Source organism: Allokutzneria oryzae, from assembly GCF_042429765.1.
Lineage (GTDB): Bacteria > Actinomycetota > Actinomycetes > Mycobacteriales > Pseudonocardiaceae > Allokutzneria > Allokutzneria oryzae.
The window spans coordinates 220885-277034 of record NZ_JBHLZU010000011.1; the positions used below are offsets into that span (position 1 = coordinate 220885).

The window sequence follows — 56150 nt, forward strand, 5'->3', positions numbered from 1 at the left end:
CCGCGCGGTGTGAAGCAGCTCATCGACCTGGGCATCGACACCACCGAGAAGGCGGGCTGGCTGCACAACCGCGGCCTGCGCGTCGTCGGCGGCGGCCGGACCATCGAGCTGGACTGGCCGGACCTGGCCACCTTCCCGCCCTACGGCGTCGTGCGGCCGCGCCAGGACTTCGACGAGATGCTCGCCCGCACCGCCCAGCACGCGGGCGCGCGGCTGCTGGAGCAGACCACCGTGCAGTCGGCCATCACCGACGAGCGCACCGGCCGGGTCATCGGCGTCAAGGCGGTCACCGGTCCGGACAAGAAGCCGGTCAGCTACCGCGCTCCGCTGATCGTGGCCTGTGACGGGGTCTCCGCCCGGCTCGCGCTGTCCGTGGGCCTGGACAAGCGCGAGGACCGCCCGATGGGCGTCGCGGTCCGCCGCTACTACGAGAGCCCGCGCACCAAGGACGACTACCTGGAGTCGCACCTGGAGCTGTGGGACCGCGGCAACCCCGCCGACCCCAAGCTCCTGCCCGGCTACGGCTGGATCTTCGGCATGGGCGACGGCACCGTGAACGTCGGGCTGGGCATCCTGTCCACCTCCAAGGCGTACGGCAAGACCGACTACCGCGCGCTGCTGAAGTCCTGGCTCGACGGCACCCCGGAGGAGTGGGGCTTCCGCGACGCCAACGCGATCGGCAAGGTCGGCGGCGCCGCGCTGCCGATGGGCTTCAACCGCACTCCGCACTACCGCAACGGCCTGCTGCTCGTCGGCGACGCCGGCGGCATGGTCAACCCGTTCAACGGCGAGGGCATCGCCTACGCCATGGAGTCCGCGCGCATCGCGGCGGAGTGCGTCGTGCACGCACTCGCCCGCGCTGAGGGCCCCAGCCGCGAGCGCGCCCTCGGCCGCTACCCGGTGGCCATCAAGCAGGCGCTCGGCGGTTACTACCGGCTTGGCAACATCTTCAGCAAGCTCATCGGCAACCCGCACATCATGAAGGCGGCCACCAAGTACGGCCTGCCGATGGACGGGCTGATGAAGCTGGTGCTCAAGACGCTGGCCGGGCTATACGACCCCAAGGACGGCGACGCGATGGACAAGCTGGTCGCGACCGCCGTCAGGCTGGCGCCCAGCGCCTGAGAACTCTGGATAAGGGGCGGCGCTCGCCGCCCCTTATCGTCGCCTCGCTTATCTCAAATCTTCCTTAAGCTAGGATGTCGTCGTTTGGGCATACGCTCGCCGACTTTCCATAGTGCAATTATCACGTGTGGATTTCCCCTGGTCATCGCGGCGCTCTTCGCCCGCTAGGGACCATTCGTGTGAATCGGATCTCGAAACGACATGAGGGCTCCGAGCGATTGTCGTGGTAGGTAATTCCTCACGACATAGTCGAGCCTGGAGAAGGTCACTGTGCTGAGTGCCATGACGAGCACTTCCCAGACGTACACGGTGAGGACCTCGCTGCCCGCGATTCCCGCGCCGGTCTACGAGGTCTGCTGGGCGAGACTCGGGCTGGGCGTGATGCCGTTCCCGCTCGTGGTCCTGCGCACCTCGGACGACCCGGACGACCACAGCGCCGTGCAGGCGCGCGCCGCGCACTGGCTGCGCGAGCACGACCTCGGCGACGAGCACCGGATCGGCCCCGAGCTGACCGAGGCGCTGCGCACCATCGCCGACTTCGACATGGAGCTCGCGGTCGTCTACACCGAGCACGAGGTGCAGACCCGCATCGGCAGCTTCGCCAGGGGCGGCAGGGCGCTGCGCGCGGTGCTGCGCGCCGACACCGTCGAGCTGCGGTGGATCGAGACCGAGCTGCTCGCGGCCAGCGCGCTCGCCGTCGTGCCCGAGTACGGCCCCGGCACGGCTTCTCCGGTGCGCGTCGCGGCCGACGACCTGGCCCGCGCCGGGCGGCACTGGGAGCGCTCCGGGGTGATCCGGGAGACCGGTCGCGTGGACGCGGAACGCTTCCTGGGCATCTACGCGACCGCAACCGCTGTCGGTCAGGCGAGCGCTCTGCGCCCGTCGACGCCGCGCAGCTGCAAACTGGTCGCGCAGTCGCCCGTGACCTGGCTGGACACCCCGGAAGGCCGTTACGCGGTCACGCACTCAGACGGCTGGATGTCCCTGGCCGCCGCGAGTTCCGGAACCGTTTCCCGGCACCTCTCCGGCCTGCTCAGCGGGCGTTTCTCGTAGTAACACCCCGCGGATTCCGGCACATACCCAAGTAGCGGCCGCGCGATTCGCCCGATCGGTTCTCGGTGCTTGTGTGGAGAGCCTTGCCAGGGTTGCATTCCCTTCGGTATGTCGTCGCGGGCCATTCCCCGCGTTCCTGGTCGTTGAGCCACTGAAAGTCCGAGCCCGAGGCTGGGGTGTCCACCGTGTCCCTCTCCGCGTTGCGCCGAGCGAACCTGCCGCCGATCCCCGCACCGGTGTACGAGGCGTGCTGGAACCTGCTCGGACTCGGTGTCATGCCCTTCCCCCTGGTGGTGCTCGGTCACTCCGAGCAGGGGCGGGAGCGCACCGGGAGCTGGCTCGGCGAGCACGGGCTCGGCAACGGCACGCGGGTCGGCCCCGAGCTGGCCGGGGCGCTGCGCGTGATCGCCGACTTCGACGTGGAGCTGGCGCTGGTGTTCGCCGACGAGACCGGCCAGACCCGCGTGGGCTGCTTCGTGCGGGGCGCGGAGGGGCTGTGCGCGGTCCTGCGGGGCGATGAGGTGCGGCTGACCTGGATCGACCCCGCGCGGCTCGCGGAAAGCGCCCTGGCCGCCGTTCCGGAGCGCGCGGCGGCCCTCGTGCCGGAGCCCCGCGCCGCCGCCGAGGACGACCGGGCGCCGGGGGAGTTCTTCGACGTGTACTCGACCGCCACCGCCTTCGGCAGGGCCACCTCGCTCTCGCGCTGCGGTGACCGGATCGGGACCCGGGTCTCCGAGGTTCCGGTGACCTGGCTGGACACCCCGGACGGCCGGTACTCGATCACCACGGCCGACGGTCAGCTGACGCTCACCCCCGCCGGTCCGGCCGCGCTGCTCGCCCAGCTCCGCGGGCTGCTCGGGTAGCCCGCCCTCGGTTCGCGGGCCCCGCGCCGGAACCTAGATCAACTTCGCCGCGCAGGTCACGGGCGCGCACGTGTAGTCCGGACGGTCGAACCCCGCTGACCCCGTCCGGCAGGCGTGGTTGCCACGACCTACACTCCTGCGCGAGGTACTTGTGAAGCAGTTCACAAGCCCGCTACAGGTTAGGTGCGCCTAACTACCGAAGCGGTTCAGAGACACCCTTAGAGTGCCCCTGGCAGCGGCCTGACTAGGGCTGTTGACGAGCGCGGATGAGGAAAGGACGGCGGAGAGAGTGCTCCAGCCTTACATCCCCCTCGTACTCATGTTCGTCCTGGCCGCGGGCTTCGCGGTCTTCTCGGTCACGGCGGCGCCGTTCATCGGCCCCCGCCGGTACAACAAGGCCAAGTTGGACGCCTACGAGTGCGGGATCGAGCCCTCGCCCCAGCCGGTCGTCGGCGGCGGCCGGATGCCCGTCGCGTACTACCTGACGGCGATGTTGTTCATTCTGTTCGACATCGAAATGGTGTTCCTCTACCCGTTCGCGGTCTCCGCGGACGCATTGGGCTTGTTCGGCCTGGTGGAGATCGCCCTGTTCATCATGACCGTCGGGTTCGCCTACGCGTACGTGTGGCGCCGCGGCGGCCTGGACTGGAGCTGAGCAATGGGTCTTGAAGAGAAGCTCCCCAACGGTGTCCTGCTGGCCAGCGTCGAGAAGCTGGTCAACTGGACCCGCAAGTCCTCGCTGTGGCCCGCCACCTTCGGTCTGGCGTGCTGCGCGATCGAGATGATGACCACCGGCGCGCCCAGGTACGACCTGGCGCGCTTCGGCATGGAGGTCTTCCGCGCATCACCGCGCCAGGCCGACCTGATGATCGTCGCGGGCCGGGTCAGCAACAAGATGGCCCCGGTGCTGCGGCAGATCTACGACCAGATGCCCGAGCCCCGCTGGGTGCTCGCCATGGGCGTCTGCGCCTCCTCCGGCGGCATGTTCAACAACTACGCCGTCGTGCAGGGCGTGGACCACGTGGTCCCGGTCGACATGTACCTGCCGGGCTGCCCGCCGCGGCCGGAGATGCTGATCGACGCGATCCTCAAGATCCACGCCAAGATCATGGACGAGCCGCTCGGGCCCAAGCGGGCCGCGCTGCTGGCCGAGGCCGGCCACCGCACCGAGCTGATCCCGTCCTCGGTCCGCTACGCGAAGAAGAAGTGAGCGAGATGAGTAGCGCGGACGACAAGCCGGTCGGCGGCTACGACGCCGACCAGGCTGCCGCTCAGCCCGCCGTGTTCGGCGAGCACGCAGACCGCGGCGGGGTCGTCGCCGGTCGCGCCCGCAAGGGCATGTTCAACATCAGCGGCTCCGGTGACACCTCCGGCTTCGGCGGCCTGCGGCTGCCCGCCCACGTGCCCGCCCCCGCCGAGCGCCCGTACGGCGGCTGGTTCGACGAGTTCGTCGACGAGCTGGCCGCGGCGATGGCCGAGCACGGCGTCCCGGCCGAGGCCGTCCAGCAGATCACCGTGGACCGCGGCGAGATCACCTTCTACGTGCGCCGCGAGGACCTGGTCGAACTGTGCACCCTGCTGCGTGACGACGCGGGCCTGCGCTTCGAGCTGTGCAGCTCGGTGTCGGGCGTGGACTACGGCGTCGACGTTCCGCAGCGGCTGCACTCGGTCTACCACCTGACCTCGATGACCTACCGGCGCCGCATCCGCCTCGAGGTGGCCGTTGACATCGATGACGCGCACATCCCCAGCGTCGTCGGTGTCTACCCGACCGCCGACTGGCAGGAGCGGGAGGCGTGGGACATGTACGGCATCGTCTACGACGGCCACCCCGCGCTGACCCGGATCCTCATGCCGGACGACTGGGACGGACACCCCCAGCGCAAGGATTACCCGCTCGGCGGCATCCCGGTCGAGTACAAGGGCGCGGAGATCCCTCCGCCGGACCAGCGGAGGTCCTACTCATGAGCCACGACGCCTACGCGGACTCCCGCGAGACCACCGAGGGCCGCGTCTACACGGTCAGCGGCGGCGACTGGGACGACGTCCTCGCCGACGCCACCCACGACGAGCGCGTCGTCATCAACATGGGTCCGCAGCACCCGTCCACGCACGGCGTGCTCCGCCTCGTGCTGGAGCTGGAGGGCGAGGTCGTCACGCAGGGCCGCGCCGTCATCGGCTACCTGCACACCGGCATCGAGAAGAACACCGAGTACCGCACCTGGACCCAGGGCGTCACCTTCGTGACGCGGATGGACTACCTGGCGCCGCTGCACAACGAGGCGGCCTACTGCATGGCGGTCGAGAAGCTGCTGGGCATCGAGGCCCCGCGCCGCGCCCAGGTGATCCGCGTGCTGCTGATGGAGCTCAACCGCATCAGCTCGCACCTGGTCTGCCTGGCCACCGGCGGTATGGAGCTCGGCGCGCTGACCGGTATGACCGCCGGTTTCCGCGAGCGCGAGGAGGTCCTGCACCTCCTGGAGTTCCTGACCGGCCTGCGGATGAACCACGCGTTCATCCGGCCCGGCGGTATCGCGCAGGACCTGCCGGAGGGCTACGAGCAGAAGATCCGCGACTTCATCAAGGTCATGGACTCCCGCCTTCCCCAGTACGACAAGCTGCTCACCGGTCAGCCGATCTGGAAGAACCGGCTGTCGGGCGTCGGCTACGTGCCGCTCGACGGCTGCCTGCAGCTCGGCCTCACCGGTCCGATCCTGCGCTCCGCCGGCCTGCCGTGGGACCTGCGCAAGGTCGAGCCGTACTGCGGTTACGAGGAGTACGACTTCGAGGTCCCGACCGAGAACGACGGCGACTGCTACGCGCGGTACAAGATCCGTCTCGCCGAGATCCACGAGTCGCTCAAGATCGTCAGGCAGTGCCTCGACAAGCTGGAGCCCGGCCCGGTGATGGTGGAGGACGCCAAGATCGCCTGGCCCGCGCAGCTGACCATCGGCTCCGACGGCATGGGCAACTCGCTGGAGCACGTCCGCAAGATCATGGGTCAGTCGATGGAGTCGCTGATCCACCACTTCAAGCTGGTGACCGAGGGCTTCGACGTGCCGCCGGGCCAGGTCTACGTGCCGATCGAGTCCCCGCGCGGCGAGCTGGGCTACCACCTCGTCTCCGACGGCGGCACCAGGCCACTGCGCGTCCACGTGCGCGAACCAAGCTTCGTGAACCTCCAGTCGATGCCGGTGATGAGCGAGGGCGGCATGGTCGCCGACGTCATCGCGGCGGTTGCCTCGATCGACCCGGTGATGGGTGGTGTGGACCGGTGACAACTACTCGGCCTGAGCAGTCCACTGTGGACATCAGCATGTTCGGCGAGGACATCGTCGGGAAGGCGCAGCAGATCATCGCGCGCTACCCGGTGGCGCGTTCGGCGCTGCTGCCGATGCTGCACCTGGTGCAATCGGTTGAGGGGCACGTCAGCCAGGCGGGCATCGCCTTCTGCGCCGCCCAGCTCGACCTGACCACCGCCGAGGTCAGCGCGGTCGCGACGTTCTACACCATGTACAAGCGCCGTCCCTGCGGCGAGCACCTGGTGAGCGTCTGCACCAACACGCTGTGCGCCGCGCTCGGCGGTGACGCCATCTACGCCAAGCTGCGCGAGCAGCTGGGCACCGACGGCAAGCCGCTCGGCCACGAGGAGACCGCCGGCGAGCCCGGCACTCCCGGCTCGATCACGCTGGAGCACGCCGAGTGCCTCGCGGCCTGCGACCTCGGCCCGGTGCTCCAGGTGAACTACGAGTTCTTCGACAACCAGACCCCGGAGTCCGCTTCGGAGCTGGTCGAGAAGCTGCGCAAGGGGGAGAAGCCCGCCCCCACCCGCGGTGCGCCGCTGACGGACTTCAAGCAGGCCGAGCTCCAGCTGGCCGGCTTCTTCGAGGGGCGCGACGGCGACAACGACGGTCCGTCCGCGTCGATCGAGACCGTGCGGGGCGCCAAGCTCGCCCAGGAGCGCGGCTGGACCGCGCCGTCCATGCCCGACGACGCGCCGCTGCCCGCGCTGCCGGAAAAGAAGTGAGGGCGTGATGACGGAGAACAACCACGTGCTGACACCGGTGCTGACCAAGCGCTGGCTGTCGCCGAACTCGTGGACCCGGCACACCTACGAGCAGCTGGAGGGCTACACCGCCCTGCCGAAGGCGCTCAAGGCCCACCCGGACCAGCTGATCGAGCTGGTCAAGGCGTCCGGCCTGCGCGGCCGCGGCGGTGCCGGCTTCCCGACCGGCCTCAAGTGGAGCTTCATCCCGCAGGGCGACGGCAAGCCGCACTACCTCGTCATCAACGCCGACGAGGGCGAGCCGGGCACCTGCAAGGACATCCCGCTGATGATGGCGGACCCGCACTCGCTGATCGAGGGCTGCATCATCACCTCGTTCGCGATCCGCGCGAACTTCTGCGCGATCTACGTGCGCGGTGAGGTCCTGCACTGCATCCGCCGCCTCAACGCCGCGGTCCAGGAGGCCTACGCCGCCGGGTACCTCGGCAAGAACATCCTCGGCTCGGGCTTCGACCTCGACCTCGTCGTGCACGCCGGCGCCGGCGCGTACATCTGCGGCGAGGAGACCGCGCTGCTGGACTCCCTCGAAGGGCGTCGTGGCCAGCCGCGGCTCAAGCCTCCGTTCCCCGCGACGGCGGGCCTCTACGCGTCGCCCACTGTGGTGAACAACGTGGAGACCATCGCTTCTGTTCCCTACATCGTCAACGGCGGTTCCGACTGGTTCCGGGCGATGGGGCGGGAGAAGTCGCCGGGGCCGAAGATCTTCTCGCTCTCCGGCCACGTGGAGAAGCCCGGCCAGTACGAGGCCCCGATGGGCATCACGCTGCGCGAGCTGCTGGACATGGCGGGCGGCATGAAGGACGGCATCCCGCTGAAGTTCTGGACGCCGGGCGGCTCCTCCACCCCGATGTTCACCGCGGAGCACCTGGACGTGCCGCTGGACTTCGAGGGCTGCGCGCAGGCGGGCTCGATGCTGGGCACCACCGCGCTGCAGATCTTCAACGAGACCGTGTCCGTGCCGTGGGCGGTCATGAAGTGGACCGAGTTCTACAAGCACGAGTCCTGCGGCAAGTGCACCCCCTGCCGCGAGGGCACGTTCTGGTTGACGCAGATCCTGCAGCGCATGGTGCGCGGTGAGGGCTCTCCCTCGGACATCGAGACGTTGCTCGACATCTGCGACAACATCCTCGGCCGGTCCTTCTGCGCGCTGGGCGACGGTGCGACGAGCCCGATCACCAGTGCCATCAAGTACTTCAAGCACGAGTTCCTTGAGCTGTGCCAGCAGCAGAACGCCGCTGCGCAGCCCGAGCTGGCGGGAGCAAGCTCATGACCACGGCTCCTGAGAAGAACCAGGACCTGCCGCCGGTACCCGAAGGCCACGTGCGCCTGACCATCGACGGTGTCGATGTGGTGGCGCCCAAGGGCGAACTGCTGATCCGCACGGCCGAGCGACTCGGCACCGTGATCCCGCGGTTCTGCGACCACCCCCTCCTCGAACCGGCCGGCGCCTGTCGCCAGTGCCTGGTCGAGGTGGAGATGGGCGGCAGGCCCATGCCGAAGCCGCAGGCGTCCTGCACGATGACCGTCGCCGACGGCATGGTGGTCAAGACGCAGCTCACCTCGCCCGTCGCCGACAAGGCGCAGCAGGGCGTGATGGAGCTGCTGCTGATCAACCACCCGCTGGACTGCCCGATCTGCGACAAGGGCGGCGAGTGCCCCCTGCAGAACCAGGCGCTCAAGCACGGCCGCGCGGACTCCCGCTTCGAGGAGAAGAAGCGGACCTTCGTCAAGCCGATCGCGATCTCCACCCAGGTCCTGCTGGACCGCGAGCGCTGCGTGCTCTGCCAGCGCTGCACCCGTTTCTCCGAGCAGATCGCCGGTGACCCGTTCATCGACCTGCTCGAGCGCGGCGCGATGCAGCAGATCGGTGTCGCCGACGACAAGCCGTTCCAGAGCTACTTCTCCGGCAACACCATCCAGATCTGCCCGGTCGGCGCGCTCACCAGCGCCGCGTACCGGTTCCGCTCCCGCCCGTTCGACCTGGTCTCCAAGCCGGGCGTGTGCGAGCACTGCGCGGGCGGCTGCGCGACCCGCGTCGACACCCGCCGCGGCAAGGTGCAGCGCCGCCTCGCCGGTGAGGACCCGGAGGTGAACGAGGAGTGGCTGTGCGACAAGGGCCGCTTCGCCTTCACCTACGCCACGCAGGCCGACCGCCTGTCCCGCCCGCTCGTGCGCGACGCGGAGACCGGTGAGCTGCGTGAGAGCTCCTGGACCGAGGCGCTGCGCGTCGCGGCCGAGGGGCTGGCCAAGGCCCGCGACAACGGCGGCGTCGGTGTGCTGCCCGGTGGTCGGCTGACCGTCGAGGACGCCTACGCGTACTCGAAGTTCGCCCGGGTCGCCCTGCGCACCAACGACATCGACTTCCGGTCCCGGCCGCACTCCGCGGAGGAGCTGGACTTCCTCGCCGCGCGCGTCGTGGGCACCACGCCCGAGAACGGCGTGACCTACCAGGGCATCGAGTCCGCGCCCGCCGTGCTGTGCGTGGCGCTGGAGCCCGAGGAAGAGGCCGGGATCCTGTTCCTGCGGCTGCGCAAGGCGGCCCGCAAGAACAAGACCAAGATCTTCCACCTCGGCCAGTACACGACCTCCAGCGTGCGCAAGTCCTTCGGCCAGCTGCTGGCCTGCACGCCGGGTGCCGAGGCCGCGGCGGTCGACGCGCTGGGCTCGCACGCCGACGGCGCCGACGTCCGCGAGGCGCTCGGCTCGGACAACGCGGTGATCCTGGTCGGCGTCCGCGCCGCCGAGATCCCCGGCCTGTTCTCCGCTGTCACCCGGCTCGCCGAGACCACCGGCGCCAAGCTCGCCTGGGTCCCGCGTCGCGCAGGTGAGCGGGGCGCGGTCGAGGTCGGCGCGGTGCCGACGCTGCTGCCGGGTGGTCGCCCGGTCGCCGACGAGGCCGCGCGCGCCGAGATCGAGCTGGCCTGGGGCCTGGACTCCGGCGCGCTGCCCGCGCAGCCCGGTCGCGACCTCGACGGCATCCTCGCCGCTGCAGCGTCCGGTGACCTCGCGGCGCTGGTCGTCGGCGGTGTCGACCCCGACGACCTGCCGGACCCCGAGCTCGCCGAGAAGGCTCTCGACGCGGTCGGGTTCCTGGTCTCACTGGAGCTGCGCGAGTCCGCGGTCACCGCCCGTGCCGACGTGGTGCTGCCGGTGGCGGCGGCCGTCGAGCGCGGCGGCAGCTACCTGAACTGGGAGGGCCGCAGCCGCTCCTTCGAGCCGGGGCTGTCCGTGCCGAACGTGGTGCCGGACTGCCGGGTGCTCGACACCCTCGCGGTGGAGATGGACGCCGACCTGTTCACCCAGACCCCGGCCGCCGCGGCCGGTGACCTGGCCCGCATCGGCGAGTACCGGGGCACCCGCCCCGCCGCGCCTGCCGTGGCGGGCACCGGCGCCGCCAAGGCCGCCGCCGGTCAGGCGGTGCTGGCGAGCTGGACCCGGATGCTGGACAACGGCCGGGGCCAGGACGGCGAGCCGAACCTGGCTGGCACCGCCCGCCCCGCGGTCGCCCGGCTCTCGGCGGAGACCGCGGCCAAGCTCGGCGCCGCCGATGGCGCCGAGGTCACCGTGCGGACCGAGCGCGGCGCGATCACGCTGCCGCTCGCGGTCGCCGACCTGCCCGACGGCGTGGTGTGGCTGCCAGGGAACTCCGGGCCGTCCACCGTGCGCCGCACCCTCGGCGCGGGCCACGGCTCGGTCGTGACCGTGACGGTTGCTGACGGAGGGAACGCGTGAGTACTCCCGAACTGCTCGCGGACGACCCGATCTGGATCACGATCATCAAGGTCGTCGGCATCTTCGCCCTGCTGGTCCTGCTGACCCTGTTCATGATCAACTGGGAGCGCAAGGTCGTCGGGCGGATGCAGCAGCGCCCCGGCCCGAACCGGGTCGGCCCCGGCGGCTGGCTGCAGTCCCTCGCGGACGGCCTCAAGCTGGCGTTCAAGGAAGACATCCGGCCCGTGCTGGCCGACAAGTGGGTGTTCTTCCTGGCACCGGTGATCTCCTGTGTGCCCGCCTTCCTGGCGTTCTCGGTCATCCCGCTCGGCGGCGAGGTCAACCTCTTCGGCCACCAGACCGCGCTCCAGCTGGTCGACCTGCCGGTCGGCGTGCTGGTGGTGCTGGCCTGCTCCTCGCTCGGTGTCTACGGCATCGTGCTCGCGGGCTGGTCCTCCGGCTCGCCGTACCCGCTGCTCGGCTCGCTGCGCTCGGCAGCGCAGGTGATCTCCTACGAGATCGCGATGGGTCTGTCCATCGTCGCCGTGATCATGTACTCCGGCACGATGTCCACCGCGGGCATCGTCGACGCGCAGAACCAGAACGGCTGGTTCGCGCTGCTGCTGCCGGTCAGCTTCGTGATCTACGTGATCTCCATGGTCGGTGAGACCAACCGCGCTCCCTTCGACCTCCCCGAGGCCGAGTCGGAGCTGGTCGGTGGCTTCCACACCGAGTACTCGTCGCTGAAGTTCGCGCTGTTCTTCCTCGCCGAGTACATCAACATGGTCACCGTCTCCGCGCTGGCGACCACGCTGTTCCTCGGCGGCTGGCACGCGCCCTTCGGGCTGGCGACCGCGGTCCCGTGGATCGACGACGGCTGGCTGGGCCTGGTCTGGTTCCTGCTGAAGACCCTGGCCTTCCTGTTCGGCTTCATCTGGCTGCGCGGCACGCTGCCCCGCTACCGCTACGACCAGTTCATGAAGCTGGGCTGGAAGTTCCTGGTGCCGTTCAGCCTGGTCTGGATCGTCGCGGTGGCGACCATCAAGACCATCCGCAACCAGGGCGTCACCCCGGAGCAGGTGCTCTACATCGGGGGCGGGCTGTTGGTCGTGCTGCTGGTGGTGGCCTTCCTCATCCCCGACCGCAAGGTCGACGAGGGGCCGCAGATCCCCATGGCGCACAGCGGATTCCCGGTGCCGCCGCTGGACCTGAGCGTGCCCAAGCCGCCCAAGCGCAAGGCGGCGGCCCCGGTCGAGGCCAAGGTCGGTGCGGGTTCCAGCGGGGAGCTCACCGGCAAGCAGCACTCCCCGAACGTTCCCGACACGACCCCCGCGGGCAGTGACTCAGAGGCGTCGTCCAAGGGTGAGAAGGAGGCCAGCGATGGGGATGTTTGATCCCGTCAAGGGCTTCGGCGTGACCTTCGGAACCATGTTCAAGAAGGTCGTCACCGAGGAGTACCCCGAGGTCAAGAAGGTCACCGCGCCGCGATACCACGGTCGGCACCAGCTCAACCGGCACCCGGACGGGCTGGAGAAGTGCGTCGGCTGCGAGCTGTGCGCGTGGGCCTGCCCGGCGGACGCGATCTTCGTCGAGGGCGGCAACAACACCGAGGAGGAGCGCTACTCGCCCGGTGAGCGCTTCGGCCTCGACTACCAGATCAACTACCTCCGGTGCATCGGCTGCGGCCTGTGCATCGAGGCCTGCCCGACCCGCTCGCTCACCATGACCAACGAGTACGAGCTGGCCGACGACAGCAGGCAGAACCTGATCTACACCAAGGAGCAGCTGCTCGCGCCGCTGCTGCCAGGCATGGAGCAGCCGCCGCACCCGATGCGCCTTGGTGAGAACGAGACCGACTACTACGTCAACGGTCCGGAGCTGGCTCGCCAGCAGCCCGCCACCGAAGGCGGCGAGGGGGCCAAGGCGTGAACACCGCGCTCTTTCTCGCGCAGGCGGGCGCCGCGACCGCGGGCGAGGTGACCACCGGCGAGGCCGTCGCCTTCTGGATCCTCGGACCGCTCGCACTCGCGGGCGCGCTCGGCATGCTCTTCTCCCGCAACGCGGTGCACTCCGCGCTGTGGCTGGTGCTGACCATGCTCGGCCTCGGTGTGCTCTACATGGTCCAGCAGGCCCCGTTCCTCGGGTTCGTGCAGATCATCGTCTACACCGGCGCGATCATGATGCTGTTCCTGTTCGTGCTGATGATGGTCGGCAGGGACGCCTCCGACTCGGTGGTCGAGGTCCTGCGCGGCCAGCGGTTCGCCGCCGCGCTCTTCGGCATCGGCTTCGGTGTCCTGATGGTCTCCGCGCTGGCCCGGTCGCTGACCGACGTGCCGGCGCGCGGCCTTGCCGGGCCCAACACCACCAACGGTGGCAACGTCGGCAACATCGGGCGCGCGGTCTTCACCGACTACGTCTTCCCGTTCGAGCTGACCTCGGCGCTGCTGATCACCGCGGCGCTCGGCGCGATGGTGCTGGCCTTCGTCGACCGCAAGCACACCGAGCGCAAGACGCAGCGGGAGCTGGCCGACATGCGCTTCCGCGGCGAGCACGACCGCGTCTCGCCGCTGCCCGGCCCCGGCGTCTTCGCCACCGCCAACTCGGTGGCCACCCCCGCGCTGCTGCCGGACGGTTCGGTCGCCCCGGAGTCGGTCTCCGAGCTCATCGAGGCCACCTCGCGCAAGGCGCTGGACTCCGACGTCGCCGAGGTCACGGGCAGCGTGCCCGGACCCGACGCGCACGCACTCACCGGTAAGGAGGGCGACAAGTGACCCCCACCTACTACCTGCTGCTGTCGGCGCTGCTGTTCACCATCGGCGCGGTCGGCGTGCTGGTCCGGCGCAACGCCATCGTGGTCTTCATGTGCGTGGAGCTGATGCTCAACGCGGTGAACCTGACGCTGGTCACCTTCGCCAGGATCAACGGCGGCCTCGACGGCCAGGTGATGGCGTTCTTCGTGATGGTCGTCGCGGCCGCGGAGGTCGTCGTCGGACTGGCGATCATCATGTCCATCTTCCGGACGCGCCGGTCGGCCTCGGTCGACGACGCGAACCTGCTGAAGTACTGAGGGGCCAGAGGTGACGAGTACGTATCTGGCTGCCGAGCCCGCCCGGGTGCTGGCCGCCGAGGGCATCGCGCAGTACGCGTGGCTCCTGGTGGCCCTGCCCTTGCTCGGCGCGGCGATCCTGCTGATCGGCGGGCGCCGCACGGACCGCTGGGGCCACCTGCTCGGCAGCGCGATGGTGATCGCGGCGTTCGGCTACGGCCTCGCGCTGTTCTTCTCCGTCGTCGGCCTCGACCCCGAGCAGCGGGTCCGCGAGGTGAGCCTGTTCTCGTGGATCCCGGTCGAGGCGCTCAAGGTCGACTTCGGTCTCCGGCTCGACCCGCTGTCGGTCACGTTCGTGCTGCTGATCACCGGTGTGGGTTCGCTGATCCACATCTACTCGATCGGCTACATGAGCCACGACGACAACCGGCGCAAGTTCTTCGCCTACCTGAACCTGTTCGTCGGCGCGATGCTGGTCCTGGTCCTCGGCAACAGCTTCGTGACGCTGTACCTGGGCTGGGAGGGCGTCGGTCTCGCGTCCTACCTGCTGATCTCCTTCTGGCAGTACAAGCCCGCCGCGGCGGAGGCGGCCAAGAAGGCGTTCCTGATGAACCGGGTCGGCGACATCGGCCTGGCGGTGGCGATCTTCCTGATGTTCGCCAACCTCGGCACCACCCAGTACACCGAGGTCTTCGAGCGGGCCGGGGAGCTCTCCGGCGGCGTGGTGCTTGCCATCGCGCTGATGCTGCTGCTGGGCGCCTGCGGTAAGTCCGGCCAGTTCCCGCTCCAGGCGTGGCTCCCGGACGCGATGGAGGGCCCGACCCCGGTCTCGGCCCTCATCCACGCCGCGACCATGGTCACCGCCGGTGTCTACCTGATCGCGCGGGCCAACCCGATCTACGACCTCACCCCGGACGGCCGCCTGGTCGTGACGATCATCGGCGCGCTGACGCTGCTGATCGGGTGTGTGATCGGCTGCGCCTACGACGACTTCAAGAAGGTCCTGGCGTACTCGACGGTCAGCCAGATCGGCTACATGATCCTCGCGGTCGGCCTCGGCCCGTTCGGCTACGCGCTGGGCATCATGCACCTGCTCACCCACGGCTTCTTCAAGGCCGGGCTGTTCCTCGGCGCCGGTTCGGTGATGCACGGCATGAACGACGAGGGCAACATCCGCCGGATGGGCGGCCTCGCCAAGAAGATGCCGATCACCTTCGTCACCTGGGGTCTCGGCTACCTGGCGCTGATCGGCTTCCCGTTCCTGTCCGGCTTCTACTCCAAGGACGCCATCATCGAGGCGGCCTTCGGCCAGGAGGGCTGGCGCGGCTGGGTCTTCGGCGGTGCCGCGGTGTTCGGCGCGGCGCTGACGGCCTTCTACATGACGCGCCTGATGCTGCTGGTCTTCTTCGGCGAGAAGCGCTGGGAGAAGCTGAAGTCGGCCGACGGCAGGGACTACCACCCGCACGAGTCACCGAAGTCGATGACCATCCCGATGATCATCCTCGCCTTCGGCTCGGTGTTCGCGGGCTTCCTGCTCAGCAACGGCGACCTGCTCGCGGGCTGGCTGGCCCCGTCGCTGGGTGAGCTGCAGGAGGCCGAGCACGGCGTCCTGCCGCACTCGGTGGTGCCGATCCTGACGGTGGCGCTGTCGGCGCTCGGCGCGCTGGTCGCCTGGGTGATCTTCGGCCGCAAGTCGGTCCGGGTCCCGGTCGAGCGCCCCGCCGCCGCGTGGCCGGTGCGGGCCGCCCGCGCCGACCTGTACACCAACGCGCTGAACGACTGGCTCGTCGTCAAGCCGAGCCTGCTGCTCACCAGGGCCTTCCTGGTGCTGGACAACAAGGGCGTCGACGGCGTCGTGACCGGCACCGCCACGGTGCTCGGCGGCGGCTCCAGCGTGCTGCGCCGGACCCAGACCGGGTTCGTTCGCTCCTACGCCCTGAGCATGCTTGGAGGTTCGGTCCTCGTGATCGCGGCCATGCTGGTGGTGAGGTTCGCGTGAACAGCGGATTCTTGTTGCTGGCACTCCTCTTCCTGCCGCTGGTCGGCGGTGTCGTCGTCGCGCTGCTGCGCAACAACGACAAGCTGGCCAAGCTGACGGCGCTCGGCTTCTCCCTCGCCGAGCTGGTCCTCGCGGTGTTCGCCTGGATCGCCTTCGACGCGAACGGCGCCCGGCTGCAGCTGACCACCTCGGTGGAGTGGATCCCGCAGTTCGGGGTCAACTTCGCGCTCGGCATCGACGGCATCGCGCTGGTGATGATCGCGCTGATCGCCTTCCTGGTGCCGATCGTGATCGGCGCGTCCTGGGAGGACAAGCTGCCAGAGGGCCGGACCCTCGGCGGCTTCCTGTCGCTGATCCTGGTCATGGAGACCTTCATGGTCGGCGTCTTCGCCGCCACGGACGTCTTCCTGTTCTACGTCTTCTTCGAGGCGATGCTCATCCCGGCGTACTTCCTGATCGGCCGCTTCGGCGGACCGCGCAGGACCTACGCCGCGATGAAGTTCTTCCTGTACTCGCTGCTCGGCGGCCTCATCATGCTGGCGTCGGTGATCGGCGTGTACGTGGCGAGCGCCAACGTGCTCGGCAAGGGCACCTTCGAGTGGGCGAAGCTGGCGGAGATCTCCAAGGACCTCTCGCCGACCGCGCAGTTCTGGCTGTTCCTCGGCTTCTTCGTGGCCTTCGCCATCAAGGCGCCGCTGGTCCCGCTGCACACCTGGCTGCCGGACTCGGCGGCAGAGGCCCCGGTCGGCGTCGGTGTGCTGCTCGTCGGCGTGCTGGACAAGGTCGGCACCTTCGGCTTCCTGCGCTACGGCCTCTCGCTGTTCCCGGAGGCCAGCAAGCAGCTCGCCCCGCTGGTCCTGGTGCTCGCCGTGATCGGCATCCTCTACGGCGCGTTCCTGGCCTTCGGCCAGAGCGACATGAAGCGGTTCGTGGCGTTCACCTCGATCGCCCACTTCGGCTTCATCGCGCTGGGCATCTTCGCCTTCAGCAGCCAGTCGATCTCCGGCTCGGTGCTGTACATGGTCAACCACGGCATCTCGACCGGCATGCTCTTCCTGGTCGTCGGCATGGTCATGGCGCGCGGCGGCTCCAGGGAGTTCGCCGACTACGGCGGCATGGCGAAGCTGACCCCGGTGCTGGGCGGGCTGTTCCTGGTCGCCGGTCTGTCCTCGCTCGCGCTGCCGGGAACCAACTCCTTCGTGAGCGAGTTCCTGGTGCTGGTCGGCTCCTTCCCGAACGAGCCGGTGTTCACCATCCTGGCCTCGGTCGGCATGGTGCTCGCCGCGCTGTACGTGCTGCGGGCCTACCAGCAGGTCATGCAGGGCCCGGTGCGCGGCAACGCGCTGGTCGGCCTGGCAGGCGGTCCCGGAACGGCGACCGACCCGGAGTCGGAGACCCTCAAGTCCAAGGTCGCCGACCTCTCCCGCCGCGAGCTGATCGTGCTGGCCCCCCTGGTGGCACTGATCATCGGCCTCGGCGTCTACCCGAAGCCGGTCCTGGACGTGATCACCCCGTCCGTCACGGCGACGATGACCGAGGCCGGCGTGACCGACCCGGTTGTCGCGCAGGAAGGCAACAAGTGACGTGAACGTCCCGATGCTTCTCGCTCAGGTCGAGCAGGTCCAGGTGCCCGACCTGGACCTCGCAGCGGCCGCGCCGATCCTGATCGTGCTCGCCGCCGCCTGCGTCTCCGTGCTGTTCGAGGCGTTCCTGCCGCGATCGGCCCGCTGGGGCGCGCAGGTGGCGCTGAGCGTGCTCGCGCTCGTCGGCGCGGGCGCCGCGCTGCTGCTCTACGCGGGCAAGGCGCCCGCAGCCGGGGTCACCACGCTCTCCGGTGCACTGGCCGTGGACAAGCCCGCGCTGTTCCTCTGGGGCACGCTGCTGATCCTCGGCCTGGGCTCGGTGCTGCTGATGGCCGACCGCACAGTCGAGCCCGGTGGCGCCTTCGCCGCCGACGCGGCGGTGCGGCCCGGCACCGTCCAGGACCGCGCGCAGGCCACCGCGGTCATGCAGACCGAGGTCTTCCCGCTGGCGCTGTTCTCGCTCGGCGGCATGATGGTCTTCACCTCGTCCAACGACCTGTTGACCATGTTCATCGCCCTTGAGGTGCTGAGCCTGCCGCTGTACCTGATGTGCGGCCTCGCCCGCCGTCGCCGCCTCATCTCGCAGGAGGCGGCGGTCAAGTACTTCCTGCTCGGCGCCTTCGCCTCGGCGTTCTTCCTCTACGGCCTCGCGCTGCTCTACGGCTACGCGGGCTCGATCAAGCTCTCCGCGATCGCCCAGGCGGCGGGCGGCTCCGACCGCTCCGACACGCTGCTGTTCGCCGGTATGGGCCTGCTCGTGGTCGGCCTGCTGTTCAAGGCGGCCGTCGGCCCGTTCCACACCTGGTCCCCGGACGTCTACCAGGGCGCCCCGACCCCGGTCACCGCCTTCATGGCCGCGTGCACCAAGGTCGCGGCCTTCGGCGGCATCCTGCGGGTGTTCTCGGTGGCCTTCGAGGCGACCAGCTGGGAGTGGCGCTCCGTCCTCTGGGGCGTGGCCATCGTCTCGATGCTCATCGGCGCGGTCCTGGGCCTGACCCAGACCGACATCAAGCGGATGATCGCCTACTCCTCGGTGGCGCACGCGGGCTTCCTGCTCATCGGCTCCATCGCGCTCACCGACGAGGGCCGCGCGGCCACGCTGTTCTACCTGCTCACCTACGGCTTCACCACGCTGGCGGTGTTCGCGGTGATCAGCCTGGTGCGCGACGCGAACGGCGAGGCCACCCAGATCAGCTCCTGGGCCGGTCTGGCCAAGCGGTCGCCGATGGTGGCCGGCATCTTCACCGTGCTGCTGCTCGCGCTCGCCGGTATCCCGCTGACCAGCGGCTTCGTCGGAAAGTTCGTGGTGTTCTCGGCCGCGCTCGCCGACGGCATGGCCCCGCTGGTGGTGATCGCGCTGCTGGCCAGTGCCGTCGCCGCGTTCTTCTACCTGCGGATCATCGTGCTGATGTACATGCGCGAGCCGGAGGAGGACGGGCCCACCGTCAGCCTGCCGGGCGTGTTCACCACGGTGACCATCGCGCTGGGCGTCGCGGTGACCGTGCTGCTGGGTGTCTTCCCGGCGGCGGCACTCGACTGGTCGGTCGTGGGGGCCTTCGTCTCCTAGGACCAGGACAGCATCACTCGAAACGGCCCATCCGCCCGTCGGCGGATGGGCCGTTCGACGTGATTGCCCTGCTTGGTTCGCTCGTGTTGGGGAAGTCATACCCCGTTATGCGCAGGTCGGTGCCACGGTCTCGGCAGCCCTACGTAGGCTTCGGATGTGACCACCAGTGAGCACGCCCGCCTTGGCCGGGACCGGGACGCGAGTTCGGTGCTGACCGACCCCGAGCTTGCCGAGTCCGTACAGGTCGGTCTGGAGCGGGTGGAGCGCCTGCTGCACACGGTTCTGCAGAGCGACTTCGAGTTCGTCACCGAGGCGTCGCTTCACCTGGTCGAAGCGGGCGGCAAGCGCATCCGCCCACTGTTCACCCTGCTCGCCGCGCACTTCGGTGACGCGGAGCACGAGGACGTCGTGACCGCGGCCGTCGTGGTCGAGCTGATCCACCTGGCCACGCTCTACCACGACGACGTGATGGACGAGGCGACCATGCGGCGCGGGGCGGTCAGCGCCAACGCCCGCTGGGACAACGCCATCGCGATCCTCACCGGCGACTTCCTGTTCGCGCACGCCTCGAAGCTGGTGGCCGGGCTGGGCACGGAGGCCGCGGAGATCATCGCGGTCACCTTCGGTGAGCTGGTCACCGGCCAGATGCGCGAGACGGTCGGCCCGAAGCCGGGCCAGGACCCGGTCGAGCACTACCTGAAGGTCATCGCGGAGAAGACCGGCTCGCTGATCGCCACGGCAGGCCGCTACGGCGCGATGTTCTCCGGGGCCGACGAGAAGTCGATCGTCGCGTTGCAGCGCTACGGCGAGGTCATCGGCACCGCGTTCCAGATCTCCGACGACATCATCGACATCGCCTCGCCCGCGGTGGAGTCCGGCAAGACGCCGGGGACCGACCTGCGCGAGGGCGTGAAGACGCTGCCGATGCTCTACGCGCTGGAGGAGGAGGGCCCTCGCGGCGACCGCCTCCGTGAGCTGCTGGCCGCCCCGATCACCGAGGACGACCTGGTGACCGAGGCCCTGCGGCTGCTGCGCGAGTCGGAGGGCATGGAGCGCGCCAGGCAGACGGTCTACAGCTACGCCGACCAGGCGCGCGACGAGCTGGCCTACCTGCCGTCCTGCCCCGCGCGGTCGGCGCTGGAGGGCCTCGCCGACTACGTGGTGGACCGCACCAAGTAGCCCGACCGGTCAGCGTGCGCCCATCAACAGCGGAGTCAGCTGCATCAGGGCGGCGCTGACCACGAGCGTGACCACGCCGCGCACCAGCACCTGTTTGGTTGTCCCGGCCTTCACCGTCCAGGTCGCGTGCACGACGAAACCGCCGACCACGCCCAGGATGCCGGGGAAGACCAGCATGAAGGCGGACGCGAAGCACGAGCCTGCGCCGGGATACGCGAAGCACAGCAACGAGTAGGAGCCGAAGAGCAGCGTCGGCCACACCAAGAACAACGTCACGACGGCCTGCGCGATCCACACGACTCGTCTGGCGGCTTCCACGGTCATGCGCAGAACCTATGTTCTGGGCTGCTCGGCAGCCTGAGCCGAACTACTCACTGCCTCGTCCTCGTCCCGAACCGGCTCGTCGACGACCACCTCGGACGCGGCGGGCGCCCGGTAGACCAGCCGGCGGCGGGCCTGGTGCGCGGTCAGCGCGCCGTCCACGGTGAAGACCACCAGGGCCAGCCAGACCAGCGCGAAGCCCAGCCAGCGCTCCGGCGGCATCGGCTCGTGCAGCACCAGAACGCCCCACGCGAACTGCAGGATCGGTGCGAGGTACTGCAGCGCGCCGAGGGTCACCATCGGCAGCCGCCGCGCCGCCGTGCCGAACATCAGCAGGGGGAGCGCGGTCACCGGCCCGGCCGACACCAGCAGCAGCGCGTGCCAGAGCCCGTGCTGCGCGAAGGTCCCGGTGCCGACGGCCGCGAGGAACACCAGGTAGCCGATGGCCAGCGGACCGAGCACCAGGCTCTCCGCCGTCAGGCTGGTCGCCGAGTCCATCGGCACGGTCTTCTTGATCAGCCCGTACACGCCGAAGGACAGCGCCAGTACCAGGGCGAGGACGGGCACCGAGCCGAACTTCATGGTCAGCACGATCACGGCGAGCGCGGCGATCACCACCGCGACCCACTGCATCGGGCGCAGCCGCTCGTTCAGCACCGCGACCCCGAGCACCATGCTCACCAGGGGGTTGATGAAGTAACCGAGCGCCGTTTCGACCACCTGGCCGGAGGTAACCCCGTAGATGTAGGTCCCCCAGTTGATCGCGATCAGCACCGCGGCGGCCGACACGAGCAGCCAGGACCGCGCGGACAGCTCGCGCAATCGTGACCAACGCCCGAACAGCAGGAGCCCGCCGATCATGAAGACCATGGTCCACCCGATCCGATGGGCCAGGATCTCCACCGAACCCGCAGGTCCGAGCAGTGGCCAGAAGGCGGGGAACAGACCCCAGATCGTGTAGGCGCCCGCGCCGAGCAGCAGTCCGGATGCGGCCGGATGCGGCCTCGGGGAGTGTGGGGAAGCCGTCGAGTCCACTGAGTTGCTCATCGACGGCACTCGAAGGAGTTTACGCTGGACAGGATGAGCGGGACAGACCGTTCGTCACATGATGAGGCTCTCAACTGCTGTTTGGCTGCCCACGGGCAACAAGGAGGTCCTGGCGGTGTCGTCGCTGTTCGGGGAGGTGTGGGTCTACAGCCTGCTCGCGTTTCTGGTCGGGGTCGGGGCGACCTGGCTGTGGTACGTCCGGCCTGCCCGCCGCCGCCTGGTCGAGCTGGAGGACGAGCTCGCCCGCGCCAAGCCCACCAAGGCTCACGCCGTGCCCGTGCAGCCGACCGCGATCCAGCCCGCTCCGGTTCTCCTCGACCCGGCCCGGCCCGAACCCCCGCTGCCGGAGCCGCCGGTGCAGGAGCTGGTCGACCCGGTCTTCGCCGAGCCGGTCCCGACCCAGAGGACCGAGCTGGTCGAGCCGCCCGAGCCGGTCCGGCCGGAGCCGGTCCGCGACGAGACCGCGCGCATCGACCTGCCGACGGCGAAGATCGACGTCCGCAAGCCATCCACGCTCTCCGACATCCCGATCCCGCCCGCGCCGACCGAGTACCTGGAGCAGCTCCAGCGCGAGCGCGAGGCGGAACACGCCAGGGCTGCGAGCGCCGCCGACGACCACGAACCGCTGTTCTTCGAGGCCACCACGCCGCCGATGGGCATCAGCCAGGCCGCGATCGAGCAGGAGCTTCGCGCGGCGGGAGCGGCGGAGGACCACACCGCGCGGCCCCAGCCCAGCCCGGCCCCCCGCTCCACCCAGCCGACCGCGCCGCCCGAGGTCGATCCGATGGAGATGGAGCTGGCCGACCACACGCCGACCGCGTTGATCCCCAGGGTGGAGTGGCGCGGCGGCTACCCCGACGCGGGCAAGCCCACCGCCGAGACGGCCACCGACGACGACGTCGACGACCCGAACGCGGGCGCGGCCCCCGGCCAGGGCGCCGACTGCGAGCCCGAGCGCGAGCTTCCCCAGCGCGAGCTGGCCGAGCCCGAGATCCCGCAGCGCCAGGTCGCGTTCAGCCGTGGCTCGGCCACCGGTCAGATCCCGGTTGTGCCCGCCCAGTCCGCCGAACCCGAGGTGGAGCGGAGCGAGGACGCCGAAGAGCGGGCCGACGCGGAGCGCCAGGCTGAGGCCGAGCGCGTGGCTGCGGAGCAGCGTGCGGAGGCGGAGCGGCAGGCGGAGGCTCAGCGTCAGGCGGAGGCCGCCGAGGCCGAGCGCTTGGAGGCCGAGCGCGTGGCTGCGGAGCAGCGTGCGGAGGCGGAGCGTCAGGCCGAAGCTCAGCGTCAGGCCGAGGCACGGCAGCGCGCCGAGCAGGAGCGCGCCGAAGCCGCCCAGCGCGAGGCCGAGCTGCGCAAACTGCAGGAGAAGCCCGCACCCGCCCAGCAGCGCACCCGGTCGCTGTTCGAGCCGGTGGTCGACCCCGACAGCGTGGCGGGCTCGCCGAACGGCAGGGCGCACAGCTGAGACGAACCGTGGCCCTGCTCGCGATCGGCGAGCAGGGCCACGGTGGTCTTCGAGCCGGAGCGGTCAGTCCCCGACGACCGTCCAGGTGTCCTTGCCCCGCAGCAGCGCGCCGAGGTCGGCGGGCTTCGCGGACTTGGCGTCGGCGACCTGCTCGCGGGCGAGGTCGTCGTAGGTCGGCCGCTGCACCTGCCGGAACACGCCGGTCACGGTGTGGTCGAGGTCCTGGCCGCCCAGACGGGACAGCGCGAACGCGTAGGACGGGTCCTCCAGCGTCGCGTCGTGCACCACGAGCGCGTCCTCGCCGACCTCGGCGACCTTGCGCACGGAGAACGTGCCGGTCTTGGCGTCCCTGACCACGCCGTACTCGCCCTCGGCGCCGAAGCGGATCGGCTCGCCGTGGGTCAGCGGGATGATCCGCCGCTCCCGCTCGCCCGGCTCCTTGAGCACGTCGAACGCGCCGTCGTTGAAGATCGGGCAGTTCTGGTAGATCTCCACGAGCGCGGTGCCCCGGTGCTGGGCGGCCGCGCGCAGCACCTCGGTGACGCCCTTGCGGTCGGAGTCCATCGCCCGCGCCACGAAGGTGGCCTCGGCGCCGATGGCCAGCGAGATCGGGTTGAACGGGTGGTCCAGCGAGCCCATCGGGGTGGACTTGGTGACCTTGCCGACCTCCGAGGTCGGCGAGTACTGGCCCTTGGTGAGCCCGTAGATCCGGTTGTTGAACAGCAGGATCTTCAGGTTCACGTTGCGGCGCAGCATGTGGATCAGGTGGTTGCCGCCGATGGACAGCGCGTCGCCGTCACCGGTGACGACCCACACCGACAGGTCCGGCCGGGACACCGACAGGCCGGTGGCGATGGCCGGGGCGCGCCCGTGGATGGAGTGCACGCCGTAGGTGTTCATGTAGTACGGGAACCGCGAGGAGCAGCCGATCCCGGAGACGAAGACGACGTTCTCCCGCTTCAGCCCCAGCTCGGGCATGAAGCTCTGCACCGCGTTGAGGATGATGTAGTCCCCGCAACCCGGGCACCAGCGGACCTCCTGGTCGGACTTGTAGTCCTTGGCGGTCTGCTTCTCGTCGGTGGTGGGAACACCCTCCAGGCCACCGATCGTGGGAAGACCCAGCTCGATGGTCATGCCTGAACCCCCTGCACGATCTCGATGAACACGTCCTGCAGCTCCTCGGCCTTGTACGGCAGCCCGGAGACCTTGGTGTGGCTGATGACGTCGACCAGGTACTTCGCCCGCAGCAGCAGCGCGAGCTGGCCGAGGTTCATCTCCGGGACGACCACCCGGCGGTAGCCGCGGAGCACCTCGCCGAGGTTGCCGGGGAACGGGTTGAGGTGACGCAGGTGCGCGTGCGCGATCTTCATGCCCTGCCTGCGGACCCGGCGGCACGCGGCGCCGATCGGGCCGTAGGTGGAGCCCCAGCCCAGCACGAGCACGTCGGCGGAGCCGCTGGGGTCCTCGACCTCGATGTCCGGCACGGCGACGCCGTCGACCTTGGCCTGGCGCAGCCGGACCATCTTGTCGTGGTTGTCGGGGTCGTAGGAGATGTTGCCCTTGCCGTCGGCCTTCTCCAGGCCGCCGATGCGGTGCTCCAGCCCCTTGGTGCCGGGAACCGCCCACGGGCGGGCCAGCGTCTCGGGGTCGCGCACGTAGGGCCAGAACTCGCCGGAGCCGTCGAGCGCGTTCGGCTCGCTGGCGAACTCCACCCGCAGGTCGGGCAGGTCCTCGACGGCCGGGATCAGCCACGGCTCGGAACCGTTGGCGATGTAGCCGTCGGAGAGCAGCATCACCGGCGTGCGGTAGGTCAGCGCGATCTTCGCGGCCTCCAGCGTCGCCGCGAAGCAGTCCGCGGGCGTGGACGGCGCGATCACCGGCAGCGGGGCCTCACCGTTGCGGCCGAACATCGCCTGCAGCAGGTCGGCCTGCTCGGTCTTGGTCGGCAGACCGGTGGACGGACCGCCGCGCTGCACGGCCACCACGAGCAGCGGCAGCTCGGTCATCACCGCGAGGCCGATGGTCTCCGACTTCAGCGCGACGCCGGGGCCGGAGGTGGTGGTCACGCCGAGCGCGCCGCCGTAGGAAGCCCCGAGGGCCGCGCCGATCGCGGCGATCTCGTCCTCGGCCTGGAACGTCGTCACGCCGAAGTTCTTGTGCTTGGACAGCTCGTGCAGGATGTCCGAGGCCGGGGTGATCGGGTAGGTGCCGAGGAAGACCGGAAGTTCCGAGCGCTGCCCGGCGGCCACGATGCCGTAGGCCAGCGCGGTGTTGCCGGTGATCTGGCGGTAGGTGCCGGTGGCCAGCTTGGCGGGGGAGACCTCGTAGGTGACCGCGAACGCCTCGGTGGTCTCGCCGTAGTTCCAGCCGGTGCGGAAGGCCAGGACGTTGGCCTCGGCGATCTCCGGCTTCTTGGCGAACTTCTCCCGCAGGAACCGCTCGGTGCCCTCGGTCGGCCGGTGGTACATCCAGGACAGCAGGCCGAGCGCGAACATGTTCTTCGCCCGCTCGGCGTCCTTCTTCGACAGCCCGGTCGGCTCCAGCGCTCCGCGGGTCAGGGTCGCCATCGCGACCTTGTGCACCTGGAACTCCTCCAGCGAGCCGTCCTCCAGCGGGTCGGAGCCGTAGCCGACCTTGGTCAGGGCGCGCTTGGAGAACTCGTCGGTGTTGACGATGAGGATGCCGCCGGGCGGCAGGTCGGCGATGTTCGCCTTGAGCGCGGCGGGGTTCATCGCGACGAGCACGTCGGGGCGGTCGCCAGGGGTGAGGATGTCGTAGTCGGCGAAGTGCAGCTGGAAGCTGGAGACGCCGGGCAGGGTGCCCGCTGGCGCGCGGATCTCGGCCGGGAAGTTGGGCAGCGTCGCGAGGTCGTTGCCGAACGCGGCAGCCTCCGAGGTGAACCGGTCACCGGTCAGCTGCATGCCGTCGCCTGAGTCGCCTGCGAAACGGATGACGACGCGGTCCAGTTTGCGGATCTCGGTTTCGCGTCCCGAGGTGCTGACGCTCATAGGGTGGCGATCCCTCTCTCACAGGGTTCGCGGGGCTACCTTGCCCGCGATGGGGTCCAGGGACACCGTCCGGGCCGGTGGGCACGCACAACGGACCCTGCTGCCTCCGAGGGTAGTCCTGCCTTACCGAGGTCCTGTAAGCCCGGTTACCGCCCGATGACACTGGGCTCAACGGTAAGTATCGACCGATATCTGAATCGATGGAGGAAACCCAGATCACAATGGCCGTTCCCGAGTGCTAGGAACGCGGGCTCAGCGCCGGTGGATCCGGCTCTTGAGCGCGGCCAGCCGCTCCGCGAACGCGGGGCTGTCCATCGAGGCGACCTGCGGCACGAGCTCGGTCTCGACCGCATCGCCGTGCGCGCCGAGGCCCGCGGTGACCCGCATCGAGGACTTCGTGGTGACGGACAGCTCGCGTGGTGCGGACGCGGCCTTCCCGGCCAGCTCGACGGCCGCGGCGACAGCTTCCTCCGCCGTGCTCCAGACCAGGCCGTTCCGCAGCGCCGCGTCCGCGTCCAGGATCTCGCCGAAGAGCACCATGGCCTTGGCCGTCTGCGGTCCGACCAGCCGCTGGAGCATCCAGGTCATGCCGCCGCCGGGATGGATGCCGAGGTCGAGGAACCGCGCGTCGAAGCGCGCCTTCGGCCCGGCGACCCGGAGGTCGCAGGCGAGCGCGAGGTTGAGCCCGGCGCCGACGGCGGCCCCGTTCACCGCGGCGACCGTGGGTAGCGAGCAGTTCGCCACCGCGAGGAAGCCCTGGTAGATCCGCCGCAGCCCCTCCTCGCGGGACGCGCCGAGCTGGGTCAGGTCGGCCCCGGCGCAGAACGCGGGTGCGGCCCCGGTCACCACGACCGCGCCGATCCCGGCGTCCGCCTCGCACGCGGCGATCGTGTCGGCGAGCGCCTGGGACAGGTCGAGCGTGAGCGCGTTGCGCCGTTCCGGGTCGCTGACGGTCACGACCGCGACGGCACCCCGCCGCTCGAAGACCACCTCGGCAGTGCTCATGACCCGCGATCCTGCCAGCCCGGGTCAGGGCCTGGGGGCGGGTGGCCGCTCCAGCAGCGTGGACAGCACGACGGTGGAGACGGTCCGGTCGACGAAGTCCACCGCCCGCAGCCGCTCCAGCGCGGTCTCCATGTGGTGGATGCTCGCCGCGCGCAGGTGCACGATCGCGTCGGCCGAGCCGGAGACGGTGTAGGCGGCCTTGACCTCCGCGAGCGGTTCGAGCCCCGCGCGGATCTTGCCGGGGGCCACGTTGCCGTGGCAGTGGACCTCGACGAACGCCTCCGTTCCCCAGCCGAGCGCCTCCGGGTCGACGACGGCGGTGAAGCCGCGCAGCACCCCGGCGTCCAGCAGTTTGTCCACCCGGCGCTTGACCGCGGGCGCGGACAGCCCGACGGTCGAGCCGATCTCCGCGTAGCTCGATCGGGCGTCGGCTACCAGGCACGAAATGATTCGATGGTCGATCGCGTCCATACGCAACATTCTGCCGATATTTCAGCATGAAGCGGCGTTGTTCGCGGGTAAGTTCGCCATTTAGATTTCGAATCATGTCGTCCGCTGTTGAGGTCCGCCCCGCCGCCGGGGCCAGCGCGCTCGCCGCCGCTCGCACGCCAACCACCAGGCGCTACCTCATGTGTGCCCCCAAGTTCTTCACCGTCGAGTACGCGATCAACCCGTGGATGGACCCCAGTGAACCGGTGAGCACCGAGCGTGCCCTGGAGCAGTGGGGTGAGCTGAAGCGGACCTACGAGAGCCTCGGCCACGTCGTCGAGGAGATCGAGCCGCAGCCCGGTCTGCCGGACATGGTCTTCGCCGCGAACTCCGGCACCGTGGTGCACGGCCGCGTCCTCGGTGCCCGCTTCCGCGCGGCCGAGCGGGCGGGCGAGGCGGAGTTCTACCGCCGCTGGTTCCTGGAGCACGGCTACCGCGACGTGGTGATGCCGAGCAACATCAACGAGGCCGAGGGCGACTTCGCCTGGAGCGGCCGCGTGCTGCTGGCGGGCACCGGTTTCCGCACCGACCCGGGCGCCCACGCCGAGGCGCAGGAGATCCTCGGAGTGCCCGTGGTCTCCCTGAAGCTCGTCGACCCGCGCTACTACCACCTGGACACGGCGTTGACCGTGCTCGACGACAGCCGCGACAACCCGCTGGTCACCTACTACCCGGACGCGTTCTCGCCGGGGTCGCAGCGCGTGCTGGAGCTGCTGTTCCCGGACGCGGTCCTGGCCACCGAGGCCGACGCCGCGTGCCTGGGCCTCAACGGTGTTTCCGACGGCTACAACGTCGTCCTGCCCACCGAGGCGACCGCCCTGGGCACGGCACTGGAGGCCCGCGGTTTCCGGGCGCACTACGTGGACATCTCGGAGCTGCGCAAGTCCGGCGGCGGCCCGAAGTGCTGCACGATGGAACTCCGCGCCTGATGGGGAACGTTTCGTAGCGTGATCGCCCTGGTTGGTAGCGGTGCTCGAAGTCGCTCCGGCCAGGGCGATCGGCATTTTCCCCCGGCCTGTCGGGTTGCGCACAAGGCTCCCCGGGCCTTTGTGGAATTAGCCGAGAGCCAGCGAGGTGGATTTGCTGAATTGATCCGCGCTCGCCAGATTTCGCTCGTGGAATCCAGGAGCGCTGGAGCATTCCGGTGAGCGTCAGCTGCCGTCGAGCCCCGGCGCGAGCGCGGACGTTCGGTGTGCTTGACGTGGCGAAACGCGTCCGACGCCGCCGGTGACGCGCGTCGTCTCGTATCCGTGGCACGGACATCGTCATCCGGAGGGCTGACAAGATCAACCAACTGGTTGAGCACCGTCGTCGCGCGTGTCCTCGACCGGAATCTCCGCGCTGAACGACACGAGGGGGTCCCCCTCGCGCCGGGGACCCCCTAAGACCTCATTTTCCCAGGTGGTTCGGGATCGAAGCCAGTTCTCGCCGGGCCGATCCATGATCAGGGTGGATTCCTTCTCACCTCACGTCCGCGACGCGGTGACCGGAGCTTCCTTCTCGAACGCCGCCCACAGCAGGTTCAACGGGTGGTCGGCGCCGTGCCTCGCTCGCTCGCCCTTGCGCGCGAAGACCCCGGTGAACTGCTGCAACCTCGGCCTGGTCTCGTCGTCCAGTTCGAGCACCCGCAACGGGACGGACTCGCCGAACTGCCCGTCCAGCGCCGCCTGCCCCACGCCCTGGGCGACGACCATGCAGCCCCGCGCCAACCGCGAGCGCAGCAGCGTCGTGCCGTAGTGGATCTCCTCGATCTCCGCGGCCACCGTGAGCTGACCGCGGTACTCCGGGCCGTACCAGCGCCGCAGGAAGTCGTTCACCATGCCCGCCGACGGCAGGATCATCGGCAGCCGCCGCAGCCGCTCCGCGTCGACCACCCGTCCCGGCAGCTCCGCCTCGGAGAGGTTGGTCAGCACCACCGGCCTGCTCTGCCGCCACCACGGCAGCACCTCGAACCGGTCCAGCTCACCGCTGTCCGCCGGGTCGACGATCGTGGTGCCGCACACCAGGTCCAGCTCGCCGGTGTCGAGCTTGCCCCACAGGTCCTTCGACCGGACGTGCACGATCCGCAGCTCCACCTCCCGGCTGCGGAACTCCTCGGCGACGTGCCGCCACGCCTGCCCCAGGTACTCCAGCGTGAACCTGGTCGTGCCCACGGTCAGCGTCCTGCCGAGCTGGTGCCGCCAGAGCTGGATCGCGTCAAGACCGCCTTCGAGCGCGGTCCTCGTCAGCTCCACCGCGCTGCGGCCGACCTGGGTGAACAGGAAGTCCTGGCCGCGCCCGCGCTTCTCCACCAGCGCCGTCCCGCACAGCGACTGGAAGTTCCGGTTGAGGGTGTCGAGCTGCTTCTGCACGCTCGACTGGTCCCGCCCCAGCGCGCGAGCCGCGCGCAACGCCGAGCCCTTCTCGTGCACCACCAGCAGGGTGCGCAGCTGGTCGAAGGTGACGTCCAGCAGCGCCGGCGGGCAGTCCAGCAGCCGGTCCAGGGCCCGCTCTGGCAGGGGGTCCGAGGCAGGGACGGCGGTCAAGTCGCTTCCTTTCCTGTCGTGTCCAACTGGTTCCGAGTCCAGTTGAACTGAACCTGATTCCATTTCAATCCGAACTGATCGCTAAGTCTCTTCTATCCGACTAGACAATAGCGGCCCCGACTGGTTTGAATACTGCCCGTCACGCGGCGGGCGGTGAATCGCTTTCCTTCGTACACGTCCGACCCGCGAAAAACCATTGTCAACGAGGAGATTTCTGTGTCCTTCCACGGTGCGGCCGACGCGGGACCGTCGGCGCCGTCCGCGATGAGGGCGGCGTTCGCACTGGTCGCGGCGTCGGTGGTCTGCACGGTCCTCGGACTGGTGCTGACCTTCGCCTACCGGGACGAGATCCTGCGCGCCGCCGTGGAACCCGTGGCCGATATCGCGAGCGGAATCCTGAGCCAGGACACCGTGCTCCGGGTCGCGGGCCCCGAGTTCGACGACCACTTGTTGTCGGCCGCGATCTTCCAGGGGATCTGCTGCGCACTGGTGATGGTGCTCGGTCTGCTCGCCGCGAAGGGCGGCTCCGCGGCGCGGGTGTTGTTGACGATCATGATGGTGCTCACGGTCCTGGCCGGGTTCCTCGGCGCCGACGCGCGCTACCCGTCGATCATCGTCACCGTCGTGATGATCGGCCAGATCCTCCAGGTGGCAGCGCTGACCCTGCTCTGGGTCCCGGCGAGCACCGGGTTCTTCCAGGCGGTCAAGGCAGTGCGCCCGGCTCCGCCCATCGAGGTGTACGCCCTCCGCCTCCGCTGAGGCCTGTTCTTGGGGGGATCGGCGCAGGGGGGAACCAACGCGCCGATCGGGGGTGGGGAGAACGGCCCCGAATCGCGGGGCCGTTCTTTCCCCTTTGAGCCACATCACCGCGCGCGCTGTCCTGGCAGGTCACACACCGTCGCACGCGACACCGAGGCCGGACTCAAGGGGAAATGCGCGCCAAGCCCGAATACGCGTTGCGTACGAGTTTGAAGATCAAAAGCGCCCGTTCGGCGCGTCCGAAACGTCGAACGGGGGTCCCCCAGCCACCAGGGACCCCCAAGACCTCGTCATCCCAAGCCGGCTCGCCCCGACGCGAGCCGTGACCGCCCCTGTTCATGCTCGGAGCGGGTGGTGCCTCACTTGTGCCGTGATCTCCCGCCGGCCGCCCGCCGGCGCGCACCCGGTGCGAAGGGGATCAGGGCTGTGCTGGGAACTCGTACTCCAGGACGTAGCTGCCCGCGTCCATCGTCATCTCCGTCAGCTCGACCGGCTCGCCGTTGTTGGTGAACGCGGTCCTTGCCACCACCATCAGCGGAGTGCCCGGCTCCAGCTGCAGCGCGGTGACCTCGTCTCCCTGCGGCATCCGCGCCCGGATCTCCTCGCGGAAGACCATCGCGGGCTTGCCGAGCTCCCGCAGCCGCGCGTACACGCCACCGGGGCCAGGATTGATCTTGGTGAGCGGGGTGCCCGTCGCCAGCCGGGACGGGAAGAACGACACGCACAGCATCACCGGGCGGCCGTCGACCAGGTTGCGCCTGCGCCTGGCCCACACCCGGCTCTGCGACGGCATGCCGAGCACCCTGGCGACGTGCTCCGGCGTCTCCTGCTCGACCACGTCCACGCTGTCGATGGTCAGGCTCAGCGAGCTCGGATCGGTCTTCCACCTCGGCGCGCACGCGTCCTGCTTGTCCCCGCGCACCCGCTGCGGCGGCAACCGCCGGATCAGCCGGTCGTCGCGGACGTAGACCCCCGATCCCCGCCGTGACCACGCAAGGCCCTCGTTCTTGAGCACGTCCAGCGCGGCGCGCACGGTCATCCGTGCCGCGCCGTAGCGCTCCATCAGATCGTTCTCCCCAGGCAGACGAGAACCCGGCGGGTATTTGCCAGCCAGGATCGCTGTGCGCAGTTCGTCTGCGATGCCACGAAACTTCACCCGGTACGCAGAGCCCGGATCAGCCACTGGGACTGCCTTCCTGTCGATTGCCCGCTCAAGGTCGCGAAACCCCTCTGCCCCACCGACCGAGGGTACTCTCAATCCGTAGTCAATTGACTACTGTCCGAGGTTCCGGCAGGCCCGCCCTGAGCAGGTGCCTAAAAGGTCTTCTCCTACCCTCGGCAGTCGTGAGAACCCCCCTGCGCCTCGACTGGGGCGTCAGCTACGAGCTGACCGTGCTGGACCTCGGACTCGCCTGCTGCGGCGTCGAGGTGATGGCCGCGCTGCACGGTCTGGACGGCGACGCGCTGGACCGGCTCGGCGTCACTCCCGTGGTCAGCGACGAGCGGGCGCACGTGCTCGTCGTCTCCGGCACGGTCACCGACGTGATGCTGCCCGCGGTGCTGGACACCTACCGCGCCATGCCCGAGCCGAAGTACGTGCTCTCCGTCGGCGCGTGCTCCAACACCGGCGGCCCGTACTGGGACTCCTACGCGGTGACCAAGGGCATCGACCAGCTGCTCCCGGTGCACGTCGCTGTGCCCGGCTGCCCACCCCGGCCGGAGGCGCTGCTCGAAGGGCTGGCCGCGCTGCACCGGCTGATCACCGGGACGGTGCCGGCATGAGCATCGCCGAGGCCCTCGCGTCCGAAGTGGACGGTGTGAGCACCCGCGTCGAGTTCGGCCGCGAGCGGGCGCTCGTCCCGCTGGAGTCCTGGCGCCGGGCGGCGGCAACGGCCAAGGACGTGCTGGGCTGCGCGATGTTCGACTGGCTGGGCGTCGAGGACGCGGGCAGGCCGGGCGCGGTGGGGGAGCGGCACGCGGTCACGCTGCACGTCGTGCACCCGGGAGAGCGAGCAGGGCTGCTCATGCGGACCGAACTGCTTCAGGACCAAGCGCTGCCGAGCGTCGCCCAGGTCTGGGCGGGCGCGGCCTGGCACGAGCGCGAGGCCGCCGAGATGTTCGGCATCGCACTGGACGGCCACCCCGACCCGCGCAGGCTGCTGCTGCCGGAGTCCTTCACCGGCCATCCGCTGCGCAAGGACTTCGTGCTGGCCGCCAGAGTGGTGCGGCCGTGGCCGGGCGGCCTCGAACCGGGGGAGGCCGACACCAGCGCGCCGAGCAGGCGCCGCCTCGCCCCGCCCGGAGTGCCCGGCCCCGAGTGGGGACCCCGCCGAGAGGAGCCGCAGCAGTGACCGACCAGCACCTGCCACCGCGCACCCGGGGCGTGATCGCGCTGCTGGAGCAGAACTGCACGGTGTGCATGATCTGCGCGCGCGAGTGCCCCGACTGGTGCCTGCACATCACCTCGCACACCGAGACCGTGCAGGAGCCCGGCTCCAAGCGGCCCCGGCAGCGCAACGTGCTCGACCGCTTCGCCATCGACTACGGGCAGTGCCTCTACTGCGGCATCTGCGTCGAGGTCTGCCCCTTCGACGCCCTGCACTGGGCGCCCGACTTCGACTACCCGGGCACCGGCACCCTGGACGGCTCCGGGGCGGTCGCCGAGCTGGTCCACGAGCGCCCGGCGCTCGGCGAGTGGGTGGCCGCCGTGCCGCCGCCGCCACCGCTGGACCCGGCGGCGGAACCGGCTCCGGAAGCAGCTCAGCGGGGTGCTCGCCCGGGTCGCTGACGGAACTTCCGCCCCGCCGCGAGCGTTGTCCCAGTGGAGGCCATCGACCGAGCAGACCCTCGGAACCTTGCGCATTCATCCGGAGGCTGAGCGACGTGCACAGGCATTACAACGGGTTGAGGACGGCCCTGCTGCTGGGCGGACTCAGCGCGCTGATCATCCTGGTCGGCTCCCTCTTCGGGGGAACCTGGCTGGTGGTCGCGCTGGTGGTGGCGCTCGGCATGAACGCCTACGCCTACTTCAACTCCGACAAGCTCGCGCTGCGGGCGATGCACGCCAGGCCGGTGTCCCAGGCCGAACAGCCCGCGATGTACCGGATCGTCCGCGAGCTGGCGACCTCCGCCCGGCAGCCCATGCCCCGCCTCTACATCAGCCCGACGCAGGCGCCCAACGCCTTCGCCACCGGGCGCAGCCCGAGGCACGCGGCGGTGTGCTGCACCACCGGCATCCTGGAGCTGCTCGACGAGCGCGAGCTGCGCGCGGTGCTCGGGCACGAGCTCGCCCACGTCTACAACCGCGACATCCTGATCTCGTCGGTGGCCGGGGCGCTGGCCAGCGTTGTGACGTTCCTCGCCAACCTGGCCATGTTCGCAGGGCTCTTCGGCGGGGGTGACGACGAGGACCGGCCCAACCCGTTGGCGCTGCTGCTGATCGCGATACTCGGGCCGGTGGCGGCGAGCATCGTCCAGCTCGCGGTCAGCAGGTCGCGGGAGTACCAGGCCGACGAGTCCGGCGCCCGTCTCACCGGCGACCCGCTCGCCCTGGCCTCGGCGCTGCGCAAGCTGGAGCTGGGCACGCAGCGGGCCCCGCTCGCGCCGGAGCCGCAGCTGGTCTCCCAGTCGCACCTGATGATCGCCAACCCGTTCCGGCCGGGCGACGGCATGTCCAGGATGTTCTCCACCCACCCGCCGATCGCCGACCGGATCCGCAGGCTGGAGGAGATGGCGGGCAGGCAGCAGCCGCCCGGCTGGTGACCGCGCGTCCGCCGGTCAGCCCGTCGCGCCCGCCGAGCGCGCGACCTCCATCACGTACTCGCCGTAGCCGGACTTGGCCAGCTTCGCGCCGAGCGCGAAGCACGCCTCGGCGTCGATGAAGCCCATCCGCAGCGCGATCTCCTCGAGGCAGGCGATCCGCACGCCCTGCCGGGTCTCCAGTACCTGGACGAACTGCCCGGCCTGCAGCAGCGAGTCGTGCGTGCCGGTGTCCAGCCAGGCGAACCCGCGGCTGAGGTCGACGAGGCGGGCGTTGCCCTGCCGCACGTAGGTCTGGTTGACGTCGGTGATCTCCAGCTCGCCGCGCTTGGACGGCTTGAGCCCCTTGGCGATCTCCACGACCTGGTTGTCGTAGAAGTACAGGCCGGTGATGGCCCGGTTGGACTTCGGGCGCTCCGGCTTCTCCTCGATGGACAGCAGCCTGCCGTCGGCGTCGACCTCGCCGACGCCGTAGCGCTGCGGGTCCTTGACCCGGTAGCCGAAGAGCACGCAGCCGTCCAGGTCGGCGACCAGCTGCTGCAGCTGGGCGGAGAAACCCTGCCCGTAGAAGATGTTGTCGCCCAGCACCAGGGCGACCGGGTCGTCCCCGACGAAGTCCGCCCCGATCACGAACGCCTCGGCGAGCCCGTTGGGCGCGGGCTGCTCGGCGTAGCGCAGGTCCAGTCCGAACTGCGAGCCGTCACCGAGCAGCCTGCGGAACATCGGGAGGTCGGTGGGGGTGGAGATGATCAGGATCTCCCGGATGCCCGCCAGCATGAGCGTGGACAACGGGTAGTAGATCATCGGCTTGTCGTAGACCGGGAGCAGCTGCTTCGACACGGCCTGCGTGATCGGGTGCAGGCGGGTGCCGCTGCCCCCGGCGAGGATGATCCCCTTCACCGGCTTCCCCCTCGGTTCGCTACCTGTAGTTGGTGAACTGCAGCGCGATGCCGAAGTCCTTGTTCTTCAGCAGCGCGATGACCTCCTGCAGGTGGTCCTTCTTCTTGCCGGTCACCCGCAGCTGCTCGCCCTGGATCTGCGCCTGGACGCCCTTGGGGCCCTCGTCGCGGATGGTCTTGGCGATCTTCTTCGCCTTGTCGGACTCGATCCCCTGGATGATCTTGCCGGTGACCTTGAAGATCTTCCCGGAGATCGCGGGCTCACCGACCTCGAACGCCTTCAGCGAGATGCCGCGCTTGATCAGCTTCTCCTTGAAGACGTCGATCGCGGCCAGGCACCGCTCCTCGGTCTCGGACTGGATCGTGATCGCCTCCTCGCCTGCCCAGGCGATCTCCGAGCCGGTGCCGCGGAAGTCGAAGCGGGTGGACAGCTCCTTGGCCGCCTGGTTCAGCGCGTTGTCCACCTCCTGGTGCTCGACCTTGCTCACCACGTCGAACGAGGGATCCGCCACGTCGCCGTCCTTCCTGATCGGGTGCTCACCACGCCCGCTGCCACGGGCACTTCCGGCCCAAGACGCTACCGGGTGGGGGGTGTGAGAACTCGCTCGCGGGCGCTATGTAAGCTCTCTCCTGCAAGCGGGGCGGGTTGCCCGAGCGGCCAATGGGAGCGGACTGTAAATCCGTCGCGAAAGCTACAGAGGTTCGAATCCTCTACCCGCCACTTGCACACAGAAACCCCCGTGACCAGCAAAACCGGTCACGGGGGTTTCTGTCGTGCCGGCGCTTCGACCCCCGTTCGGCCGACCGACGTGAGGTGCTGGGGCCGTGGGCACGGTCCTGTCGTTCACCCGCGTGTCCCGGAGGAACGGGATCGGGCGTTCGCGGACCCGGAGCGGGCGAAGGAGTGCGCCCACGACGGTTCTACGGCCTCGACAGGGCCTTGGCCGGCATCCAGTTCCTGCTGGACGAGGCCGAGGTGCGGGTCCTTCTGCACGAGGACGGCGACTTCGTCGGCGAGGAGTCCAACCACTTCGGCTTTGGCGACGAGTGATGCGAGTGGCGTCAGAACCGGAAGACCGGGCCTGTCTCGGCGTTGACCACGCATGGGTTGCCGAAGTGCTTGGTGAACTCCACAGGGGTGCCGCGCCACGTGCCCCTGGCCGTGCCGTCCACCGGGTTGTACTCCATGGTGCAGGCCTTGTCCGCGGCTCCGGGCAGCTTGGCGAAGTTGCCGTGGGCCTGTTCGAGGTCCTTGCACGCCGCCTCGGCGAGCGGGTGGTTGCCGCCGTGCGGCTGGCAGGTCAGCGTTGCCCTGCGCACCGTGTCGCCGTGGACGAGCATCAGCTCCAGGGTCGAGTCCTCGGGGGCCGCGGTGGCGGGGACGGTGAGAGCGGTGGACGCCGCGACGGCCGCCAGCGCCGTGGCGAGCAGAGCGTGCCGGGTTCTCATGGCTCCTCCTGGGACGGGCGGGGCCGGGATGTCCGGCCGAACCCGGTGTACCTCCGCCGCCCCGGGCCGGCCGGACGGACCGACCGGTAACACCCGCGGCGGTGAACTCCGCTGCCTCGGCGGTGGGCGGGAAACGATTCCAGCGCGGGATCGCCGAGGCCGCCGCGTGCTGTGGGCGAGATCATCCCGTGATCACTCTGTGTCGGGGGAGAAGGCAACTCGACCGGGTAACCGTTACCCATCCGAGGGTATAGTCGCAGGTAAAAGGGGCCCTGATGCTCGGCCGGGGTCCCTTTCCGCTTGTGCGGCCACTCGGCCGCTTTCGCCTGTTGGGGTGAAGTTGACCGCCGGACGCTCTAGTCAAGACGCCCCGTGGTCGGTCACGATCGGCAGGCACCGTGGGCTGCCCGGTAGTGGCAGCGCGATGAGGAGGGTGGATGTCCGACCGTCGCCGCCCGCTTGACCCGGAGTCCTCCCCCGACGCACCGCGCCCACTGGGCGAGCCGGCGCTGGGGTTCACCGGCGACCCGGCGGCGCGTGGGCGGACGTTCGCCAGGTTCTCCTGGGTCGTCCTGCTCGTCGGCGTGCTGTCCGCTGTGGGGGTCGGGACCTGGCTGCGCGGGGAGTTCGGTCCCGAGCTGCTGTGGATCGGCCCGCTGCTGGTACTCGGCTTCCTGCTCGCCGAACAGCTCACCATCGACGTCGATGTCCGCACCGTGGGCTGGACCATCTCCTTCACCGAGATCCCGCTGGTCCTCGGCCTGCTGACCGCGCCGTTCGAGGTCGTGCTCGGGGCGCACCTGCTCGCCGGGCTCGGCGCCCAGCTCAGCAGGAGGGGCGGCGACCACGTCGTCTACAACGCGGGCGTGATGTGCCTGGAGATCGCGGTGCCCTTCAGCATCGCGCACCTGGTCAGCACGGCCGTGACCTCCGGTCCGGACTGGCTCGGCGCGGTCGCGGGCACCGTGGCGTCACCGATGGTCAGCGTGGCCTTCGCGCTCGCCGCTGTCCGGGTGCTCGGCGGCGAGCTGCGCGTCGGAGGTGCGGCGCGGCTGGGTCTGCGCACCCTTGTCGTCGGCCTGCTGAACACCTCGGTCGGGCTCGTCGGCTACGAGATCGGCACCCGAGGTCCGTGGGGCTGGGTGCTGCTGGTCCTCGTCTCCGCCGCGCTCGTCCTCCTCTACCGGGCCTACTCGGGGCTCCTGCGTGAACAGCGCGACCTCGAAGCCCTCAGCGACGTCAGTCTCACCGTCGCGCGTTCCGGGCAGCAGGCCGCGAGCAGGCCGACCGGTGAGCCGGACGACATCCACGCCGAGAGCGCGAGCGAGGAGTGGCGGCAGATCGCCGAGCGCATCCGTGAGCAGCTGAACGCGGCGCGGGTGGTCCTGCACCTCCGGCCGGACGCGCCCGCGGGCGTGCGGTCGCTGGTCGCGGGGGAGCCGCTGCCGGACGACGCCCCGCAGAACGACTCGCTCGGCCTGCGCGACGACCCGATGCTCCAGCTCCCCGGCGCGCACGTCCGCTACTTCCGGACGGTCGACGCGCCCGACGACATCCGCGAGGCGCTCGGCCGCCGTGGCGCGCACGAGGCGTTGGTGGTGCCGCTGCGCGGTGCGAACCAGCTCCTCGGTGCCGTCGAGGCGCATGACCGGCTCAGCCGCTGGCGCGGGTTCGGCCGCGCGGACGTGCGACTGCTCAGGACGCTGGCGAGCCACCTCGCCACCGCGATGGACAACCGCAGGCTGCTCGCCCGTCTGCGGCATGACGCTTATCACGATCCGCTGACCGGACTGCTCAACCGGCCCGGCTTCCGCGAGGCCGCAGCCGAGCCGCTGCGGGCGCATCCGAACTCCGTTGTGCTGCGCATCGACCTGGACGTGCTCTCGACCGTCAGCGACGCCCTCGGACACGCCTGGGGCGACCGCATGGTGGTCGCGGCGGGCAGGCGCATGCGCGAGGCGTTCGGCTCCGACGTCCCGCTGGCCAGGCTCGAAGGCGGCGCGTTCGCGGCCCTGCTCATCGACTGCGACGCCGAGGAGGCGCACCGGCTCTCCGCGCGACTGCGCGCCCAGGTCGCGGCCCCGTACCCGGTCGACCGCCTCACCGTCGAGGCAAGCGCCGTCGTCGGGTACGTGCTCAGCACCGAGGAGGACGGCGAACCCGAGCTCGACGTCGACACCCTCATCCAGCGCGCGGACGTCGCGGTGCGCCAGGCGAAGGCGGGCGACGACGCGGTGCGCGCGTACGTGCCCGCGATGGGCCAGATGTTCAAGCGCCGCTTCGAGCTGGTCACGCAGTTCCGGCACGCGTTGGACAGCGGCCAGGTCACCGTGCACTACCAGCCCAAGGTGGCGCTGCCCAGCCGCGAGGTGGTCGGCGTCGAAGCGCTGGTCCGCTGGCGGCACCCGGAGTACGGCCCGCTGGACCCGGACGAGTTCGTGCCGGCGGTCGAGGCCACCGGCCTGGTCGACGCGCTCACCGGCTTCGTCATGGAGTGCGCGCTGGTCCGCGTGCGCCAGTGGCTGGACAGGGGACTCCGGCTGTCCGCCGCGGTGAACCTCTCCGTGCGCAACCTTGCCGACGAGACCTTCCCCGACCGCGTCGCCGACGCCCTGCGCCGCCACGACGTGCCGCCGAGGCTGCTCACCTTCGAGCTCACCGAGTCCGGCGTGATGGCCGACCCGGAGCGGTCGCTGCCGGTGCTGCGCAGGCTGCACGCGCTCGGCGTCGTGCTCGCCGTTGACGACTTCGGCACCGGCTACTCCTCGCTGGCCTACCTCCGGCAGCTCCCGGTGGACGAGGTGAAGATCGACAAGAGCTTCGTCCTCGGCATGGGCACCGACCTCGGCGACATGGCCGTGGTGCGCTCCATCGTCGAGCTGGGGCACTCGCTCGGCCTCACCGTGGTCGCGGAGGGCGTCGAGGACGACGCGGCGCGGGAGCAGCTCGTGGGCATGGGCTGCGACATCGCCCAGGGCTACCTGATCTCCCGGCCGCTGGCCGAGGACCGCTTCGAGGCCTGGTTGCGGGCCCGCACCATCCGCGCGCGGGGCCGCCACGACGAGATGGTCCTCACGTTGGTCCGCTGAAGGGACCCCCCGATTTTGTTGCCGCGCCAGGGGTGTGTAAGGTTCCTCTTGCTTCGCCAGACAGGCCCCAATAGCTCAGTCGGCAGAGCGTCTCCATGGTAAGGAGAAGGTCAACGGTTCGATTCCGTTTTGGGGCTCGATGAGGACAGCCGCGATGCTCAGTTCAGCTGGCAGCGCGGCTTACTCACGTAATAGGTGCGGTGTGAACCGTACGAAGCGGTGTAGCTCAGGTGGTAGAGCAAGCGGCTCATAATCGCTGTGTCGCCGGTTCAAGTCCGGCCACCGCTACTCGAGTGGGCGAGCGCTGTCCGCGGAAAGCGCGGACCTGGCTCGATTCGCCATCATTCTGGGGGCCTGGCCCCCAGACCCCAGCCAGGGGGCTTGCCCCCTGGACCCCCACTGGTGGTGGGGGTGGGCGCCCTGCTCCTGGATACCCCACTTATCCTTGTGGGGACCAAGAACCCTGCTGTTGCGGGGATGTTCTGACGGAAAGAGAGGCACCCCGTGGCCGCGAGTGACGTTCGCCCGAAGATCACGTTGGCGTGCGAGGAGTGCAAGCACCGCAACTACATCACCCGCAAGAACCGTCGGAACGACCCCGACCGTCTTGAGGTCAAGAAGTTCTGCCCGAACTGCGGCTCGCACCGGGCTCACAAGGAGACCCGCTGACCTGAGCCGGCCGCGCGTGCGGTCTTGTTCACAGCCTCGACGAGCTGCCCCGCCACTGTGCGGGGCAGCTTTCGTTTACCAGGTAATCTGCCCTTCCGTGGCGCTAAACAAGTCTTTCGTCGGTCGTTCGTACCGGCTGCCGTGGACCTATGAGGTCGGCAGGCAGAACATCATCGAGTTCGCGTACGCGGTCAGCGACGTCAACCCCGTGTACCGGGACCCCGAGGCGGCCAAGGCGCTCGGGCACCCCGACTCCGTTGCCTCGCCGACGTTCCTGAGCGTTCTCGCTACCCGGTCGCACCACATCGTCACCGACGACCCGGAGCTCGGGCTGGACTACAGCCGGATGGTGCACGGGGCCCAGCGCTTCACCCTGCACCGCCCCGTGCGCCCCGGTGACCGCATCCTCAGCACCGCGCACGTCGACGACATCACCAGCAGGGCGGGCAACGACTACCTCATCCTGCGGTCGGAGTTCGAGACCGAGGAGGGCGAGAAGGTCGGCACCGTGATCGCCACCCTGATCGTCCGTGGTGACGGCATCGGCCTCGGTGAAGGGAAGGACGCATGAGCACCACCGTTACCGGGCTGCGCCGCGCCGCCGAGATCAGCAAGGGCGACCAGCTGCCCCCGCTGACGCTGAAGGTCACCCGCAGGGACCTGATCAGGTACTCGGGCATCTCCAGCGACTGCAACTTCATCCACTACAGCGACAAGCGCGCCAAGGAGGCCGGGCTGCCCGGCGTCATCGCGCACGGCTTGCTGACCATGGGCATGGTGGCCAGGATCGTCACCGACTGGGTCGGCGACCCGGCCGCGGTCATCGACTACCAGGCCCGCTTCGGCCGTCCCGTCGTCGTCCCGGACGACGAGGCGGGCACCACCATCGACGTCACCGCGAAGGTCGGCCTCGTCAACGACGACAACACCGCACGCATCGACATCTACGCCAAGTGCGAGGGGCAGCTGATCTTCGGTCGCTGCTACGCCATCGTGCGACTGGCCTGATTCGGCTCCAGACAAGCGAAAGGCCGTTCCGCCCCTTGTCGGGGCCGGAACGGCCTTTCGTCGTTCAGCGCCGCTTTCGCGTCCCTGCCTGGCCGCTACTCGGCCTCGCGGAGCAGCTCGGCCATGCGGGTCACACCGGTGACGAGGTCGTCGTCACCGAGGGCGTAGGACAGCCGGAAGTAGCCGGGGGTGCCGAACGCCTCACCGGGGACCACGGCGACCTCGGCGTGCTCAAGCACGAGCGCGGCCAGCTCGACGCTGGTGTTCGCGCGCACACCGCGGATCTCCTTGCCCAGCAAGCCCTTCACCGACGGGTAGACGTAGAAGGCGCCCTGCGGAGTGGGGCAGTTCACACCCGGGATCTCCGACAGCAGCTTCACGATCGTCTGCCTGCGCCGGTCGAACGCCGCGCGCATGTCCGCGACCGCGTCCAGCGGGCCGGAGACGGCGGCGAGCGCCGCCCGCTGTGCCACGTTGCAGACGTTGGAGGTCAGGTGCGACTGGTAGTTCGCTGCCGCCTTGATCACGTCCTCAGGGCCGATCAGCCAGCCGACCCGCCAGCCGGTCATCGCGTAGGTCTTGGCGACGCCGTTGACCACGATGCAGGTGTCGGCGACCTCGGGCACCACGACCGGCATGGACACGGCCTCGACGCCGTCGTAGGTCAGGTGCTCGTAGATCTCGTCGGTGATCACCCAGATGCCGTGCTCGACCGCCCAGCGGCCGATCGCCTCGACCTGCTCGCGTGAGTAGACCGCGCCGGTCGGGTTGGACGGCGAGCAGAACAGCAGCGCCTTGGTCCTGGGCGTGCGCGCCGCCTCAAGCTGCTCGACGGTCACCAGGTAGCCGGTGGTCTCGTCGGACGGCACCTCGACCGCGACGCCGCCCGCGAGGCCGATCGCCTCCGGGTAGGTGGTCCAGTACGGCGCGGGCAGCAGCACCTCGTCGCCCGGGTCGACGATCGTGGCGAACGCCTGGTAGACGGCCTGCTTGCCACCGTTGGTGATCAGGACCTGACTGGCCTTGACCTGGTAGCCGGTGTCCCGGGCGGTCTTCGCGGCGACGGCCTCGCGCAGCTCGGGAAGCCCCGCCGCGGGGGTGTAGCGGTGGTTGCGCGCCTCGGCGCAGGCCGCGGCAGCGGCCTCGACGATCGGGGCGGGGGTCGGGAAGTCGGGCTCGCCCGCGCCGAACCCGATCACCGGGCGGCCTGCGGCCTTGAGCGCCTTGGCCTTGGCGTCCACGGCGAGGGTGGCCGACTCGCTGATCCCGCCCACTCGGGCGGACACGCGGCGTCGGGGGGCTGGGTCAACGGAGTCGCTGGTGACGGTAGGTGCGTCGGAGGCAGCCATGGGGGAATCGTGGCACGTCGGGGTGAGCGCTTTTCACGCCGCCCACCCCGCGCGGGCAACCGGTTGGAGTCCGGGGGGCTCCGTGCCCTAGACTCCTCACGCTGAAGCGTTCTCGACACCTGCTCGCGGACCACGCGAGACGGTGGAGTACGCTTTGACAGCGTGGTCGAGATCTACCGGGCGACCACAAAGGGGCGTAGCTCAATTGGCAGAGCAGCGGTCTCCAAAACCGCAGGTTGCAGGTTCAAGTCCTGTCGCCCCTGCGTCGACGCAGTCGGTCAGCAAAGCGAGGAGTTCGCGTGAGTGAGCGCAGCGAGCAGGAACGGTCGGAAGGGTCTGACGACGCTTCCCGTCCGGTTACCGCTGCGGCGCGGCGTGAGCGCCGCGGTTCCGCGCGTCCGGCCTCGCGTCGAGCGGCCAAGCGTGCCGAGGCCGACTCCAAGAGCGCTCCTGACGCCAAGGGGCGGCCGACGCCGTCCCGCGACCGTCAGGAGGCGAAGGGCAACCCCTTCAAGCGTCTTGGCCGGTTCCTCCGCGAGGTCGTCGCAGAACTCCGCAAGGTCATCTGGCCGACGCGCAAGCAGCTGGTGACCTACACCGCCGTGGTGCTGGTCTTCGTCGCCTTCATGGTGGCGCTGGTCGCGGGCCTGGATGTCGTCTTCGGCAAGGGCGTGCTCTGGCTCTTCGGCTAGGGCTGGTTCCTCGAGGCGGTTCCGGCCGCTGGCCACGGCGTGCTCCGGTGGCGCGGCGCGGAGACTGCGGGGAACCTGCACAGGGAACCCGGTGCGGGGAACCGAGTACGAAGACCATGTCGTCGCCCAGGCCCGAGACGACGGGCCGGTCGGCCGGGCAAGAGACACCAATGCGCCCGGTCGGGTCCGCGACGTACGAGAGGAAGCGAGACCGACTGTGACCTCCACCGACGGCGGCCAGGAGCTGGCCGGCCTGTCCGACGAGCAGGTGCGCGCCGCGATCAGCGACGGTGACTCCGAGCACGTCGAACCGGTCGGCGACGACTCCGTCGGCGACTCCGTCGAGGACGCTGTCGCCGAGGACGCCGCTGGTTCGGCCGAGGACGCCGACGTCAGCGAGCCCGTCGAGGACCCCGTCGCCGAGCTGCGCGAGGCCCTGCGGCACGCGCCGGGTGACTGGTACGTCGTGCACTCCTACGCCGGCTACGAGAACAAGGTCAAGGCGAACCTCGAGACCCGGATCGGGACCCTCGACATGGAGGACTTCATCTTCCAGGTCGAGGTGCCGACCGAGGAGGTCACCGAGATCAAGAACGGCCAGCGCAAGCAGGTGCAGCGCAAGGTGCTGCCCGGCTACATCCTGGTCCGGATGGAGCTCAACGACGCCTCGTGGAGCGCCGTGCGCAACACCCCCGGCGTCACCGGCTTCGTCGGCGCCACCTCCAAGCCCTCCCCGCTGACCCTGGACGAGGTCTTCAAGTTCCTCGCCCCGCAGGTGGAGAAGGACAAGACCGCGGCGGAGCCCGGCAAGAAGGTCACCGCCAACGTGGTCAAGTCCACCATCGAGGTGGACTTCGAGGTCGGCGAGTCCGTCACCGTCATGGACGGCCCGTTCGCCACGCTGCCCGCCACCATCAGCGAGGTCAGCCCGGACGCCCAGAAGCTCAAGGTCCTGGTGTCGATCTTCGGCAGGGAGACCCCGGTCGAGCTGTCGTTCACCCAGGTCTCCAAGATCTGACCCGGTTCGCCGGGCGGCAACACCGCAAGCGTGGGAGAGCCGGCGCGGCTCGTACCACTACTGATCCGAAACCAGAGGAACAGAACATGAAGCGCAGCAAGGCCTACCGCGAGGCAGCGGCCAAGATCGACCGCGAGCGGCTGTACTCGCCGCTGCAGGCCGTCGCCCTGGCCAAGGAGACCGCCTCCACCAAGCAGGACGCCACCGTCGAGGTCGCGATGCGCCTCGGTGTCGACCCGCGCAAGGCCGACCAGATGGTCCGCGGCACCGTGAACCTGCCGCACGGCACCGGCAAGACCGCCCGCGTCATCGTCTTCGCGGTCGGCGACAAGGCCGCCGAGGCCGAGGCCGCCGGCGCCGACGCCGTGGGCTCGGACGAGCTGATCGCCCGCATCCAGGGGGGCTGGCTGGACTTCGACGCCGCCATCGCCACCCCGGACCAGATGGCCAAGGTCGGCCGCATCGCCCGCGTGCTCGGCCCGCGTGGCCTGATGCCGAACCCGAAGACCGGCACCGTCACCCCGGACGTGACCAAGGCGGTCAACGAGATCAAGGGCGGAAAGATCAACTTCCGCGTCGACAAGCAGGCCAACCTGCACCTGGTGATCGGCAAGTCCTCCTTCGACACCGAGAAGCTGGTGGAGAACTACGCCGCCGCCCTCGACGAGATCCTGCGGGCCAAGCCGTCCGCCGCCAAGGGTCGCTACGTCAAGAAGGTCACCTTCAGCACCACCATGGGCCCCGGCATCCCGGTGGACCCGAACCGCACCCGCGCGCTGCTCTCGGACGAGGTGTCCGCCTGACAGCCCGCACCGAACGCGAAAAGGCGGTCATCCCCTCGGGGGTGACCGCCTTTTCGCGTTCGGTGCGGATGGGGTTCAGCCGGTGACGCAGTCGGCGGGCTCCGCCTCGTGGCCGGTGATCTGCCACCCCCCGTCGGGTTGCCGGGTCAACAGGAAGGCGCCCAGCCGCCTGCCGTCGTTCTCTCGCATCTGGCACGAGCTTGCTTCGGACTTGCCGCCGCTTGTGAAGGCTGGCACTGGGGGCACCTTTGCCTTAGCCAAGGGCTCGGTCTTCGCCTTGGCAGCAATGTCGTCGATCGCCTGAAGGCAGTTCACAGCACCCATGTTCTTGGCGAACTCCTCCGCGCCAGCAGTGCTGAAGAACGAGCAGGCTGCTCCGCCGTCTCCTGCCTCGGCGTATGTGTAGACCATCCGCAGCGTGTGCTCAGGGCTCAGGCCACGCGTTGGCGAGTTGCTTGCCTTCCCATCGCTGCCGTTCCCACCGCTGCCACCGAAGAAGTACCACCAGGCGAGGGCCAGCACGAGCAGGAAAGCGGCCCACTTGAGCAGCTTGATCCCGACGTACTTGCCCGCCTTGATCGCGGTCTTCTTGACCTTCTCGTTGACCTGGAAGGTCTTCTGGGGCGGTTGCGACACGGTCACCTCCTGTTGCCGTCCATCGTGCCCGCTACCCGCCTCCGCCGGTAGCCGACGGGGGTGGAGACCCCGATTTGGGTGCGTGCGGGGGCTTGACGTAGGCTTGCCGCAGTTCCACCGAAGACCGCTGGTTTTCTCCGTGCCCCAGGGCAAGGAGGACTAAGGCCCGGGAGGGCGCCCGCGCAGGAGGACGAGGCGATTCACCGACACGCTCGCGCGCGTCGGATCTGCTAGCCCCGTGCCCCTGCGCCGGGGCTTTTTTCGTTTCTCCCAGCCTGCACCGGCGTGGACCCCCCGGTCCGCGCTCTTCGCTGTGGATTGAGACGAAGAAGCAGAGAGGAGGCGACCATGGCGAAGCCTGGAAAGGTTGAGGCCGTCGCCGAGATCACGGACAAGTTCCGTGGCAGCTCGGCTGCGGTCGTCACCGAGTACCGCGGGCTTTCCATGTCGCAGCTCACCGAGCTGCGTCGCGCCCTCGGTGACGGCGTGACGTACACCGTCGCGAAGAACACCCTCGTCAAGCGCGCCGCCTCGGAGGCGGGCTTCGACGGGCTCGAGGACCTTCTGGTCGGCCCCACCGCGATCGCCTTCGTCAAGGGCGAGCCGGTGGACGCCGCGAAGGCGCTTCGTACCTTCGCGAAGGACAACAAGGCCCTTGTCATCAAGGGCGGCTACATGGATGGCCGTCCCTTGTCCGTCGACGAGGTCAACCAGATCGCGGACCTCGACTCCCGTGAGGTCCTGCTCGCCAAGCTGGCGGGCGCGATGAAGGGCAACCTCACCAAGGCCGCCGGGCTGTTCGCCGCGCCGGCCTCGCAGGTTGCTCGCCTGGCAGCTGCTCTGCAGGACAAGCGCGCCGCCGCAGGCGACGCCGCTCCTGCGGACGAGAGCTGACCGACCCCCACATTCCGCGCCCGCGCGTAGCAACACCAACGGCGCACGTAAGGAAAGGAAACCGCCACCATGGCGAAGCTCAGCACCGACGAGCTGCTCGACGTTTTCGGTGAGATGACCCTGCTCGAGCTCTCCGCGTTCGTGAAGGCGTTCGAGGACAAGTTCGAGGTCACCGCCGCCGCGCCGGTCGCCGTCGCCGCCGCCCCGGGTGCCGCCGCTGCCGGTGGCGCGGACGCCGCCGAGGAGCAGACCGAGTTCAACGTCGTCCTCGACTCCGCGGGTGACAAGAAGATCCAGGTCATCAAGGTCGTCCGCGAGGTCGTCACCGGCCTGGGCCTCAAGGAGGCCAAGGAGCTGGTCGAGGGCGCGCCGAAGCCCATCCTCGAGGGTGTCAACAAGGAGGCCGCCGAGGCCGCCAAGGAGAAGCTGGTCGCCGCCGGCGCCGCCGTCTCCATCAAGTGATCATCGCGGCCTGAGCCGCGTGTGAGAACTGCCGCAGTGGGGCAGGTCCTCTTCGGAGGGCCTGCCCCACTGTCGTACGCCGGCCCCGTCACCCAGCTGTGACTGATCAACGAACTCGGCAGTAACTTCTGCGGGACACGCTCGTTGCACGGGTGTGACGCCGATCGCCACGGCGTCTGCTTTCATGCTCCCCTCACCGGTGAGCAGTCCGAGCAGGAGGTGCGATGGGCGTCGAGGTGGTCGTCGAGGGCCTGTCCAAGTCCTTCGGGAAACAGACCATCTGGCAGGACGTCACCCTGAACCTCCCGCCAGGGGAGATCAGTGTTCTGCTGGGGCCGTCGGGCACCGGGAAGTCGGTGTTCCTGAAGTCCTTGGTCGGCTTGCTCCGTCCCGAGCGCGGCAAGGTCGTCATCAACGGCGTGGACATCTGCCGTTGCTCCGAGCACAAGCTCTACGAGACCCGCAAGCTCTTCGGCGTGCTGTTCCAGGACGGCGCGCTGTTCGGGTCGATGGACCTCTTCGACAACATCGCCTTCCCGCTGCGCGAGCACACCCGCAAGACCGAGGCCGAGGTCCGGCGGATCGTGCTGGAGAAGATGGAGATGGTCGGCCTCATCGGGGCCGAGAAGAAGCTGCCAGGCGAGATCTCCGGCGGAATGCGCAAGCGCGCGGGTCTGGCCCGCGCCCTGGTGCTGGACCCGGAGATCATCCTGTTCGACGAGCCGGACTCCGGTCTCGACCCGGTCCGCGTCGCGTACCTCAACCAGCTGATCGTCGACCTGAACGCGCAGATCGACGCCACCTTCCTGATCGTCACCCACGACATCGGCACCGCGCGCACGGTGCCGGACAACATCGGCATGCTGTTCCGCCGCGAGCTGGTCATGTTCGGTCCGCGCGAGGTGTTGCTGACCTCGACCGAGCCGGTTGTCGAGCAGTTCCTCAACGGCCGCAGGCAGGGGCCGATCGGCATGAGCGAGGAGAAGGACGCCGCGCAGGCCGCGGCCGAGCTCGCCGAGCTGCGCGCCAACGGGGGCACCGACGTGCTCGGTGGCCCGAAGGGCGGTGGGGGAACCGGCATCGTGCCGCAGATCCAGCCCTCGCCAGGGCTGCCGGTGCGCCAGGCCGCCGACCGCAGGAAGCAGCGGGTGATGGGGATCCTGCACACGCTGCCGCCGGTCGCGCGGGAGGCGATCATCGCCAGCCTGACCGACGAGGAGCGCGCCCGGTTCGGGGTCTACGCCGCCAGCGCCCGTCCCCCGCGGGGGACGGGCGCGCGGACCCAGCCGATGGCCATGCCCACCTCCTACGACTCGCGGCCGACGCCGTACCCGCGCAACCCGGCGCAGGACGTCCAAGGTCCGGTTGCGGGTCCTGGCGTCGATGTCGCACGGTTGCCCGAGTCGGACTGGCAGCGGGAGCGGGGGGACCGGACATGACCACACCGAGCCCGTCGTTCCCCGGCGTCGGTGCGCTGCGGGAGACCGGCCGGATGTTCGCACTCGGTCTGGACACCAGCCGCGCGGTGTTCAAGCGGCCGTTCCAGCTGCGTGAGTTCATCCAGCAGTGCTGGTTCATCGCCAGCGTCACGATCCTGCCGACGGCGCTGGTCGCCATCCCCTTCGGCGCGGTGATCGCGCTCCAGCTCGGGTCGCTGACCAGGCAGCTCGGCGCGCAGTCCTTCACCGGCGCTGCCAGCGTGCTCGCCGTGATCCAGCAGGCGAGCCCGATCGTGACCGCCCTGCTGATCGCGGGCGCCGGCGGCTCGGCGATCTGCGCGGACCTGGGCTCGCGCAAGATCCGCGACGAGATCGACGCCATGGAGGTCCTCGGCGTCTCGCCGATCCAGCGCCTCGTCGTGCCGAGGGTGCTCGCCGCGATGCTGATCGCCCTGCTGCTCAACGGCATGGTCAGCGTGGTCGGCGTTCTCGGCGGCTACTTCTTCAACGTCGTGCTCCAAGGGGGCACACCAGGGGCCTACCTGGCCAGCTTCTCCGCGCTCGCGCAGCTGCCGGACCTGTGGATCAGCGAGATCAAGGCGGTGATCTTCGGGTTCATCGCCGGGATCGTCGCCGCCTACCGCGGCCTCAACCCCAGGGGCGGGCCGAAGGGGGTCGGCGACGCGGTGAACCAGGCCGTGGTGATCACGTTCCTGCTGCTGTTCTTCGTGAACTTCGTGCTGACCACGCTGTACCTGCAGCTTGTTCCGGCGAAGGGGATGTGACGGTGGCCTTTCAGGACCGCGCTCGCCGCGCCGCGAACCGCCCGCTGGCCATGCTGGACCAGCTCGGCGACCAGATGTGGTTCTACCTGCGGGCGCTGGCGTGGGTGCCGAGGGCGCTGCGCCGCTACACCCGCGAGACGCTGCGGCTGCTCGCCGAGGTGAGCTTCGGCAGCGGGGCGCTCGCGGTCATCGGCGGCACCATCGGCGTGATGATCGGCCTGACCCTGTTCACCGGGACCGTGGTCGGGCTCCAGGGCTACGCGGCGCTCAACCAGATCGGCACGTCGGCCTTCGCCGGGTTCATCTCCGCCTACTTCAACACCCGCGAGATCGCTCCGCTGGTCGCAGGGCTCGCGCTCTCCGCAACGGTCGGATCGGGTTTCACCGCGCAGCTCGGCGCGATGCGGATCTCCGAGGAGATCGACGCGCTGGAGGTCATGGGCGTGCCGAGCCTGCCGTACCTGGTGACCACCCGGATCATCTCCGGGTTCGTCGCCGTGATCCCGCTCTACGTGATCGGCCTGCTCACCTCGTACGTGGCCGCCCGCACGGTCACGGTGAACTTCTACGGGCAGTCGGCCGGCACCTACGACCACTACTTCAACCTCTTCCTGCCACCGGAAGACGTGCTGTGGTCGTTCGTGAAGGTCCTGGTCTTCAGCGTCGTGATCATCATGACCCACTGCTACTACGGCTACCGCGCCAGCGGCGGCCCCGCGGGCGTCGGCATCGCCGTCGGCAGGGCGGTGCGGACGGCGATCGTGACCACGGCGCTGCTGGACTTCTTCCTCAGCCTGGCGATCTGGGGCACGACCACGACCGTGAGGATCGTCGGATGAGCGCCAGGACCACGATGACCAAGGTGCGCCAGCGGCTGCTCGGCGTGGCGCTGCTCGCGATCATCGCGTTGTTCCTGACGTTGACGGTCGCGATCTACCGCAACGCCTTCAGCTCCGACGTGCTCGTGTCGCTGCGCACGGACCGGGTCGGCAACCAGCTGCTCACCGAGTCCGACGTGAAGGTGCACGGCGTCCTGGTCGGCGAGGTCCGCAGCATCTCCAGCAAGGGTGACGGCGCTGAGCTGCAGCTGGCCCTGCACCGAGACAAGATCGACCTGATCCCGCGCGGGGTCACCGCGCGCCTGCTGCCCAAGACGTTGTTCGGCGAGCGCTACGTCGCCTTGGTGCCGCCGCAGCGCGGTGGCGGTGACCATCTCGCGGCCGGTGACGTGATCGCGCAGGACACGTCGAGCTCCGCGGTCGAGCTGGAGCGCGTGCTGTCCAACCTGATGCCGGTGTTGCAGGCGGTCCAGCCGCAGAAGCTCGCGAGCACGCTCGGGTCCCTGTCCACGGCCTTGCAGGGCAGGGGAAAGCCGCTCGGCGAGACCCTGGTCGAGCTCAACGGGTACCTGCGTGAGCTGAACCCGGCGCTGCCGGACCTCAAGGCCGACATCAGCAAGCTCGCCGACGTCAGCGCGGTCTACGACAAGGCGGCACCCGACCTGTTGCATGCGCTCGCCGACCTGACCGTGACCAGCCGGACCTTGGTGGAGCAGCGGGACAACCTGCAGACGCTCTACGGCACGGTGAACGCGGCGTCGGCGGATCTCGGCGGGTTCCTGGCGGCCAACCGCAACAACATCATCGGCGTCACGAAGTCGAGCAGGCCACTGCTGGAGGTGCTCGGCAAGTACGCGCCGGAGTACCCGTGCCTGCTCAAGAGCCTCGCCGAACTGGAGCCCCGGTTGAGCAAGGCGTTCGGCAAGGGCACCAACGAGCCCGGACTGCACATCACCCTGGAGATCACCGCGAACCGGGGCAAGTACGTGCCGAACCAGGACGAGCCGGAGTACGGCGACAAGCGCGGGCCGCGGTGTTACGACATCCAGCCGCGGCCCGAGCCGTTCCCGCAGTACCCGCCGGAGGGGCCGGTGAAGGACGGTTCGAAGCCGCCGCCGCCCGCGCGCAACGCCAGTGACGGGCTGACGCTGCCCACCGGCGAGATCGACGAGAACGGCAACGTCATCCCGGCATCGGCCCCGTCGACCGCCGCCGGTCAGGAGCTCGGCATCGCCAACTCCCCGGCGGAGCAGCGGTACCTGGCCGCGCTGCTCGCACCCGGCATGGGGCGTTCGCCGCAGCAGGTTCCTGGCTGGAGCGGCATCCTGCTCGGGCCGATGCTGAGAGGGACGGAGGTGACCCTGAGGTGAGGGGACTCGCCGGACCGCTGACGAAGCTCGTCATCTTCGCCACGGTCACCGTGCTGGCGACCGCGTTGCTGGCCATCACGATCGCCAACGTGGACCTGCGCGGAGCCACCGAGTACAGCGCGCGGTTCACCGACGCCACCTCGGTCAACGAGGGCGACGACGTGCGCATCGCGGGTGTGCGTGTCGGCGAGGTGCGCAGCGTCAGCGTCGCCGACCGCCGGCTCGCGGAGGTGCGCTTCACCGTCACCACCGGCCGCAAGCTGCCCGAGTCCGTCACCGCGACGATCAAGTACCGCAACCTCGTCGGCCAGCGCTACATCGCGCTCGACCGCGGCGCGGGCGGCACGGGCGAGCTGCAGGAGGGCGCGACGATCCCGGTGGAGCGCACGCGGCCCGCGCTGGACCTGACCTCGTTGTTCAACGGCTTCAAGCCGCTGTTCCAGGCGCTCAACCCCGCTGACGTGAACAAGCTGTCCTACGAGATCATCCAGGTGCTGCAGGGCGAGGGCGGCACGGTGCAGAGCCTGCTGTCGCACACGGCGTCGCTGACGTCGACGATCGCGAGCAAGGACAAGGTGATCGGTGAGGTCATCGGCAACCTCAACGACGTGCTGGGCACCGTGAACCAGCGCGACGCGCAGCTGTCCGGACTGGTGATCTCCTTGCAGCAACTGGTTTCCGGGCTCGCCAAGGACCGGGAGCCCATCGGCAAGGCGGTCACCGCCCTCGCCGACCTCACCGACACGACCGCCGGGCTGCTGACCGAGGTGCGAGCGCCGCTGCGCAACGACATCGCGGAGCTGGGCAAGCTGTCCAAGACCCTCGGTGACAGCAACGACATCGTCGAGGGGGTGCTCCAGCGGATGCCGAACAAGCTGGAGACGATCACCCGCACCGCGACCTACGGCTCGTGGTTCAACTTCTTCCTGTGCGGGGCCTCCGGTGAGGTCGCGCTCCCGGTGGTCGGCAAGGTCGCCGTCCCGGTCCTGCCGCCGACGCAGCCGAGGTGTCGCCCGTGAAGCCCTTCCGCGAGCGCAACCCCGTCACCATCGGCGCGGCCGGACTGGTGGTGATCGTGCTCGGCCTGCTCACCGCGTTCTTCGCCGAGGACCTGCCGATCATCGGCGGGGGCACCACGTACAGGGCGCACTTCGCCGAGGCGGGCGGCCTGCGCGACGGCGACGAGGTGCGCGTCGCCGGGGTGAAGGTCGGCAAGGTCACCGACATCGCGCTGGAGGGCGACCACGTGCTGGTGTCCTTCCGGGTGGACGACGCCTGGATCGGGGACCGCACCTCGGCCGCCATCAAGATCAAGACCTTGCTCGGCCAGAAGTTCCTCGCACTGGACCCGCAGGGCGGTGCGGCCCAGCGGCCGAGCGAGGCGATCCCGCGAGAGCGCACCATCGCTCCCTACGACGTCACCGAGGCGTTCACCGGGCTGGCCACCACGCTCACCGAGATCGACACCAACCAGCTCGCCGCGAGCTTCCGGGTCATCACCGACACCTTCCGCGACACCCCGGACGAGGTGCGGGGCGCGCTGGACGGGCTCTCCGCGCTGTCGAAGACGATCTCCACGCGGGACCAGCAGCTGGCGACGCTGCTGCGCAACACCAACCAGATCAGCAAGACCGTCTCCGACCGCAACGCCGAGTTCGAGAAGCTGCTCGGCGACGGCAACAAGCTGCTCGACGAGATCCGCAAGCGCCGCGACGCCATCAGGAACCTGCTGACCGGCACCCGGAACCTGTCCAAGGAGCTCCAGGGCTTGGTTGCGGACAACAAGGCCCAGCTGCGGCCCGCGCTGGAGCAGCTGGAGCGGGTCACCTCGATGCTCGACCGCAACCAGGACAGCCTCGGCAGGAGCATCCAGCTGATGGCGCCGTTCGTGCGGGTCTTCGCCAACACCCTCGGCAACGGCCGCTGGTTCGACACCTACATCTGCGGCCTGCTACCGCCGTCGATCGGCCCGATCAACCCGGAGGGGTGTCGCCCATGAGCCCTTCTGCGAGCAAGCTGAGCAACGACCTGGCGCGCCTCGTCGCCTTCCTGTGCGTCGTCGCGCTCGTCATCACTGCGGGCATCTGGTTCGTTTTCCTTCGCACACAAGGCAAACGCGTCACCGCGTACTTCTCCGCCGGAGTGGGTGTTTACGTGGGCGGTGATGTCCGGGTGCTCGGCGTCCGCGTCGGTCAGGTCGAGAAGATCGAGCCGCAGGGCCGTGTGGTGAAGGTCGACTTCCGGGTGGACGACGGTGTCGACGTCCCGGCCAACGCGCAGGCGGTCGTCGTCAACCCCGCCGTGGTGAGCGACCGCTACGTCCAGCTCGCTCCTGCCTACACCGGCGGCGACAGGCTGGCAGACGGAGCGGTGATCCCGCGCGAGCGCACTGCGACGCCCGTCGAGCTCGACGAGGTCTACGCCAGCCTGGACAAGCTCACCACCGCGTTGGGCCCCAAGGGCGCGAACGCCGACGGTGCCTTGTCGCAGCTGTTGGACACCGCGGCCAAGAACCTCGACGGCAACGGCAAGAAGCTCGGCGACACCATCAGAAACCTCGGTGCCGCAACGGAAACCCTCTCCGACTCGCGTCAGGACCTGTTCGGGACCGTTGACGGGCTGCAGAAGTTCACCACGATGCTGGCGGGCAACGACGCCCAGGTCCGGCGGTTCACCGACCAGCTCGCCGACGTCAGCAAGTTCCTCGCCGACGAGCGCAAGAACCTCGGTGCGTCGCTGACCGAGCTGGCCACCGCGCTCGGCACGGTCCAGGGGTTCATCAAGGACAACCGGGACAAGCTCAAGTCCAATGTGGACAAGCTGAGCGGGATCACGAAGGTCCTCGTCGACCAGCGCGCCGCCCTCGCCGAGGTGCTCGACGTCGGCCCGCTCGCGCTGGGCAACCTGCAGAACTCCTACAACGCGGCGTCAGGGACCCTGGACACCAGGGCGCACCTCAACGAGCTGACCGAGCCACCGATCGTGATGGTCTGCAAGCTGGTCAGGCAGACCACGCCGAAGCAGCTCCCGCAGCTGCTCGCCGACACCTGCGACAAGCTCGCCCCGGTCGTCGACGGGGTGGTGAAGCTGCCCAGCGTCTCCGAGGTGATCCAGTCGCTCCAGCAGGGCCGCCTGCCCTCGCTGCCGATCCCGCTGTTGTCGCCGTCGGTGCGCGGCTCCGGGCAACCCGGCCAGGGCACTCCCGCCGTTCCGTCCGCCCCGCCCTCGGGAGGTGGACGATGAAGCGCCGAACGGGTGTCGTCGCCGCCTTGGCCGTGGTCGCGTTCAGCGTGAGCGGTTGCGGGCTCGGTGAGTTCGGCGGTCTCTACACCATGCCGCTGCCGGGCGGCGCCGACCTGGGTGACCGGCCGTACCAGGTGAAGGTGCAGTTCCGGGACGTGCTCGACCTGGTCCCTCAGGCGTCGGTGAAGGTCAACGACGTGCCGGTCGGCCGAGTGGAGGGCGTCGAGCTGGCCCCGGACGGCTGGACCGCGATGGTCACGTTGTCGGTCAACGGCGACGTGGTGCTGCCCGCCAACTCCGACGCCAGGTTGCGCCAGTCCAGCCTGCTCGGCGAGAAGTTCGTCGAGCTCGCCGCGCCGCCCAAGGGCCGCGAGACCGGCAGGCTGGCCAACGGCGCCCAGATCCCGATCGAGCGCACCAACCGCAACCCCGAGGTCGAAGAGGTCTTCGGCGCGCTGTCGATGCTGCTCAACGGCGGTGGGGTCGCCAAGCTCCAGGACATCACCAAGGAGCTCAACGCCGCGATGTCCGGCAACGAGCCGCAGCTGCGGTCGCTGCTGTCCAACGTGAACACGCTGGCGAAGGACCTCGACGGCCACCGCAACGAGATCACCAGGGCGCTCGACGGTGTGAACCGGCTGTCGGCGACGTTGTCCGGCCAGCGCGGCAACATCGAGACGACGCTGAAGGACCTCTCCCCGGGCATCAAGGTCCTCGCCGACCAGCGCGAGCAGCTGGTCGGCATGCTGACCGGCCTGGACAAGCTCTCCGGGGTCGCCACCGACGTGATCAACCGCAGCAAGCAGGACCTGGTCGCCGACCTCAAGGCGCTGACCCCGACGCTGAAGAAGCTGGCGGAGGCGGGCACTAACCTGCCGAAGTCCTTCGAGCTGCTGCTGACCTTCCCGTTCCCGGACGCGGCCGTTGCCGGGATCAAGG

General features: G+C 69.5%; 56 protein-coding genes and 4 tRNA genes (2 of these 60 only partly in view). 47 read left to right on the top strand and 13 right to left on the bottom strand.

The features are described from left to right. The 18 genes from ACFFQA_RS14985 to ACFFQA_RS15070 form a co-directional block, all read left to right on the top strand. On the top strand, positions 1-1125 hold the 3' portion of the coding sequence (locus tag ACFFQA_RS14985; RefSeq protein ID WP_377852546.1) for a geranylgeranyl reductase family protein. 171 nt of this gene lie to the left of the window's left edge; 1125 of the gene's 1296 nt are visible here — the last part of the coding sequence; its start codon lies off the left edge, out of view; the stop codon is at positions 1123-1125. 282 nt (positions 1126-1407) lie between these two features. Next, positions 1408-2178, top strand: a complete 771-nt coding sequence (locus tag ACFFQA_RS14990) for an ESX secretion-associated protein EspG (protein WP_377852547.1) — start codon at positions 1408-1410, stop codon at positions 2176-2178. Positions 2179-2354: 176 nt separating this feature from the next. Further along, on the top strand, positions 2355-3041 hold the full coding sequence (locus tag ACFFQA_RS14995) for an ESX secretion-associated protein EspG (RefSeq protein WP_377852548.1): 687 nt from the start codon (positions 2355-2357) through the stop codon (positions 3039-3041). A 289-nt stretch (positions 3042-3330) separates the two neighbouring features. After that, positions 3331-3696 (top strand): NADH-quinone oxidoreductase subunit A, encoded by a 366-nt coding sequence (locus ACFFQA_RS15000; protein WP_377852549.1) that lies wholly within the window; start codon positions 3331-3333, stop codon positions 3694-3696. A gap of 3 nt (positions 3697-3699) precedes the next feature. After that, positions 3700-4251, top strand: coding sequence for a NuoB/complex I 20 kDa subunit family protein (locus tag ACFFQA_RS15005; RefSeq protein WP_030427326.1), 552 nt, complete (start codon positions 3700-3702; stop codon positions 4249-4251). 5 nt (positions 4252-4256) lie between these two features. Next, a complete protein-coding gene (locus ACFFQA_RS15010; RefSeq protein ID WP_377852550.1) occupies positions 4257-5009 on the top strand; it encodes an NADH-quinone oxidoreductase subunit C in 753 nt (250 codons plus the stop codon). Further along, positions 5006-6319 carry an NADH-quinone oxidoreductase subunit D gene (locus ACFFQA_RS15015; RefSeq protein WP_377852551.1) on the top strand — a complete coding sequence of 438 codons (1314 nt, stop codon included), beginning with the start codon at positions 5006-5008 and terminating at the stop codon, positions 6317-6319. Before ACFFQA_RS15010 ends, ACFFQA_RS15015 begins: the two co-directional genes overlap by 4 nt. 38 nt (positions 6320-6357) lie before the next feature. Next, positions 6358-7068, top strand: coding sequence for an NADH-quinone oxidoreductase subunit NuoE (nuoE, locus tag ACFFQA_RS15020; RefSeq protein ID WP_377852649.1), 711 nt, complete (start codon positions 6358-6360; stop codon positions 7066-7068). Between the two features lie 7 nt (positions 7069-7075). Beyond that, positions 7076-8377 (top strand): NADH-quinone oxidoreductase subunit NuoF, encoded by a 1302-nt coding sequence (nuoF, locus tag ACFFQA_RS15025; protein ID WP_377852552.1) that lies wholly within the window; start codon positions 7076-7078, stop codon positions 8375-8377. After that, the gene (locus ACFFQA_RS15030; protein WP_377852553.1) at positions 8374-10839 is read left to right on the top strand and encodes an NADH-quinone oxidoreductase subunit G; all 2466 of its coding nucleotides are present in this window, start codon (positions 8374-8376) and stop codon (positions 10837-10839) included. Before nuoF ends, ACFFQA_RS15030 begins: the two co-directional genes overlap by 4 nt. Further along, a complete protein-coding gene (gene nuoH / locus ACFFQA_RS15035; RefSeq protein ID WP_377852554.1) occupies positions 10836-12212 on the top strand; it encodes an NADH-quinone oxidoreductase subunit NuoH in 1377 nt (458 codons plus the stop codon). The genes ACFFQA_RS15030 and nuoH overlap by 4 nt, the downstream gene beginning before the upstream one ends. Next, entirely contained in the window at positions 12199-12747 is a 549-nt protein-coding gene (gene nuoI / locus ACFFQA_RS15040; RefSeq protein ID WP_377852555.1) for an NADH-quinone oxidoreductase subunit NuoI, read from the top strand. The genes nuoH and nuoI overlap by 14 nt, the downstream gene beginning before the upstream one ends. After that, a complete protein-coding gene (locus ACFFQA_RS15045; RefSeq protein ID WP_377852556.1) occupies positions 12744-13589 on the top strand; it encodes an NADH-quinone oxidoreductase subunit J in 846 nt (281 codons plus the stop codon). The genes nuoI and ACFFQA_RS15045 overlap by 4 nt, the downstream gene beginning before the upstream one ends. After that, on the top strand, positions 13586-13885 hold the full coding sequence (gene nuoK, locus ACFFQA_RS15050) for an NADH-quinone oxidoreductase subunit NuoK (protein ID WP_030427335.1): 300 nt from the start codon (positions 13586-13588) through the stop codon (positions 13883-13885). The genes ACFFQA_RS15045 and nuoK overlap by 4 nt, the downstream gene beginning before the upstream one ends. 64 nt (positions 13886-13949) lie before the next feature. After that, on the top strand, positions 13950-15863 hold the full coding sequence (gene nuoL / locus ACFFQA_RS15055; RefSeq protein ID WP_377852650.1) for an NADH-quinone oxidoreductase subunit L: 1914 nt from the start codon (positions 13950-13952) through the stop codon (positions 15861-15863). Further along, positions 15860-17446 (top strand): NADH-quinone oxidoreductase subunit M, encoded by a 1587-nt coding sequence (locus tag ACFFQA_RS15060; protein WP_377852557.1) that lies wholly within the window; start codon positions 15860-15862, stop codon positions 17444-17446. Before nuoL ends, ACFFQA_RS15060 begins: the two co-directional genes overlap by 4 nt. Before the next feature lie 13 nt (positions 17447-17459). Next, a complete protein-coding gene (gene nuoN / locus ACFFQA_RS15065; RefSeq protein ID WP_377852558.1) occupies positions 17460-19013 on the top strand; it encodes an NADH-quinone oxidoreductase subunit NuoN in 1554 nt (517 codons plus the stop codon). Between the two features lie 156 nt (positions 19014-19169). Further along, entirely contained in the window at positions 19170-20192 is a 1023-nt protein-coding gene (locus tag ACFFQA_RS15070) for a polyprenyl synthetase family protein (protein ID WP_377852559.1), read from the top strand. Between the two features lie 9 nt (positions 20193-20201). On the opposite strand, the gene ACFFQA_RS15075 is transcribed toward ACFFQA_RS15070, so the two are convergent. Both ACFFQA_RS15075 and rarD read right to left on the bottom strand, forming a co-directional pair. Beyond that, positions 20202-20516, bottom strand: coding sequence for a hypothetical protein (locus ACFFQA_RS15075; RefSeq protein WP_377852560.1), 315 nt, complete (start codon positions 20514-20516; stop codon positions 20202-20204). Positions 20517-20525: 9 nt separating this feature from the next. Next, positions 20526-21560 carry an EamA family transporter RarD gene (gene rarD / locus ACFFQA_RS15080; RefSeq protein WP_377852561.1) on the bottom strand — a complete coding sequence of 345 codons (1035 nt, stop codon included), beginning with the start codon at positions 21558-21560 and terminating at the stop codon, positions 20526-20528. Between the two features lie 115 nt (positions 21561-21675). Here rarD and ACFFQA_RS15085 point away from each other — a divergent pair, with 115 nt between their 5' ends. Then, positions 21676-23022 carry a hypothetical protein gene (locus ACFFQA_RS15085; protein ID WP_377852562.1) on the top strand — a complete coding sequence of 449 codons (1347 nt, stop codon included), beginning with the start codon at positions 21676-21678 and terminating at the stop codon, positions 23020-23022. Positions 23023-23085: 63 nt separating this feature from the next. Here the strand turns inward: ACFFQA_RS15085 and ACFFQA_RS15090 are convergent, their stop codons facing one another. The 4 genes from ACFFQA_RS15090 to ACFFQA_RS15105 form a co-directional block, all read right to left on the bottom strand. Beyond that, positions 23086-24156 (bottom strand): 2-oxoacid:ferredoxin oxidoreductase subunit beta, encoded by a 1071-nt coding sequence (locus tag ACFFQA_RS15090; RefSeq protein WP_377852563.1) that lies wholly within the window; start codon positions 24154-24156, stop codon positions 23086-23088. Continuing rightward, on the bottom strand, positions 24153-26030 hold the full coding sequence (locus ACFFQA_RS15095) for a 2-oxoacid:acceptor oxidoreductase subunit alpha (protein WP_377852564.1): 1878 nt from the start codon (positions 26028-26030) through the stop codon (positions 24153-24155). The genes ACFFQA_RS15090 and ACFFQA_RS15095 overlap by 4 nt, the downstream gene beginning before the upstream one ends. A 252-nt stretch (positions 26031-26282) precedes the next feature. Then, entirely contained in the window at positions 26283-27035 is a 753-nt protein-coding gene (locus tag ACFFQA_RS15100) for an enoyl-CoA hydratase (RefSeq protein ID WP_377852565.1), read from the bottom strand. A gap of 24 nt (positions 27036-27059) precedes the next feature. After that, positions 27060-27506: an Lrp/AsnC family transcriptional regulator gene (locus ACFFQA_RS15105; protein WP_377852566.1), complete on the bottom strand. Its 447-nt coding sequence runs from the start codon at positions 27504-27506 to the stop codon at positions 27060-27062. Positions 27507-27580: 74 nt separating this feature from the next. Between ACFFQA_RS15105 and ddaH the strand changes: the two genes are divergently transcribed. Further along, entirely contained in the window at positions 27581-28453 is an 873-nt protein-coding gene (ddaH, locus tag ACFFQA_RS15110; RefSeq protein ID WP_377852567.1) for a dimethylargininase, read from the top strand. 537 nt (positions 28454-28990) lie between these two features. Here the strand turns inward: ddaH and ACFFQA_RS15115 are convergent. Then, positions 28991-30049 carry a LysR family transcriptional regulator gene (locus ACFFQA_RS15115; RefSeq protein WP_377852568.1) on the bottom strand — a complete coding sequence of 353 codons (1059 nt, stop codon included), beginning with the start codon at positions 30047-30049 and terminating at the stop codon, positions 28991-28993. 216 nt (positions 30050-30265) lie between these two features. On the opposite strand from ACFFQA_RS15115, the gene ACFFQA_RS15120 reads away from it, so the two are divergent. After that, positions 30266-30808, top strand: a complete 543-nt coding sequence (locus tag ACFFQA_RS15120; protein WP_377852569.1) for a hypothetical protein — start codon at positions 30266-30268, stop codon at positions 30806-30808. A 418-nt stretch (positions 30809-31226) separates the two neighbouring features. Here ACFFQA_RS15120 and ACFFQA_RS15125 read toward each other — a convergent pair whose 3' ends face one another. After that, complete coding sequence (locus ACFFQA_RS15125; RefSeq protein WP_377852570.1) at positions 31227-31991, bottom strand: GntR family transcriptional regulator; 765 nt, start codon at positions 31989-31991, stop codon at positions 31227-31229. Between the two features lie 161 nt (positions 31992-32152). On the opposite strand from ACFFQA_RS15125, the gene ACFFQA_RS15130 reads away from it, so the two are divergent. The 4 genes from ACFFQA_RS15130 (at position 32153) to htpX (ending at position 34570) form a co-directional block, all read left to right on the top strand. After that, a complete protein-coding gene (locus ACFFQA_RS15130) occupies positions 32153-32590 on the top strand; it encodes an NADH-quinone oxidoreductase subunit B (RefSeq protein WP_377852571.1) in 438 nt (145 codons plus the stop codon). Then, on the top strand, positions 32587-33159 hold the full coding sequence (locus ACFFQA_RS15135; protein WP_377852572.1) for an NADH-quinone oxidoreductase subunit C: 573 nt from the start codon (positions 32587-32589) through the stop codon (positions 33157-33159). Before ACFFQA_RS15130 ends, ACFFQA_RS15135 begins: the two co-directional genes overlap by 4 nt. Further along, entirely contained in the window at positions 33156-33596 is a 441-nt protein-coding gene (locus tag ACFFQA_RS15140; RefSeq protein WP_377852573.1) for a 4Fe-4S binding protein, read from the top strand. The genes ACFFQA_RS15135 and ACFFQA_RS15140 overlap by 4 nt, the downstream gene beginning before the upstream one ends. Before the next feature lie 95 nt (positions 33597-33691). After that, positions 33692-34570 (top strand): zinc metalloprotease HtpX, encoded by an 879-nt coding sequence (htpX, locus tag ACFFQA_RS15145; RefSeq protein WP_377852574.1) that lies wholly within the window; start codon positions 33692-33694, stop codon positions 34568-34570. Between the two features lie 15 nt (positions 34571-34585). Here the strand turns inward: htpX and rfbA are convergent, their stop codons facing one another. Both rfbA and ACFFQA_RS15155 read right to left on the bottom strand, forming a co-directional pair. Then, positions 34586-35467, bottom strand: a complete 882-nt coding sequence (rfbA, locus tag ACFFQA_RS15150) for a glucose-1-phosphate thymidylyltransferase RfbA (protein ID WP_377852575.1) — start codon at positions 35465-35467, stop codon at positions 34586-34588. A gap of 19 nt (positions 35468-35486) precedes the next feature. Further along, positions 35487-35978 carry a YajQ family cyclic di-GMP-binding protein gene (locus ACFFQA_RS15155; protein ID WP_377852576.1) on the bottom strand — a complete coding sequence of 164 codons (492 nt, stop codon included), beginning with the start codon at positions 35976-35978 and terminating at the stop codon, positions 35487-35489. Between the two features lie 128 nt (positions 35979-36106). Between ACFFQA_RS15155 and ACFFQA_RS15160 the strand changes: the two genes are divergently transcribed. Together ACFFQA_RS15160 and ACFFQA_RS15165 are read left to right on the top strand one after the other, a co-directional pair. Continuing rightward, positions 36107-36187, top strand: a tRNA-Tyr gene (locus tag ACFFQA_RS15160). Positions 36188-36370: 183 nt separating this feature from the next. Next, the gene (locus ACFFQA_RS15165; protein ID WP_377852577.1) at positions 36371-36517 is read left to right on the top strand and encodes a hypothetical protein; all 147 of its coding nucleotides are present in this window, start codon (positions 36371-36373) and stop codon (positions 36515-36517) included. Between the two features lie 11 nt (positions 36518-36528). On the opposite strand, the gene ACFFQA_RS15170 is transcribed toward ACFFQA_RS15165, so the two are convergent. Further along, positions 36529-36915, bottom strand: a complete 387-nt coding sequence (locus tag ACFFQA_RS15170) for an SSI family serine proteinase inhibitor (protein ID WP_377852578.1) — start codon at positions 36913-36915, stop codon at positions 36529-36531. Between the two features lie 437 nt (positions 36916-37352). On the opposite strand from ACFFQA_RS15170, the gene ACFFQA_RS15175 reads away from it, so the two are divergent. The 6 genes from ACFFQA_RS15175 to ACFFQA_RS15200 all read left to right on the top strand — a co-directional run bounded on the left by ACFFQA_RS15175 (position 37353) and on the right by ACFFQA_RS15200 (position 41681). Further along, a complete protein-coding gene (locus ACFFQA_RS15175) occupies positions 37353-40004 on the top strand; it encodes a putative bifunctional diguanylate cyclase/phosphodiesterase (protein ID WP_377852579.1) in 2652 nt (883 codons plus the stop codon). 64 nt (positions 40005-40068) lie between these two features. After that, positions 40069-40141, top strand: a tRNA-Thr gene (locus ACFFQA_RS15180). Positions 40142-40219: 78 nt separating this feature from the next. Then, positions 40220-40292: transfer RNA gene (locus tag ACFFQA_RS15185), tRNA-Met, on the top strand. Positions 40293-40508: 216 nt separating this feature from the next. Continuing rightward, positions 40509-40673 (top strand): 50S ribosomal protein L33, encoded by a 165-nt coding sequence (rpmG, locus tag ACFFQA_RS15190; RefSeq protein WP_377852580.1) that lies wholly within the window; start codon positions 40509-40511, stop codon positions 40671-40673. Between the two features lie 97 nt (positions 40674-40770). Continuing rightward, on the top strand, positions 40771-41244 hold the full coding sequence (locus ACFFQA_RS15195; RefSeq protein WP_377852581.1) for a MaoC family dehydratase N-terminal domain-containing protein: 474 nt from the start codon (positions 40771-40773) through the stop codon (positions 41242-41244). After that, positions 41241-41681: a MaoC/PaaZ C-terminal domain-containing protein gene (locus tag ACFFQA_RS15200; RefSeq protein ID WP_377852582.1), complete on the top strand. Its 441-nt coding sequence runs from the start codon at positions 41241-41243 to the stop codon at positions 41679-41681. Before ACFFQA_RS15195 ends, ACFFQA_RS15200 begins: the two co-directional genes overlap by 4 nt. Before the next feature lie 95 nt (positions 41682-41776). Here the strand turns inward: ACFFQA_RS15200 and ACFFQA_RS15205 are convergent, their stop codons facing one another. After that, positions 41777-43030 (bottom strand): pyridoxal phosphate-dependent aminotransferase, encoded by a 1254-nt coding sequence (locus ACFFQA_RS15205; protein WP_377852583.1) that lies wholly within the window; start codon positions 43028-43030, stop codon positions 41777-41779. 190 nt (positions 43031-43220) lie between these two features. On the opposite strand from ACFFQA_RS15205, the gene ACFFQA_RS15210 reads away from it, so the two are divergent. The 4 genes from ACFFQA_RS15210 to rplA all read left to right on the top strand — a co-directional run bounded on the left by ACFFQA_RS15210 (position 43221) and on the right by rplA (position 45543). Continuing rightward, positions 43221-43293 (top strand) — tRNA-Trp (locus ACFFQA_RS15210). A gap of 36 nt (positions 43294-43329) precedes the next feature. Continuing rightward, the gene (gene secE / locus ACFFQA_RS15215; protein WP_377852584.1) at positions 43330-43722 is read left to right on the top strand and encodes a preprotein translocase subunit SecE; all 393 of its coding nucleotides are present in this window, start codon (positions 43330-43332) and stop codon (positions 43720-43722) included. Positions 43723-43939: 217 nt separating this feature from the next. After that, positions 43940-44740, top strand: coding sequence for a transcription termination/antitermination protein NusG (nusG, locus tag ACFFQA_RS15220; protein WP_377852585.1), 801 nt, complete (start codon positions 43940-43942; stop codon positions 44738-44740). 86 nt (positions 44741-44826) lie between these two features. Beyond that, on the top strand, positions 44827-45543 hold the full coding sequence (gene rplA / locus ACFFQA_RS15225) for a 50S ribosomal protein L1 (protein WP_377852586.1): 717 nt from the start codon (positions 44827-44829) through the stop codon (positions 45541-45543). Between the two features lie 75 nt (positions 45544-45618). On the opposite strand, the gene ACFFQA_RS15230 is transcribed toward rplA, so the two are convergent. Next, on the bottom strand, positions 45619-46179 hold the full coding sequence (locus ACFFQA_RS15230; protein WP_377852587.1) for a hypothetical protein: 561 nt from the start codon (positions 46177-46179) through the stop codon (positions 45619-45621). Positions 46180-46527: 348 nt separating this feature from the next. Here ACFFQA_RS15230 and rplJ point away from each other — a divergent pair, with 348 nt between their 5' ends. The 10 genes from rplJ to ACFFQA_RS15280 all read left to right on the top strand — a co-directional run. Beyond that, complete coding sequence (gene rplJ / locus ACFFQA_RS15235; protein WP_377852588.1) at positions 46528-47073, top strand: 50S ribosomal protein L10; 546 nt, start codon at positions 46528-46530, stop codon at positions 47071-47073. Between the two features lie 69 nt (positions 47074-47142). Next, on the top strand, positions 47143-47535 hold the full coding sequence (gene rplL / locus ACFFQA_RS15240) for a 50S ribosomal protein L7/L12 (protein WP_377852589.1): 393 nt from the start codon (positions 47143-47145) through the stop codon (positions 47533-47535). Between the two features lie 224 nt (positions 47536-47759). Further along, complete coding sequence (locus ACFFQA_RS15245; protein ID WP_377852590.1) at positions 47760-48974, top strand: ABC transporter ATP-binding protein; 1215 nt, start codon at positions 47760-47762, stop codon at positions 48972-48974. Then, positions 48971-49759: an MlaE family ABC transporter permease gene (locus tag ACFFQA_RS15250; RefSeq protein ID WP_377852591.1), complete on the top strand. Its 789-nt coding sequence runs from the start codon at positions 48971-48973 to the stop codon at positions 49757-49759. The genes ACFFQA_RS15245 and ACFFQA_RS15250 overlap by 4 nt, the downstream gene beginning before the upstream one ends. A 50-nt stretch (positions 49760-49809) precedes the next feature. Beyond that, positions 49810-50598 carry an MlaE family ABC transporter permease gene (locus ACFFQA_RS15255; RefSeq protein WP_377852651.1) on the top strand — a complete coding sequence of 263 codons (789 nt, stop codon included), beginning with the start codon at positions 49810-49812 and terminating at the stop codon, positions 50596-50598. Next, entirely contained in the window at positions 50595-51968 is a 1374-nt protein-coding gene (locus ACFFQA_RS15260; RefSeq protein WP_377852592.1) for an MCE family protein, read from the top strand. Before ACFFQA_RS15255 ends, ACFFQA_RS15260 begins: the two co-directional genes overlap by 4 nt. Further along, entirely contained in the window at positions 51965-52987 is a 1023-nt protein-coding gene (locus ACFFQA_RS15265) for an MCE family protein (RefSeq protein WP_377852593.1), read from the top strand. The genes ACFFQA_RS15260 and ACFFQA_RS15265 overlap by 4 nt, the downstream gene beginning before the upstream one ends. After that, entirely contained in the window at positions 52984-53967 is a 984-nt protein-coding gene (locus ACFFQA_RS15270; RefSeq protein WP_377852594.1) for an MCE family protein, read from the top strand. Before ACFFQA_RS15265 ends, ACFFQA_RS15270 begins: the two co-directional genes overlap by 4 nt. Continuing rightward, positions 53964-55211: an MCE family protein gene (locus ACFFQA_RS15275; protein ID WP_377852595.1), complete on the top strand. Its 1248-nt coding sequence runs from the start codon at positions 53964-53966 to the stop codon at positions 55209-55211. The genes ACFFQA_RS15270 and ACFFQA_RS15275 overlap by 4 nt, the downstream gene beginning before the upstream one ends. Further along, positions 55208-56150, top strand: the 5' portion of a protein-coding gene (locus ACFFQA_RS15280) for an MCE family protein (RefSeq protein ID WP_377852596.1). 275 nt of this gene lie beyond the right edge of the window; the window shows 943 of its 1218 coding nt (coding positions 1-943); its start codon is at positions 55208-55210; its stop codon lies off the right edge, out of view. The genes ACFFQA_RS15275 and ACFFQA_RS15280 overlap by 4 nt, the downstream gene beginning before the upstream one ends.

Bases quoted from the DNA above. Each gene is read 5' to 3' on its own strand.
- ACFFQA_RS15005 (WP_030427326.1), top strand. From the start codon at position 3,700: ATGGGTCTTGAAGAGAAGCTCCCCAACGGTGTCCTGCTGGCCAGCGTC.
- rarD (WP_377852561.1), bottom strand. From the start codon at position 21,560: ATGAGCAACTCAGTGGACTCGACGGCTTCCCCACACTCCCCGAGGCCG.
- ACFFQA_RS15105 (WP_377852566.1), bottom strand. From the start codon at position 27,506: ATGGACGCGATCGACCATCGAATCATTTCGTGCCTGGTAGCCGACGCC.
- ACFFQA_RS15170 (WP_377852578.1), bottom strand. From the start codon at position 36,915: ATGAGAACCCGGCACGCTCTGCTCGCCACGGCGCTGGCGGCCGTCGCG.
- ACFFQA_RS15010 (WP_377852550.1), top strand. From the start codon at position 4,257: ATGAGTAGCGCGGACGACAAGCCGGTCGGCGGCTACGACGCCGACCAG.
- ACFFQA_RS15175 (WP_377852579.1), top strand. From the start codon at position 37,353: ATGTCCGACCGTCGCCGCCCGCTTGACCCGGAGTCCTCCCCCGACGCA.
- ACFFQA_RS15090 (WP_377852563.1), bottom strand. From the start codon at position 24,156: ATGACCATCGAGCTGGGTCTTCCCACGATCGGTGGCCTGGAGGGTGTT.
- ACFFQA_RS15030 (WP_377852553.1), top strand. From the start codon at position 8,374: ATGACCACGGCTCCTGAGAAGAACCAGGACCTGCCGCCGGTACCCGAA.
- nuoE (WP_377852649.1), top strand. From the start codon at position 6,358: ATGTTCGGCGAGGACATCGTCGGGAAGGCGCAGCAGATCATCGCGCGC.
- ACFFQA_RS15100 (WP_377852565.1), bottom strand. From the start codon at position 27,035: ATGAGCACTGCCGAGGTGGTCTTCGAGCGGCGGGGTGCCGTCGCGGTC.
- ACFFQA_RS15250 (WP_377852591.1), top strand. From the start codon at position 48,971: ATGACCACACCGAGCCCGTCGTTCCCCGGCGTCGGTGCGCTGCGGGAG.
- nuoI (WP_377852555.1), top strand. From the start codon at position 12,199: ATGGGGATGTTTGATCCCGTCAAGGGCTTCGGCGTGACCTTCGGAACC.
- ACFFQA_RS15275 (WP_377852595.1), top strand. From the start codon at position 53,964: ATGAGCCCTTCTGCGAGCAAGCTGAGCAACGACCTGGCGCGCCTCGTC.
- ACFFQA_RS15255 (WP_377852651.1), top strand. From the start codon at position 49,810: ATGCTGGACCAGCTCGGCGACCAGATGTGGTTCTACCTGCGGGCGCTG.
- nuoN (WP_377852558.1), top strand. From the start codon at position 17,460: ATGCTTCTCGCTCAGGTCGAGCAGGTCCAGGTGCCCGACCTGGACCTC.
- ACFFQA_RS15205 (WP_377852583.1), bottom strand. From the start codon at position 43,030: ATGGCTGCCTCCGACGCACCTACCGTCACCAGCGACTCCGTTGACCCA.
- ACFFQA_RS15135 (WP_377852572.1), top strand. From the start codon at position 32,587: ATGAGCATCGCCGAGGCCCTCGCGTCCGAAGTGGACGGTGTGAGCACC.
- rplJ (WP_377852588.1), top strand. From the start codon at position 46,528: ATGGCGAAGCCTGGAAAGGTTGAGGCCGTCGCCGAGATCACGGACAAG.
- nuoF (WP_377852552.1), top strand. From the start codon at position 7,076: ATGACGGAGAACAACCACGTGCTGACACCGGTGCTGACCAAGCGCTGG.
- ACFFQA_RS15075 (WP_377852560.1), bottom strand. From the start codon at position 20,516: ATGACCGTGGAAGCCGCCAGACGAGTCGTGTGGATCGCGCAGGCCGTC.
- ACFFQA_RS15015 (WP_377852551.1), top strand. From the start codon at position 5,006: ATGAGCCACGACGCCTACGCGGACTCCCGCGAGACCACCGAGGGCCGC.
- ACFFQA_RS15245 (WP_377852590.1), top strand. From the start codon at position 47,760: ATGGGCGTCGAGGTGGTCGTCGAGGGCCTGTCCAAGTCCTTCGGGAAA.
- rplL (WP_377852589.1), top strand. From the start codon at position 47,143: ATGGCGAAGCTCAGCACCGACGAGCTGCTCGACGTTTTCGGTGAGATG.
- rplA (WP_377852586.1), top strand. From the start codon at position 44,827: ATGAAGCGCAGCAAGGCCTACCGCGAGGCAGCGGCCAAGATCGACCGC.
- ACFFQA_RS15095 (WP_377852564.1), bottom strand. From the start codon at position 26,030: ATGAGCGTCAGCACCTCGGGACGCGAAACCGAGATCCGCAAACTGGAC.
- ACFFQA_RS14990 (WP_377852547.1), top strand. From the start codon at position 1,408: ATGACGAGCACTTCCCAGACGTACACGGTGAGGACCTCGCTGCCCGCG.
- ddaH (WP_377852567.1), top strand. From the start codon at position 27,581: ATGTCGTCCGCTGTTGAGGTCCGCCCCGCCGCCGGGGCCAGCGCGCTC.
- ACFFQA_RS15200 (WP_377852582.1), top strand. From the start codon at position 41,241: ATGAGCACCACCGTTACCGGGCTGCGCCGCGCCGCCGAGATCAGCAAG.
- ACFFQA_RS15260 (WP_377852592.1), top strand. From the start codon at position 50,595: ATGAGCGCCAGGACCACGATGACCAAGGTGCGCCAGCGGCTGCTCGGC.